At 36.1% G+C, this 57,671-nt stretch carries 57 protein-coding genes and 1 pseudogene (2 of these 58 running past the window's edge); 48 read left to right on the top strand and 10 right to left on the bottom strand.

Going from position 1 to position 57,671, the window contains the following annotated elements:
- The 6 genes from ESZ54_RS02615 to ESZ54_RS02590 all read left to right on the top strand — a co-directional run.
- A protein-coding gene (locus ESZ54_RS02615; protein WP_136136118.1) for an FtsX-like permease family protein crosses the window boundary here: on the top strand, positions 1-433 show its end. It extends 1,682 nt beyond the left edge of the window; only the last 433 of its 2,115 coding nucleotides appear in the window; the start codon falls outside the window, past its left edge; its stop codon occupies positions 431-433.
- Between the two features lie 72 nt (positions 434-505).
- Complete coding sequence (locus ESZ54_RS02610) at positions 506-850, top strand: DUF2200 domain-containing protein (protein WP_239433727.1); 345 nt, start codon at positions 506-508, stop codon at positions 848-850.
- A 79-nt stretch (positions 851-929) separates the two neighbouring features.
- Positions 930-1,634, top strand: coding sequence for a B3/B4 domain-containing protein (locus ESZ54_RS02605; protein ID WP_136136151.1), 705 nt, complete (start codon positions 930-932; stop codon positions 1,632-1,634).
- A 104-nt stretch (positions 1,635-1,738) separates the two neighbouring features.
- Positions 1,739-2,338 (top strand): class I SAM-dependent methyltransferase, encoded by a 600-nt coding sequence (locus tag ESZ54_RS02600; protein WP_136136116.1) that lies wholly within the window; start codon positions 1,739-1,741, stop codon positions 2,336-2,338.
- A 60-nt stretch (positions 2,339-2,398) separates the two neighbouring features.
- Positions 2,399-2,941: a GNAT family N-acetyltransferase gene (locus ESZ54_RS02595; RefSeq protein ID WP_136136115.1), complete on the top strand. Its 543-nt coding sequence runs from the start codon at positions 2,399-2,401 to the stop codon at positions 2,939-2,941.
- A gap of 121 nt (positions 2,942-3,062) precedes the next feature.
- Positions 3,063-3,530: a hypothetical protein gene (locus tag ESZ54_RS02590; RefSeq protein ID WP_136136114.1), complete on the top strand. Its 468-nt coding sequence runs from the start codon at positions 3,063-3,065 to the stop codon at positions 3,528-3,530.
- A gap of 336 nt (positions 3,531-3,866) precedes the next feature.
- Here the strand turns inward: ESZ54_RS02590 and ESZ54_RS02585 are convergent, their stop codons facing one another.
- On the bottom strand, positions 3,867-4,718 hold the full coding sequence (locus ESZ54_RS02585) for an aldo/keto reductase (protein ID WP_136136113.1): 852 nt from the start codon (positions 4,716-4,718) through the stop codon (positions 3,867-3,869).
- A 199-nt stretch (positions 4,719-4,917) separates the two neighbouring features.
- On the opposite strand from ESZ54_RS02585, the gene ESZ54_RS02580 reads away from it, so the two are divergent.
- The 3 genes from ESZ54_RS02580 to ESZ54_RS02570 all read left to right on the top strand — a co-directional run bounded on the left by ESZ54_RS02580 (position 4,918) and on the right by ESZ54_RS02570 (position 7,279).
- Complete coding sequence (locus tag ESZ54_RS02580) at positions 4,918-5,703, top strand: PHP domain-containing protein (protein WP_136136112.1); 786 nt, start codon at positions 4,918-4,920, stop codon at positions 5,701-5,703.
- Positions 5,704-5,739: 36 nt separating this feature from the next.
- Positions 5,740-6,420 carry a hypothetical protein gene (locus ESZ54_RS02575; protein ID WP_136136111.1) on the top strand — a complete coding sequence of 227 codons (681 nt, stop codon included), beginning with the start codon at positions 5,740-5,742 and terminating at the stop codon, positions 6,418-6,420.
- Between the two features lie 94 nt (positions 6,421-6,514).
- Positions 6,515-7,279: an LPXTG cell wall anchor domain-containing protein gene (locus ESZ54_RS02570; RefSeq protein WP_162615067.1), complete on the top strand. Its 765-nt coding sequence runs from the start codon at positions 6,515-6,517 to the stop codon at positions 7,277-7,279.
- 74 nt (positions 7,280-7,353) lie between these two features.
- On the opposite strand, the gene ESZ54_RS02565 is transcribed toward ESZ54_RS02570, so the two are convergent.
- A complete protein-coding gene (locus tag ESZ54_RS02565) occupies positions 7,354-7,650 on the bottom strand; it encodes a DUF1827 family protein (RefSeq protein ID WP_136136109.1) in 297 nt (98 codons plus the stop codon).
- 197 nt (positions 7,651-7,847) lie between these two features.
- The gene (locus ESZ54_RS02560) at positions 7,848-10,031 is read right to left on the bottom strand and encodes an ATP-dependent Clp protease ATP-binding subunit (protein WP_136136108.1); all 2,184 of its coding nucleotides are present in this window, start codon (positions 10,029-10,031) and stop codon (positions 7,848-7,850) included.
- A gap of 189 nt (positions 10,032-10,220) precedes the next feature.
- Here ESZ54_RS02560 and ESZ54_RS02555 point away from each other — a divergent pair, with 189 nt between their 5' ends.
- The 3 genes from ESZ54_RS02555 (at position 10,221) to ptsP (ending at position 12,565) form a co-directional block, all read left to right on the top strand.
- Positions 10,221-10,409, top strand: coding sequence for a hypothetical protein (locus tag ESZ54_RS02555; protein ID WP_136136107.1), 189 nt, complete (start codon positions 10,221-10,223; stop codon positions 10,407-10,409).
- Positions 10,410-10,577: 168 nt separating this feature from the next.
- Complete coding sequence (locus ESZ54_RS02550; protein WP_136136106.1) at positions 10,578-10,844, top strand: phosphocarrier protein HPr; 267 nt, start codon at positions 10,578-10,580, stop codon at positions 10,842-10,844.
- Positions 10,844-12,565, top strand: a complete 1,722-nt coding sequence (gene ptsP, locus ESZ54_RS02545; RefSeq protein WP_136136105.1) for a phosphoenolpyruvate--protein phosphotransferase — start codon at positions 10,844-10,846, stop codon at positions 12,563-12,565. The genes ESZ54_RS02550 and ptsP overlap by 1 nt, the downstream gene beginning before the upstream one ends.
- A gap of 106 nt (positions 12,566-12,671) precedes the next feature.
- Here the strand turns inward: ptsP and ESZ54_RS02540 are convergent, their stop codons facing one another.
- Positions 12,672-14,510 carry an LTA synthase family protein gene (locus ESZ54_RS02540; protein WP_136136104.1) on the bottom strand — a complete coding sequence of 613 codons (1,839 nt, stop codon included), beginning with the start codon at positions 14,508-14,510 and terminating at the stop codon, positions 12,672-12,674.
- Positions 14,511-14,680: 170 nt separating this feature from the next.
- Here ESZ54_RS02540 and ESZ54_RS02535 point away from each other — a divergent pair, with 170 nt between their 5' ends.
- From ESZ54_RS02535 to clpX, 5 genes are all read left to right on the top strand, one after another.
- Complete coding sequence (locus ESZ54_RS02535) at positions 14,681-15,544, top strand: NAD(P)-dependent oxidoreductase (protein WP_136136103.1); 864 nt, start codon at positions 14,681-14,683, stop codon at positions 15,542-15,544.
- A 96-nt stretch (positions 15,545-15,640) separates the two neighbouring features.
- Positions 15,641-15,874 carry a YkuJ family protein gene (locus ESZ54_RS02530; protein WP_136136102.1) on the top strand — a complete coding sequence of 78 codons (234 nt, stop codon included), beginning with the start codon at positions 15,641-15,643 and terminating at the stop codon, positions 15,872-15,874.
- Positions 15,875-15,940: 66 nt separating this feature from the next.
- A complete protein-coding gene (locus ESZ54_RS02525) occupies positions 15,941-16,873 on the top strand; it encodes a hypothetical protein (RefSeq protein ID WP_136136101.1) in 933 nt (310 codons plus the stop codon).
- A 106-nt stretch (positions 16,874-16,979) separates the two neighbouring features.
- Positions 16,980-18,260 carry a trigger factor gene (gene tig, locus ESZ54_RS02520; protein ID WP_136136100.1) on the top strand — a complete coding sequence of 427 codons (1,281 nt, stop codon included), beginning with the start codon at positions 16,980-16,982 and terminating at the stop codon, positions 18,258-18,260.
- Between the two features lie 151 nt (positions 18,261-18,411).
- Complete coding sequence (gene clpX, locus ESZ54_RS02515) at positions 18,412-19,668, top strand: ATP-dependent Clp protease ATP-binding subunit ClpX (RefSeq protein WP_136136099.1); 1,257 nt, start codon at positions 18,412-18,414, stop codon at positions 19,666-19,668.
- A 925-nt stretch (positions 19,669-20,593) separates the two neighbouring features.
- On the opposite strand, the gene ESZ54_RS12805 is transcribed toward clpX, so the two are convergent.
- Positions 20,594-20,782, bottom strand: a complete 189-nt coding sequence (locus tag ESZ54_RS12805; protein ID WP_136136098.1) for a helix-turn-helix domain-containing protein — start codon at positions 20,780-20,782, stop codon at positions 20,594-20,596.
- A gap of 359 nt (positions 20,783-21,141) precedes the next feature.
- Here ESZ54_RS12805 and ESZ54_RS02505 point away from each other — a divergent pair, with 359 nt between their 5' ends.
- From ESZ54_RS02505 to yihA, 5 genes are all read left to right on the top strand, one after another.
- On the top strand, positions 21,142-24,015 hold the full coding sequence (locus ESZ54_RS02505) for a hypothetical protein (protein WP_136136097.1): 2,874 nt from the start codon (positions 21,142-21,144) through the stop codon (positions 24,013-24,015).
- 166 nt (positions 24,016-24,181) lie between these two features.
- The gene (locus ESZ54_RS02500) at positions 24,182-25,072 is read left to right on the top strand and encodes a phosphate ABC transporter substrate-binding protein PstS family protein (protein WP_136136096.1); all 891 of its coding nucleotides are present in this window, start codon (positions 24,182-24,184) and stop codon (positions 25,070-25,072) included.
- Between the two features lie 73 nt (positions 25,073-25,145).
- Positions 25,146-25,871 carry a response regulator transcription factor gene (locus ESZ54_RS02495; RefSeq protein WP_136136095.1) on the top strand — a complete coding sequence of 242 codons (726 nt, stop codon included), beginning with the start codon at positions 25,146-25,148 and terminating at the stop codon, positions 25,869-25,871.
- Positions 25,868-27,631 (top strand): sensor histidine kinase, encoded by a 1,764-nt coding sequence (locus ESZ54_RS02490; protein WP_136136094.1) that lies wholly within the window; start codon positions 25,868-25,870, stop codon positions 27,629-27,631. The genes ESZ54_RS02495 and ESZ54_RS02490 overlap by 4 nt, the downstream gene beginning before the upstream one ends.
- Before the next feature lie 65 nt (positions 27,632-27,696).
- The gene (yihA, locus tag ESZ54_RS02485) at positions 27,697-28,281 is read left to right on the top strand and encodes a ribosome biogenesis GTP-binding protein YihA/YsxC (protein WP_136136093.1); all 585 of its coding nucleotides are present in this window, start codon (positions 27,697-27,699) and stop codon (positions 28,279-28,281) included.
- 42 nt (positions 28,282-28,323) lie between these two features.
- On the opposite strand, the gene ESZ54_RS02480 is transcribed toward yihA, so the two are convergent.
- The 5 genes from ESZ54_RS02480 to ESZ54_RS02460 all read right to left on the bottom strand — a co-directional run bounded on the left by ESZ54_RS02480 (position 28,324) and on the right by ESZ54_RS02460 (position 31,334).
- Positions 28,324-28,602: a hypothetical protein gene (locus ESZ54_RS02480; RefSeq protein ID WP_136136092.1), complete on the bottom strand. Its 279-nt coding sequence runs from the start codon at positions 28,600-28,602 to the stop codon at positions 28,324-28,326.
- 68 nt (positions 28,603-28,670) lie between these two features.
- Positions 28,671-28,895 (bottom strand): SPJ_0845 family protein, encoded by a 225-nt coding sequence (locus ESZ54_RS02475; protein ID WP_136136091.1) that lies wholly within the window; start codon positions 28,893-28,895, stop codon positions 28,671-28,673.
- Positions 28,888-30,000 (bottom strand): NAD(P)/FAD-dependent oxidoreductase, encoded by a 1,113-nt coding sequence (locus ESZ54_RS02470; RefSeq protein ID WP_136136090.1) that lies wholly within the window; start codon positions 29,998-30,000, stop codon positions 28,888-28,890. Before ESZ54_RS02470 ends, ESZ54_RS02475 begins: the two co-directional genes overlap by 8 nt.
- A gap of 14 nt (positions 30,001-30,014) precedes the next feature.
- Entirely contained in the window at positions 30,015-30,899 is an 885-nt protein-coding gene (locus ESZ54_RS02465) for a cation diffusion facilitator family transporter (RefSeq protein ID WP_136136089.1), read from the bottom strand.
- 168 nt (positions 30,900-31,067) lie between these two features.
- Complete coding sequence (locus ESZ54_RS02460) at positions 31,068-31,334, bottom strand: hypothetical protein (RefSeq protein ID WP_136136088.1); 267 nt, start codon at positions 31,332-31,334, stop codon at positions 31,068-31,070.
- Between the two features lie 146 nt (positions 31,335-31,480).
- Here ESZ54_RS02460 and ESZ54_RS02455 point away from each other — a divergent pair, with 146 nt between their 5' ends.
- The 26 genes and pseudogenes from ESZ54_RS02455 to yqeH form a co-directional block, all read left to right on the top strand.
- Positions 31,481-33,898: a GH25 family lysozyme gene (locus ESZ54_RS02455; RefSeq protein WP_136136087.1), complete on the top strand. Its 2,418-nt coding sequence runs from the start codon at positions 31,481-31,483 to the stop codon at positions 33,896-33,898.
- 129 nt (positions 33,899-34,027) lie between these two features.
- Positions 34,028-35,359, top strand: coding sequence for an APC family permease (locus ESZ54_RS02450; protein ID WP_136136086.1), 1,332 nt, complete (start codon positions 34,028-34,030; stop codon positions 35,357-35,359).
- 83 nt (positions 35,360-35,442) lie between these two features.
- Positions 35,443-36,741: a histidine--tRNA ligase gene (hisS, locus tag ESZ54_RS02445; RefSeq protein ID WP_136136085.1), complete on the top strand. Its 1,299-nt coding sequence runs from the start codon at positions 35,443-35,445 to the stop codon at positions 36,739-36,741.
- A gap of 153 nt (positions 36,742-36,894) precedes the next feature.
- Positions 36,895-38,289, top strand: a complete 1,395-nt coding sequence (locus ESZ54_RS02440; RefSeq protein WP_136136084.1) for a gluconokinase — start codon at positions 36,895-36,897, stop codon at positions 38,287-38,289.
- Positions 38,290-38,477: 188 nt separating this feature from the next.
- The gene (locus ESZ54_RS02435) at positions 38,478-39,341 is read left to right on the top strand and encodes a hypothetical protein (RefSeq protein ID WP_136136083.1); all 864 of its coding nucleotides are present in this window, start codon (positions 38,478-38,480) and stop codon (positions 39,339-39,341) included.
- 35 nt (positions 39,342-39,376) lie between these two features.
- Positions 39,377-39,730 carry a hypothetical protein gene (locus ESZ54_RS02430; protein WP_136136082.1) on the top strand — a complete coding sequence of 118 codons (354 nt, stop codon included), beginning with the start codon at positions 39,377-39,379 and terminating at the stop codon, positions 39,728-39,730.
- Positions 39,731-39,793: 63 nt separating this feature from the next.
- Positions 39,794-40,204, top strand: a complete 411-nt coding sequence (locus tag ESZ54_RS02425; RefSeq protein ID WP_136136081.1) for a hypothetical protein — start codon at positions 39,794-39,796, stop codon at positions 40,202-40,204.
- A gap of 200 nt (positions 40,205-40,404) precedes the next feature.
- Positions 40,405-40,794 carry a hypothetical protein gene (locus ESZ54_RS02420; protein ID WP_136136080.1) on the top strand — a complete coding sequence of 130 codons (390 nt, stop codon included), beginning with the start codon at positions 40,405-40,407 and terminating at the stop codon, positions 40,792-40,794.
- Between the two features lies 1 nt (position 40,795).
- On the top strand, positions 40,796-41,281 hold the full coding sequence (locus tag ESZ54_RS02415) for a DUF2247 family protein (RefSeq protein WP_136136079.1): 486 nt from the start codon (positions 40,796-40,798) through the stop codon (positions 41,279-41,281).
- A 78-nt stretch (positions 41,282-41,359) separates the two neighbouring features.
- Positions 41,360-41,656, top strand: a complete 297-nt coding sequence (locus tag ESZ54_RS02410) for a hypothetical protein (RefSeq protein WP_136136078.1) — start codon at positions 41,360-41,362, stop codon at positions 41,654-41,656.
- A gap of 12 nt (positions 41,657-41,668) precedes the next feature.
- Positions 41,669-42,178 (top strand): DUF3916 domain-containing protein, encoded by a 510-nt coding sequence (locus tag ESZ54_RS02405; RefSeq protein ID WP_136136077.1) that lies wholly within the window; start codon positions 41,669-41,671, stop codon positions 42,176-42,178.
- Between the two features lie 489 nt (positions 42,179-42,667).
- On the top strand, positions 42,668-43,153 hold the full coding sequence (gene purE / locus ESZ54_RS02400; protein ID WP_136136076.1) for a 5-(carboxyamino)imidazole ribonucleotide mutase: 486 nt from the start codon (positions 42,668-42,670) through the stop codon (positions 43,151-43,153).
- A gap of 1 nt (position 43,154) precedes the next feature.
- Entirely contained in the window at positions 43,155-44,282 is a 1,128-nt protein-coding gene (purK, locus tag ESZ54_RS02395) for a 5-(carboxyamino)imidazole ribonucleotide synthase (protein ID WP_136136150.1), read from the top strand.
- A gap of 4 nt (positions 44,283-44,286) precedes the next feature.
- Complete coding sequence (gene purB, locus ESZ54_RS02390) at positions 44,287-45,579, top strand: adenylosuccinate lyase (protein ID WP_136136075.1); 1,293 nt, start codon at positions 44,287-44,289, stop codon at positions 45,577-45,579.
- A 109-nt stretch (positions 45,580-45,688) separates the two neighbouring features.
- Positions 45,689-46,414, top strand: a pseudogene (gene purC, locus ESZ54_RS02385) (phosphoribosylaminoimidazolesuccinocarboxamide synthase); the annotation flags it as partial.
- Positions 46,397-46,669: a phosphoribosylformylglycinamidine synthase subunit PurS gene (purS, locus tag ESZ54_RS12635; protein WP_275426534.1), complete on the top strand. Its 273-nt coding sequence runs from the start codon at positions 46,397-46,399 to the stop codon at positions 46,667-46,669. The pseudogene purC and the gene purS, both read left to right, overlap by 18 nt.
- On the top strand, positions 46,670-47,359 hold the full coding sequence (purQ, locus tag ESZ54_RS02380; protein WP_136136073.1) for a phosphoribosylformylglycinamidine synthase subunit PurQ: 690 nt from the start codon (positions 46,670-46,672) through the stop codon (positions 47,357-47,359).
- Complete coding sequence (gene purL / locus ESZ54_RS02375; protein ID WP_136136072.1) at positions 47,349-49,577, top strand: phosphoribosylformylglycinamidine synthase subunit PurL; 2,229 nt, start codon at positions 47,349-47,351, stop codon at positions 49,575-49,577. Before purQ ends, purL begins: the two co-directional genes overlap by 11 nt.
- Positions 49,553-50,977 carry an amidophosphoribosyltransferase gene (gene purF / locus ESZ54_RS02370; RefSeq protein ID WP_136136071.1) on the top strand — a complete coding sequence of 475 codons (1,425 nt, stop codon included), beginning with the start codon at positions 49,553-49,555 and terminating at the stop codon, positions 50,975-50,977. Before purL ends, purF begins: the two co-directional genes overlap by 25 nt.
- 11 nt (positions 50,978-50,988) lie before the next feature.
- Positions 50,989-52,035, top strand: coding sequence for a phosphoribosylformylglycinamidine cyclo-ligase (gene purM, locus ESZ54_RS02365; protein WP_136136070.1), 1,047 nt, complete (start codon positions 50,989-50,991; stop codon positions 52,033-52,035).
- A complete protein-coding gene (gene purN, locus ESZ54_RS02360) occupies positions 52,032-52,601 on the top strand; it encodes a phosphoribosylglycinamide formyltransferase (RefSeq protein ID WP_136136069.1) in 570 nt (189 codons plus the stop codon). The genes purM and purN overlap by 4 nt, the downstream gene beginning before the upstream one ends.
- Positions 52,602-54,140 (top strand): bifunctional phosphoribosylaminoimidazolecarboxamide formyltransferase/IMP cyclohydrolase, encoded by a 1,539-nt coding sequence (purH, locus tag ESZ54_RS02355; protein WP_136136068.1) that lies wholly within the window; start codon positions 52,602-52,604, stop codon positions 54,138-54,140.
- Positions 54,141-54,159: 19 nt separating this feature from the next.
- Complete coding sequence (gene purD, locus ESZ54_RS02350) at positions 54,160-55,419, top strand: phosphoribosylamine--glycine ligase (RefSeq protein WP_338065512.1); 1,260 nt, start codon at positions 54,160-54,162, stop codon at positions 55,417-55,419.
- 269 nt (positions 55,420-55,688) lie between these two features.
- Positions 55,689-56,096: a hypothetical protein gene (locus tag ESZ54_RS02345; protein WP_136136067.1), complete on the top strand. Its 408-nt coding sequence runs from the start codon at positions 55,689-55,691 to the stop codon at positions 56,094-56,096.
- A 299-nt stretch (positions 56,097-56,395) separates the two neighbouring features.
- Positions 56,396-56,926, top strand: a complete 531-nt coding sequence (locus ESZ54_RS02340; protein WP_136136066.1) for a YqeG family HAD IIIA-type phosphatase — start codon at positions 56,396-56,398, stop codon at positions 56,924-56,926.
- On the top strand, positions 56,923-57,671 hold the 5' portion of the coding sequence (gene yqeH / locus ESZ54_RS02335) for a ribosome biogenesis GTPase YqeH (RefSeq protein ID WP_136136065.1). 361 nt of this gene lie beyond the right edge of the window; 749 of the gene's 1,110 nt are visible here — the first part of the coding sequence; it begins with the start codon at positions 56,923-56,925; the stop codon falls past the right edge of the window. Before ESZ54_RS02340 ends, yqeH begins: the two co-directional genes overlap by 4 nt.

Below are 57,671 nucleotides of genomic sequence, written 5' to 3'. Positions count from 1 at the left end.
TTATCAAACTTGGCATCTTTCACGTCAAGCAAACGGTATGATTATGTTAATTAGTGTTTTACTTGGAACAGTGTTCTTTATTTTCTCATCGTCAATTATTTACTTTAAGTTATTTGGTGATTTGGAAGTTGACGGCAAATATCATCGCTCTTTACATATTACGGGAGTCTCACGCAAACACCGTCATAAGATGGTGACAACTGAAATTATCGTGATGTTCTTCGCACCTTTTGTGATGTCTAGTTTACATTTTATTGCAGCTATGACCGCAATGAAGTTTTTGATTGATTTACCTGTCTATAAGTATGTGTTGGTCATCTTAAGTGTCTATCTAATCTTACAGCTTATCTTCTTCTTTGTATCGCGATTTAATTATTTACGACAGTTGGACCGTTATGCAAATCCGTACCGAGAAGGTTCTTCCTTCAAGTAAATCAAATTGATTGGGCATTTTAGATTTTTCCGTTATGATGACAGTAGATAAACTGAAAGGAAAGTGATGGAAATGGCTCATAAGATTTTTTCGATGTCGTTTGGTAGTGTCTATCCTTTGTATATTCAAAAAGTAGAAAAGAAGGGGCGCACTAAGGCAGAGATCGATGAGATTATCTTCTGGTTGACAGGCTATGATCAAGAAGGCTTACAAAAAGTGTTAACTGACAAACTGGATTTTGAAACATTCTTTAAGGAAGCGCCGGGATTCAACGAGCGCGCTCATTTAATCAAAGGTGTGATTTGTGGTTACCGGGTTGAAGAAATTGAAGATGAATTGATGCAGAAAATACGCTATCTGGATAAACTGATTGATGAGTTAGCTAAAGGTAAGGCACTGGACAAGATATTGCGTTAAGCTTTCTTTTGAAAGTATCCGTGCTTTTTCGGTATAATAAAGATAACGAAAAGTATCGGAGGAATGTAAATTGAAAAAAATGACTGTTGATGCAAATTTTTGGGAAGTTTTTCCAGAAGCAAAAATTAACCTTTTAGTTGTAAAAGACATCGATAATATTGTTGATGAAGCAGATGATCCTAAATTTGAAGCAATGTTGAAACAAGGCAATCGCGAAGCGAAGAAGTTTTTAGGTGAAGAAACCTTCACTCAAAATGTGGTCATTGCTGAATGGCGAGAAGCTTTTGCAAAATTTAAAACTAAAAAAGGCGCACGATCATCGATTGAAGCGTTATTGAAACGGGTCAATCAAGATAAAGATTTCCGTCCAATCAGTCCTTTAGTTGATATCTACAATACGATTTCATTAACTTTTGCTGTTCCTTGTGGTGGCGAAGATTTGATGATGATCCAAGGTGATTTACATTTAGGAAAAGCAACAGGAGGCGAATCATTCTTCCCATTAGGTGCTGAAAAGGATGCACCCGCGTTGCCTGAAGAAATTATCTACTACGATGATGAGGGTGCAATCTGCCGGTCATTTAACTGGCGGGAAGCCAAACGGACGATGTTACAAGAAACGACAAAAGATGCTGTTTTAGTCATTGAAGCGATTAATCTTGATCAAGCCAAACGTGCAGATGACGCTATTCTTGCTCTACAAACGGCTGTTAATGACTACTTTGGTGTCCAAGGTGAAATTCACGAGGTAACTGTGAATCAGCCGAGCGTTGTGATTTATTGATGAATAAAGTAAAAATAGACTCGTTTTTGAGTCTATTTTTTTTTATCTTTACACTAATTATGATACCTTAGATAGAATCATAGAAAGAAAGGGTCGTAGAATGAATGGCAAATATTGATATTTTTAATCAAACAGCAAAAAAATATGATGCACCTGCTCGTGAAATTGTGAATCAAAAAATGATTGCAGAAGTAACAAAGTATCTATCAAATGAGACGGAAAATCAAACATTCATTGATTATGGATGTGGAACGGGTGTAATAGGGCTGGCATTAGCTGACCAATTTGAAAAAGTTTATTTACTTGATCCGGCAATTGAGATTCTTAAGGTTGTTGATGGAAAAATTCAAGAAACGGATATTCAAAATGCTGAAACGTATCTCATCAGTGAAAATGAAGCGTTAGTGATTCGCGCTGATGTCATTGTGATGGCACAAGTTTTACTACATATTCCTGAATATGAGGCAACTTTAAAAGTTTTATTTGATACATTGAAACCGGGTGGAGAACTACTAATCATTGATTTTGATTATCATGAAAAGGTAAATTCTGATTTAGTTCATCCAGGATTTGCGCAAGCAGATTTAATAGAAAAAGTGCAAGCAATTGGATTTGATAACGTCCAAAGTCAAAATTTCTATACGGCAGATGCACTATTTATGAAAGAACGGGCAACATTATTTTGTTTACGTGCCACGAAGTAATTTGACGATTAGGTATAAAAATGGTATTCTTTCAAAAATTATAGTTGTGAGGTGAAAGAGATGACACAATATTTTTCCTTTAAAATTTCACCTGATATTGAATTAGTTTTTCCAACGATTGAGACTGCAAAACCGATGTTCGAGATTATCGATCGAGACAGAGAACATTTAGGAAAATATCTAGATTTTGTTGATTACACGAAAACAGTTGAAGATGAGGAAAACTTTATTAAATTGAAGTTAAAAGGAATGGCTGAAGGAACGGATGCTCTTTACTTTATTCGTTACAAAGATGAATTCATTGGCTGTATTGAATTGCATTTTATTGATCAAAAGGCAAAAAAAGCAGAGATCGGTTATTGGTTATGTTCTGATTTTGTAGGGCGTGGCATTATGACACAGTCTGTGACAGCATTTTGTGATATTGCGTATGCTCGAATGGGTCTTAATAAAATTACTCTGTTAGCTGATGTGGAAAACAAACCAAGTAATCAGGTAGCCATTAAGAGTGGTTTTACTTTTGTAGGAATGGATCCTGAAGATTTGCATATTCGTGGTGAACTAAGAGATTTGAATCGTTATGTTAAGTTGAAAGAGAAATAGGTAACTAGCAAAGTATCGTTGATATATGGTACTTTGCTATTCTTTTGTTCAAATAGGTAATATTTTTGGTATACTTGAGAGAGTTACATATTAGTTTTTAGGATAAAGGAGGTCGGTATTGATGAGCGATTTTAAGAATAAAAAAATAGTTATCAAAAGAAATACATTTTTAGCAGTCTTTAACTTTTGTCTTGCGCTTGTTTTTATCCCAGTTGCCTTTTATATTTTGATTCAATTAGTAACGGGTAAGACATCGATTTCTATCTCGACAGGGATAACACTCATTGTGGCAGCTTTAGCTGTGATTGAAGCAGTACCAAATTGTATTGGTATTATAAAATTTGGTTTGAGAAAATTAGATTTGGATCAATCTGGTTTAACCATGTATCATAATTTTTCAAAGAAAACGCAAAAATGGTATGATGTGAAGTCGATTGATATTAGTGGTTTGGGCAATCAACAATCATTAATTTTTAACTTTAGAGACGATTCAAAATATACATTTGATCTAACCGATTTACCTTTTACATATGATGAAGAAGAAGTTAGAGATTTAATTTTTGATTATTATCAGCATGCAAAAAAATGAGCCAGACTATTATTAAATAGTGGCTCATTTTTTATTTTTTTGTTTTGGATGAGACGTATGGGAAAACTCTGAGGCGCTCACTCCACCACCTGAGATAGACGGGATTTTTGGAGCAGAGGTTCGGTCACAAGTCAATCTTGCGATTCAATTAAAAACCAATTTATTCGCAAGCTCGTCTTGCGACTCACCTCTAAACGCTCCAAAAACCACCTTGAATAGACGGGATTTTCTGTGTTGGAGCTCGGCATTAAGCTAAGCATCCGAATCTGACAAAAACCGTCAGTTTCGGATGCTTATCTTACTGCTCACTCCAAAGCGCACATAAAATCACCATTTTTAAAATTGCAACTCATCTGGGTTTCTGGCTTCGCCGGATTTGCCTTTTTGGGCGTCGATGACTGCCATGTCGGCTTCTGTGATTTCGAAGTCATAGACCTCTAGGTTGGCAATGATGCGTTCTGGTGTGACTGATTTTGGTAATGGGATAAAGCCGTGTTGCAATGACCAACGAATTGCTAACTGTGCGACTGATTTATTATATTTAGTTGCTAATTCTTTAAGTTCTTCAATGTCGAAAATCTTTCCAGTACCAAGTGGGCTATATGCTTCTAAGTGAATATCATGCTTTCTAAAATAATCTACTAATTCTGGTTGTTGATCACTTGGATTTAAATAAACTTGATTGATTGCTGGTTTGATTTTTGCTGTTTTTAGTAAGGCATCTAAATGGTGTGGATGAAAATTTGAGACACCAATTGATTTAATTTTACCTTCAGCCACAGCTTCTTCCATTGCTCGCCAGCTATCGGCATTTGATTTTGCCCAATCCTCACGGTAATCAACTGGATTTGGCCAGTGAATCAAGTAAAGGTCAAAGTAGTCTACGTCTAGTTGTTCTAATTGATCATGGATGGATTGTTTCGCTTTTTCATACGTGTGTTCCGTATTCCAAAGTTTGGTTGTTAGAAAAATTTCTTCACGTGGAATACCCGATTTTTTAAGTGCTCTACCAACACTCACTTCATTTCCGTAAATTTTAGCAGTATCAATGTGACGGTAGCCTGCTTGTAATGCTGTTAAGACAGCTTCTTCAGCAACATCACCATCTGGAGTTTGCCAAGTACCAAAGCCAACGGATGGAATTTTGTTGCCATCATTTAAAGTGATATATTTTGTAACCTTTTGCATAGAAAAAGCCTCCTAAAATCCTATTTTTTATTCTATATTAAGAGTACCAAATATTTTTTAAAATTGGAATCAAGAAGTCTGGCTTTGAAGTGTGAAAACACTGCTTTTTTATTTGCTAAGCTTTTCTTTAGTGAACAGTCGCACTCTTTATTTAGTGATATAATTGAGGTATGTCATAAAGAAAAGAGGGAATAATGGGATGACAGTATATTATGATCAACATGTCCATACGAGACATTCATTCGATTCAGAGGAAACGATAGAAAACTATTTACAACAAACAACTAAGCAGTTAGTGACGACTGAACACCTTGATTTTGAAAATCCAAGTGAAGATTTTAAAGACAGTATCCCTAACTTCAACCGATATAATGACGATCTTCAAAGACATGAAGAACGTTTTGAGCGTCAGATATTGCGAGGGATTGAAGTCGGTTATGTCCACGACCATAAAAATAGAATTGAAGATTTCATTGACGATAAACCATATGATGTGATTCTTTTGAGCACCCACCAAAATGGCAAGATTGATTTTATGGACCCAGTTGTGAAAGAATTTGAATTGGAACGCCTAATTGGCGAATATTATGAGCAAATGATTCGTTCGGTGGAAGAGATGCCGACTGCTAACATTTTGACGCATTTTGATTATGGGATGCGTAGAGTAGATGTTTCAGTTGAAGATTATCAAAAACTTGCAGAACACTACTTGAAACATCTGTTTAAAGAGATGATTGCCAAAGATTTCGCTTTAGAGTTAAATGCAAAAAGTTTTGTGAAGTATCAAAATGACACATTGTATGACTATGCAATTCCTTTATATGTTGCAATGGGAGGCACACGATTTACTCTAGGGTCAGATGCGCATGTTGCCGAAGATTACGAACTTGGTTTTAAAGAAATGAGTGATGTATTAAAACGAAATGGTGTAACTGAATTAGTCACCTTCAAGCAGCAAATTGCGACAAGTGTACCGATTATTTGATTTAATTAATTATTGGGAAAGAGAATGGAGTAAAAAATGAAAAGAAAATTTTGGATAGGTACGGTTGTCGTTTTTTGCTTATCTATGATTAGTGTTTGGGTCTCGGCAGAGGAATTAAATCAAATTGATTCAAATAGAGAATCAACTGAAATGAATGATCCGCAATTTAATGAATCAGATTTTAAGTTTCAGAAGCAAATGCTGGAAGTCCTTCGCGATAATCAATGGATTGATCAAAATCAATTTTCAGATGGAATTGCTCAATTGGAAGAAGCAAAATTGATAACGGATGGCCAACAAATTGTGAAAAAAATGACAGAAGATAATTTGGCAGCGAAGAAGTATCTTGATAATTTTTATAAGATTTACGGACAAGTATTGGTTAGAATGAGTGAGTTATTAGTTAAAGAAAAGATTACACCTGAAGAGAGCGATGTTTATCTTGATCGGATGTTGAATGCTCGGTCGATTGCTGAATTGGATAAAATGAACAAAGAATTAGAATTGATCAATAATAAGTTTGTTAAAGCGCAAACATCTCGAGAAACAAAGCGTAAAATAGAGAGAGCTGAACGATTAAAAAAAGAAGCGGCAGTTAAGAAAAAAGCAGCTAATCGTAAAAAAATGAGAATTATTTTAGGTGGGATTTCAATTGTTATCCTTGTGATTGCTGGATTTTTATATGGCTATTCTTTAAGGAAAAATCAAGGGAAATAAAAGCTTTAATAAAATTTAATATTTCATTTGTTGCTATTAGGTTAACGTGGTGTTACAATTAAGTTACAAAAAAAGAGAGATGGAGGGCATGACAATGAAAAAAAGAGTGATTTTATTACTATCCCTTATTATGTTAACAAGAATTGGAACAATTCAAGCTTTTGCTGAAGATACAAATAATGCTACTATTAAAGACAATGCTGAGACAACCCAAACTATCACAGATGAAACTCAATCAACAGATACTGCTAAAACACCAGTAACTCAAGAATTATTGAATATGCGTTTGCGCGTATTAAACATCTTAATTCATAATAAAAAAATTTCTCAAGGAGAATATGATCAAACAGTAGCAAAAGTAAAAGCAGCTAAAACAAATGAAGAACTTGAAGGCTATATGAATGAAATCACTAAGAATAATCAAGAAGCTGGCAATTATTGGTGGTCTTTCTCAGAAGCTTATCTGAATATTGGTGGAAACATTGATACCTTATTAAAACAAGGTAAAATTGATTCTAACTATGCCAAAGAACTTAAAACCCGTTTAGACTCAGCAATGAGTCGCGAAGATTTGTATGCAGTTCGTGATGAACTCGATGCCACGATAAAAGATCCGGACATTGGCATTGATCCACCAAAAACGACAGATCAAACTAATTTCACAACAACAACAAATTCAACGACTAAACCGACAACAAAACCCACCACATCAACTGGAAAGCTTCCTCAAACTGGTGAACAAAAGAGTAAGTGGATGATGATTGTTGGTGGCATTGTTATTATCGCAGTTGTCATCGTCATCGTGATGAAAAATAAAGCGAAAACAAAAGAAGTTGAAGATAAAACTGAAGATGAATAAATCTTCAAAATAAAAACAAGTCAAAAGCACAATCGTCAGATTGTGCCTTTGACTTGTTTTTGACTATTTTTTGGTTAGGCCTTCTTAACCGTATGTAGCATAGAAAGCTCAACAACACCCTTAGTCTTGAGTACACTGATTTTTGGGTTTGCAATATTGGTATCAAAAATCGAACTTACCACGTGGTTAATCTCAAAATCTTTAACTTCACGAAGTTTGTTAATGATCACAACTTCAGTATGTGTAGGCGCTTCACTGTGAACAACCAATGTCTTGCCGAATGAATAGACTTTTACAAAACTGGCATCAGTGTTCTCCAATTGCTTTGATACTAACTCCCGGTAGCTGTTTGTTACGTCGACTAATTTCATCTCGCTCACCCCTCCAATATTATAGACAGTTCTTATCTAACACCCAAATTATACCATAGAAAAGTCAAAAAATGGTAAAAGACGCTGAGAATAAAAACGTTTGTTTTCCTTTATTTAATTTAGTGTTAAAAAAAGCCTATCATTTAGCGTTTTTACGGCAAAATAATAGGCAAAGATATTTGTTTAAAAAACATAATTTATTTTTTTGTGACACTGATTTGGTTATCATCATTAAGAATAGCTTTTAGCTCTGTGGTATTAGGATGATCTAAATAGTAATCAGCGATACCATCTTCAATTTGTTCTTGAATAACGCGACGAAGTGGACGAGCCCCCATTTTAGGATCATAGCCTAAGTCTACCAGTCTTTCTTTAACATTATGTTCGACATCAATGGAAATATGTTGATCTTCCAAGAGATGATTTACATCTGAAATCATTAAAGTCACGATATCTAATAAGTGTTCTTTAGAAAGTGGTTTAAATTCGATAATACCATCAAAACGATTCAGGAATTCAGGTTTGAAAAAATCTGTTAATTGACCAAGAACGGATTGTGTGGTCCCAGCTTTAATAGCACCAAAACCAACGTTTGCCTCGGCATTTCCTGTGCCAGCATTACTTGTCATGATAATAATTGTATCCTTAAAGCTAACTGAACGACCTTGCGCATCCGTTAGGCGACCGTCATCTAGAATTTGTAGGAACATATGTAGGACATCTGGGTGCGCTTTTTCAATTTCATCTAAAAGAATGAGACTGTATGGTTGACGACGAACTTTTTCTGTTAATTGCCCAGCTTCATCATAGCCAACATAACCTGGTGGAGAGCCAATTAATTTTGAAACGCTGTGTTTTTCCATATACTCACTCATATCAAAACGAATCATACTCCGCTCAGAGCCAAACAATTCATGTGTTAATTGTTTGGCAAGTTCCGTTTTACCAACACCAGTTGGACCAACAAACAAGAAAGAACCGATAGGACGATTTTTATTATTTAAACCAATCCGATTACGACGGACAGCACGCGTCACTTTATCAATTGCTTCATCTTGACCGACAACATGTTTTTTTAGGTCGGTATCAAGATTTTTCATTTGTACTTTTTCTTTTTCTTTTAATTCGCCAACTGGAATTCCGGTAATCGTTTCAACGACCTTTTCAATATCTTTTGGTGTCACCACTGGGATATCTTCATCAGCGATTTGCGTATCGCGTAGTTGTTCCCATTTTTTGATTTGATCACGGTAATAAGCGGCTTTTTCAAAATCCTCATCTTGAGAAGCTTGCATTTTTTGCGTTTCAGCTTCTTTTAATTTTGCTTCAATTGTCTGCGGATCAATAAATTGAATCGCAAGATTTTTTTTCGAGCCAGTTTCATCAAGTAAATCAATCGCTTTATCAGGTAGTTGACGATCAGCAATGAAACGGTCTGAAAGTATGACGGCCGCTTCAATTGCTTCATCTGTATATTGAACATGATGAAAGCTCTCATATTTAGGCTGAATACCTTTTAGAATGATGAGAGTCTCTTCAACGCTCGGTTCTTTAACACGTACAGGTTGCATGCGTCGTTCTAAGGCTGCATCTTTTTCAATAATGCGATATTCATTTAAAGTTGTAGCACCAACTAATTGTAATTCACCACGAGCGAGTGCTGGTTTTAAGATATTACCAGCATCCATATTGCCATCACCAGCTGTACCAGCGCCAACAATTTCATGAATTTCGTCGATGAAGAGGATAATATCTTGATTTTCTTTTAGTTCATTAATTAATTGCTGCATCCGTTCTTCAAATTGTCCTCGAATGCCAGTACCTTGGACTAGTGAAACGACATCAAGTTGAATGACTTCTTTATGTTGTAATTTTTGTGGCACATTACCTTCGACAATTTTTAAGGCTAAGCCTTCAACAACTGCCGTTTTACCAACACCAGGTTCACCATTTAAAACGGGATTATTTTTGGTGCGGCGATTTAGAATTTCAATCACGCGCGTAATTTCTTGATCACGACCAATAACAGGATCAATTTTTCCGTCTCGCGCTGCTTGGGTAAGGTTCGTACCATATTCTTCTAAAATTGATTTTCCACCTTGTGTTGGTGGAACAGGTGGCCTCATACCATTCTGAGTCGGAGGCGTTTGTTGTAGGTTATTAGTTTGTTGTTCTTGTTCTTTCATCATTTGTTTGAATAAATCACTTAATGAGTTAAACCCATAAGGATCTTGTGTCATACGTTCGCGGTGCGCTAAATCTTCCTGCGCTTTGAGATCGCGGTAGCAACGTTGACAAACATTAATTTGTTTTTTTTGACCTTGAACATTTGTATATAAATGAATTGTCGCTTCATGTTGTTGACAAGTTTGACATAGCATAGCGTCACGCTCCTTGCATATTAATGATATAATAGGTCAAATAGAGCAATCATTTGACCTTTACTGACTATTATAAGGAGCATATCTTAAAATATCAACTGATATGCTTACAATTACAAAGTAAAGAAACAGATGTTGAAAATAATTTTTGAAAAATGAAAAACTTTGAAAATATAGGAGAGATTTTGAATGAATCAAGAAAACTTTGCTGAAAAGATTGCAGAATTACTTGCAGGAACGATTACAGAATTGGTAGTAGAAAAGGAGGATTTTTTTGAATTTAGAGCGGTTTGGTTAGAGCATCCAAATCGTGAAAGCATTGTAGGAGAGGCAGGTCTCGGCGGAAAAATAGTCTATCGACAAAAAAATGCAGAATAGTTTATTTTTTTATAAAATAAAGCGGTTTATTTTTCAGTGAAAAAAGTTGTAAGTAAAGATAAAACATGGTATCTTTATGGGTGAAAGGGCCTTTCAGAATTCTAGATACAAAATTGTTTTGAAGAGCCTTCTAAAATATTTTTTACACATTAAAGGAGACAGATAACTATGGAAAAAAGAGATTTTCACATTATTGCAGATACAGGAATTCACGCAAGACCAGCAACTTTATTAGTGCAAACTGCAAGTAAATTCAGCTCAGATATTAACTTAGAATACAAAGGTAAATCTGTAAACTTAAAATCTATCATGGGTGTTATGTCATTAGGTGTTGGACAAGGTTCTGATGTAACAATTACAGCTGATGGTGCAGACGCAGCAGAAGCGATTGAAGCAATTGCAGAAACTATGAAAAAAGAAGGTTTATCTGAATAATGACTAAACAGTTGAAAGGTATAGCGGTAAGTGATGGTATTGCAGTTGCTAAAGCGTATCTTTTAGTTGAGCCAGATTTATCATTTGAAAAGCTTACAATCTCAGATGTGGATCATGAAATCGCTCGTCTATCTGAAGCTTTAGGTCATGCAACTGGTGAATTACAGTTGATTCGTGACAAAGCTGCTAAGAGTTTAGGAGAAGAAGAAGCGCAAGTGTTCGATGCACATTTAATGGTACTTTCTGATCCGGAATTAATTGGAGCAATTGAAAGCAACATTAAAGATAATAATGTTAATGCCGAGTCGGCTTTAAAAGAAGTTACTGATATGTTTGTTGGTATGTTTGAAGGTATGGTGGATAATCCATATATGCAAGAACGTGCGGCAGACATTCGTGACGTCACAAAACGTGTGATGAGTCACTTATTAGGCGTTAAATTACCAGATTTATCAATGATTGACGAGGAAGTTATCGTGGTTGCAGAAGACTTAACACCAAGCGATACAGCACAGCTGGATCGTAAATTTGTTAAAGCTTTTGTTACAAATATCGGTGGCCGTACGTCACATTCAGCGATTATGGCTCGTTCTTTAGAAATTCCAGCGGTTGTTGGAACGCAAGAAGTAACAGCACATGTCACTGAAGGTGAGATGATTGCCGTTGACGGTATTGAAGGTGATGTACTTGTTAACCCTACAAGCGAAGAAGTCGCAAACTTTGAAGTAAAAGCCAAAGATTTTGCAGCTTTGAAAGCAGAATGGGATAAATTGAAAAATGCGCAAACAGTAACTGCTGATGGCAAACATATTGAGTTAGCTGGAAATATTGGTACACCTAAAGATTTAGAAGGTGTGAATGGACATGGTGGGGAAGCAGTTGGTTTATACCGTACTGAATTCTTATACATGGACTCACCAGATTTCCCAAGTGAAGATGATCAATTTGAAGCATATAAAGCAGTTTTAGAAGGCATGGAAGGCAAACCAGTTGTGGTTCGTACAATGGATATTGGTGGGGACAAAGAATTACCTTACCTTAAATTCCCAGAAGAAATGAACCCGTTCTTAGGCTACCGTGCGATTCGTATCTGTTTAGCTGAAGACGAAATGTTCCGTACCCAATTACGTGCACTTTTACGTGCATCTGTTTATGGTAACTTACGTATTATGTTCCCAATGATTGCAACTCTTGGTGAATTTAGAGAAGCAAAAGCATTGTTATTAGAAGAAAAAGCTAAACTAATTGCTGAAGGTATTGAAGTTAAAGATGATATCCAAGTTGGTATTATGATTGAAATTCCTGCAGCAGCTGTGATTGCTGACCGCTTCGCTAAAGAAGTTGATTTCTTCAGTATTGGAACTAACGATTTAATTCAATATACGATGGCAGCTGATCGTATGAACGAACGTGTGTCTTATCTTTATCAACCATACAACCCAGCAATTTTACGTTTAGTTAAAAACGTCATCGACTCAGCTCATGCTGAGGGTAAATGGGCGGGTATGTGTGGCGAGATGGCTGGTGATCAAACAGCTGTACCGCTATTAGTTGGTTTAGGTTTAGACGAATTCTCAATGAGTGCGACAAGTATCTTGAGAACACGTAGTTTAATGAAACGCTTAGATACAACAAGAATGGCTGAATTAGCCAATAAAGCAATCACTGAATGTGATACAGCTGAAGAAGTTGTCGCTTTAGTTAATGAATATACTAAATAGTACTTTAAAAGTGGTTTTTGAGCGATGCTCAAGGCCACTTTTTTTTAAAGAAAATAGGGTACTGAAATGGTTGCTTTGTCATTTCAGTACCCTATTAATTATTTTATTAATCCTTTTTAAATTGACTTTCATCAACAAATTCTTGATTATAGAATTTACTGTTTCGTGCTAATTCATCGTTTACTAGTTGGAGACCATCTTTTTCGATGAGTGTTTTTTCATTTGAACTTAAATCAGTGCCTAGTCCTAAACGATGCCCAGGTATTTTGACCCCCATCGCAGAAAGTGTTGTCGGATAATAATCAAAAGGCGCGAATTGACGTTGCACCATTTTAATTTTTTGATTATCGCTTTCAAAGTGTCCATTAAGAATCACATTTGTAGTAGTTCGATGATAACTTGGATCCCAGCCCTCGAAGAACGTTTTGTCCATGCTGAGATGATCACCAGTTAGAATAATCGTTGTATCTTGATAGAATGGTTGTGCTTGAATCCACCGAACCAGTTTAACTACTTCTTTTTGCGAATGAGCGAAGACATTCATATATTGTGAGTCGAACGGACGTGGTGTATCGTTTTCGATGTAGCCATCAGGGAAGTGTGTATCAGCATTTTCCATGGTTAGATTGAAAGGCTTACCTTCTTTACTGAGTCGCGTCATTTCATCTTTAGCATATTGATAAAGTTTCTTATCTTCATATCCCCACCAAACATTATAATCTTGTGGGATTAAGCCTTCTTGTCGCGCGTATTTTACATCAAATATTTTGAAATCTTTGTGGTTTGTAAAGAATGATGTTAAGCCACCAAAATCAGCATCAGCACCGAACATTATCGTTTGATTGTAGCCTTCTTTATTAAGAATGTCTCCAATAGTTGTTGCACCAGGTAAGAAGTAACCAGATTTACCGTAATCATTTCCACCCATTGGAATTTTAAGTGGTAGACCGGCACTTTGATTGACCATTGAAGCAACTGACCAACTTGAACCATAAGTTTGATGTGGTCCACCGAATGTATTTGATTCAGAAAAATGGACGCCTTCTTGTGTTAATTTCATTAATTCAGGCATTACATTTTGGTCTAAATAGCCGCCATTCGCTTTATCGTAGAATGAATTTTCATATGATTCCAAATAGATATGAACCAAATTTCGTTTTTTCTCAGGAAATTTTAATTTAACATCTTTTGGATCGACATAGTTATCTTTAATATATGTTGAATCTTCAAAATAGGCTTGTTTAACCTTGTCTAAGTGTAATCTAGTAATACTGTAGTGGACGCCTTTTCCAAGTATTGCTAAGGCCAAAAGGCTCATGAAAATTTTTAAAAAGGCATCATTAATAATTACTTTTTCATTATAAGTGGCTTTGAAAGTAACAAGCAGTAATATACAAAAGATTATCAGAATTCCTGCAAATTTAAGCACGGGAGTATTAATTACTGATTCCATCACATTGGATGCGGTCCCCGTCACAGGTGAATGTAAATTAAACAAGAATTGTTCAGGCGTTAATTCACCAAAAAATTCAATAAACCAATTTGTACCAATCCAAAGAAATAGTCCTAGGGTAAAACAGATAATTGCAAATACTTGTAAAATGTACTTAAAAATTTTGATTTTGCCAGTCCAAATATTTTGCGTAAATGTTAATTTGCCTTTTAACGTCATATTAATCATTAAAACAAAGATACCAACAACCGTTGCAAATAACAGATACTTGATAATAAAAATTGTTTGATACTGTTTTGACAATAGGACAAACGGTTTGTTAAATACAAACCTTAAAATCGAAAGTGACAAAGTATTGACGATAATAAATTGTTCGATAATTCTTTTTGCAAAAAGTAAGTTTTGCTTCGTTTGATCGATTAAGTTGAAATGGAGTCCTCCAAAAATCACTCCAACTACCAAGTAAGTTAATACTTGCAGAAATAATGCCATAAAATAGCTCCTTTTTTGTTTATTTTCTTTTATAGAATAGGCTATATTGCAAGCGTAATCAACAAGTATTTCTATTAATACACATAATATTTTATTTTGTTTGATTATTTATTACTTTCTTCTTGAGAAGTGATGTCATATAATTGAACGTAGAGAGGATGATCAATTATATGAAGAAAATAGGGTTTATTGGGACCGGTGTCATGGGAGCATCGATCGTTCGTCATTTGTTGCAAGCAGGCTATGTAGTATCAGTTAATAACCGTACTAAAGCTAAAGCAGCTCCGTTACTTGCTGAAGGCGCAGCTTGGTGTGACACACCTAAACAAATTGTAGACGCAAGCGATATTATTTTTACTATTGTCGGTTATCCAAGTGATGTGGAAGAAACTTATTATGGCTCAAAAGGTATTTTTTCAACGGATGTAAACGGAAAAATTTTGGTAGATATGACAACCAGTACGCCGTCATTGGCTAAAAAAATCTATCAAACAGCGTTAGAAAGAGATACTAACGCTTTAGATGCACCAGTATCTGGTGGTGATTTAGGAGCTAAAAACGGAACGCTCACGATTATGGTCGGCGGTGATCAGGCTGTATATGATCAAGTTGTACCACTTTTTGAAGTTTTTGGTAGTAAGGTTAATCTTCAAGGGGGACCAGGAGCGGGCCAGCACACTAAAATGGCTAACCAAATTATGATTGCAGGTACGATGACTGGTATGACGGAATTATTAGTTTATGCCAAAGCGAGTGGTTTGGAATTAGAGAAAGTACTTGATACGGTAGGTGGTGGAAGTGCTGCAAACTGGTCACTGACAAATTATGCACCGCGTATCTTAAAAGAAGATTACACACCAGGCTTTTTTGCAAAACACTTTCTTAAAGATTTAAAAATTGCTTTGGACGAAGCAGATAAGATGAATGTTAAGTTACCGGCAACTGAAAGAGCGAAGGAACTATATCAAGAATTAAATGATGAAGGCTTTGAAAATGACGGCACACAAGCATTAATTAAACTCTGGTGGGCTTAACCTGAGATAAATAAAAAAAAAGTTACTGTTTTAAATGCATCTTGGTTAAGTTTCTGTTACAATGTAACAGAAGAAATTTGATAGGAGGCTAGCTCTATGAAAAATTCCCAATTAGTTGCCATCTTAAAAAGATTGAGTGCAATGATAGAAGCTAATGACAGTGAGGTACAAGTTCGTCGATTTGAAAGGGAAGGTCAAGAGCGTTGCATCGTTACTTATGATAGTAATAATGAGATGTTTGAAATGACTGAGTCTGGATCACAAGAAAGCTATCAATTTGATGATATTGATTTAGTAGCGTTAGAAATTTTTGAGTTGTTACAAGATTAATAAAAATTAAAAAAGTGGGAACTTTAACGGGTTCTTGCTTTTTTTTATCAGAAAAGAGAGAGTCGTGTGGATAAATTACCTGATTTGAGCGAAAAGCATTTACGTTTAGCTAGAGCTGCTCAAAATGAAGAAAAATATGATGAGGCACTTTACCATTTTGAAGCTGGCTATGAAGAAGAACAAACTTATCATAATTGTCGCCAGCTCGTTGCATTTTTATTGTCACAACGCGCATGGCAAGAAGCAGGAGATTACTTAGCTGATTTTGAAGCTCAATTTATGTATGATGCGGAGGGATTTCCTCTCTACATAAAACTCCTTGTTCAACAGCACCGCTTTTTAAAAATTGCTATCGCGATGGAGCAAGCACCAAAAGATATTGTTTTAAATCAGCGCAAATTTGTTGATGCTGCAAGTAATAGCTATGTCATTTTAGAAAGAGAATTTTTAGATGAAAAAATAAAACAACTAAAAATGATTCCTACTCTCTGTGCAAGTGAGCAACTTTTGGTGAGCCAGCAGGCCCAGTTTTTAACTAAAGAGCTATTTGTCGAGACGGTAATAACGCTTCTAGCATCACCAAATGTTCATCCGATTTTAATATCAGAATGGTTTAATCAGTTGGTGCTATTAAAAGTCAATGCGTCTACAGATGTTTATTGTATTGATGGTGTTGTAAGATCGTTCGTGCCAGTCGAGATGCCGGCGCTAAGTCAAGCATTTCGAGATAGTGAGCTCTTGATTGAAATTACAGCGACGCTGAATCAAAAAGTACCAGCACTTGTTGAAAGCGGACGTTCATTAGTTAAACTACATTTTGGTTTGTCATATCCATTCATAGAGAGTTATCAGGAAAATTGGCCAATATGGTTGGCCATTTACTTAGAAATGTTGGGTTTGATGAATTCAAATGAGCTTGAAGAAGATGAGGTAAAAGCTAAATTACAACAACAGTTGTCTCAATTAGAAAGTCAGATTCAAAAAATTCAAAAAGTGTAGCAAAGTCAGGATTAAAAATGTTTACATTCACTAGATGATAGTGTAAGATTGTAAGGTATGAACAGTTTAAGAATTGTAATATAAGACAACTCGGAGGTAATTATTAATGTCTACTAAATGGGAAAAAAAAGGAACAAATGATGGGATTTTAACATTTGATATTCCACAAGATAAAATCGAAGAAGGTATGAAAGCAGCTTTCAACCGCATTAAGAAAAACATTAGCGTACCAGGTTTCCGTAAAGGAAAAGTATCACGTCAAGTTTTTGCTAAAATGTATGGTGAAGAATCATTATATGAAGATGCTTTGAACGTTGTTTTACCAGAAATGTATGCTGCTGCAATCAAAGAAGCAGACATCGAACCTGTTACACAACCAAAAATTGACGTTGTGAGCATGGAAAAAGGCCAAGCTTGGACAATTGCTGCAGAAGTTATTGTAAAACCAGAAGTTAAATTAGGCGAATACAAAAACTTAACAGTTGCTAAACAAGAACGTGAAGTGACTGAAGCAGACATCGACGAAAACTTAAAATCAAAACAAGAATCTCAAGCAGAATTAGTGCTTAAAGAAGATAAAGCAGCATCTGGCGATACAGTTGTCATTGACTTTGAAGGATTCAAGGGCGACGAAGCATTTGAAGGTGGAAAAGGCGAAAACTATTCATTAGAATTAGGTTCTGACTCATTCGTCCCTGGCTTTGAAGAGCAATTAATCGGTACTAAAGCTGGCGACAATGTTGATGTTAAAGTGACATTCCCAGAAGAATACCAAGCAGAAGATTTAGCTGGACAAGAAGCTGTCTTCAAAGTAACAGTTCACGAAGTTAAAGCAAAAGAATTACCTGAATTAGATGATGAATTTGCAAAAGACGTTGATGATTCAGTAGAAACACTTGCTGAATTACGTGAAAAAGTTAAAGAACAATTAACAAACGCTAAATTAGCAGCAGCTGAAGAAGCGGTTGAAGAAGAAGCAATCAGCAAAGCTGTTGAAAATGCTGAAATCGTTGACTTACCACATGAAATGATTCATGACGAAGTTCACCGTGGCATGGAAGAATTCTTAGGTAATATGCAACGTCAAGGAATCGCTCCTGAATTATACTACCAAATGACTGGTACTACAGAAGCTGACTTACACAAACAATTTGAAGGCGACGCTGAAGTACGTGTTAAAACTAACTTAGTAATTGAAGCAATCGTTGAAGCTGAAAAATTTGAAGTAAGTCAAGAAGATTTAGACAAAGAAATTAAAGATTTAGCTGAACAATATGGTATGGATGAAAAAGCTGTTCGTGGAGCATTAAACGATGACATGTTATCACATGACATTAAAATGAAACGCGCTGTAGATGTGATCACTTCATCTGCAACAGAAGCTTAATTTTTAGACAATTTATTTTTGAAAGGTGAAGGTCAATGATCTTCACCTTATTTTGACTTTTTAGATGCACTTAGATTGCGAATATGTTAGTATGTAAAGGAGTCAATAGAAGAGTAGAATCCTACATGTTGACGAATTAGGAGGTAGGTTCATGTACGACAACACTGGAGAAAATAAAGAAGTCCGCTGTTCATTTTGCGGGAAATCCCAAGATGAAGTGAAAAAGCTAGTAGCCGGACCTGGTGTTTACATTTGTAATGAGTGTATTGATTTATGTAAAGAAATTATTGATGAAGAAATCCAAGATGAAATGGCAACAGACTTAATTAATGTCTTGAAACCACAGGAAATTTTGGAAGTTCTGAATGAATATGTCATCGGACAAGAACGAGCAAAAAAAGTCTTATCTGTGGCAGTCTATAACCATTATAAACGTGTCCAACAATTAATTATGGACGAAGTTGAAGAGGAAGATGATGGCGTTGAGTTACAAAAGAGTAATATCTGCCTGATTGGACCAACTGGTTCTGGTAAAACCTTTTTAGCTCAAACATTAGCACGCACGTTAAACGTTCCATTTGCAATCGCAGATGCAACGAGCTTAACTGAAGCAGGTTATGTCGGCGAAGACGTCGAGAATATTTTATTAAAACTTTTACAATCTGCAGACTTCAACGTTGAAAAAGCAGAACATGGAATTATTTATATCGATGAAATTGATAAAATTGCCCGTAAGAGTGAAAATGTATCAATTACACGAGATGTTTCAGGTGAAGGGGTACAACAGGCCTTACTGAAGATTTTAGAAGGTACTGTGGCAAGTGTCCCACCTCAAGGGGGACGCAAACACCCGCAACAAGAGCTCATTCAAATTGATACAACTAATATTCTCTTTATTGTTGGTGGTGCCTTTGATGGTATCGAATCAATTGTTAAAGAGCGTTTAGGTGAAAAAGTTATTGGTTTTGGATCAACTAACAAAAAACGCAATGAAGAAGAAAGTATTATGTCACAAATCATTCCAGAAGATTTACTTAAATTTGGTTTGATTCCTGAATTTATTGGACGTTTACCTGTGATGGCTTCATTAGAAAAACTGACTGAAGAAGATTTAGTCCGTATTCTAACAGAACCAAAAAATGCATTAGTGAAACAATATAAAAAATTACTAATGATTGATGACGTTCAATTAGAATTTACACCAGGAGCGCTAAATGAAATTGCAGGCCAAGCCATTGAAAGAAATACCGGTGCTCGTGGTTTACGTTCAATCATTGAACATATAATGATGGATATCATGTATGATATCCCAAGTCGTGAAGATGTTGAAAAAGTTGTGATTACGAAGGAAGCAGTTGCTGAAGAAGGTCAACCAGAACTGACATTAATTGAGAAACAGGCAGAATAAATTTTTTAGACTTGATTGATACGAAATATAAATTAAAGCAATTTTCAAAAGTTAGAACAATATCTAACTTTTAAAAATTGCTGTTTTTTGTCTAAAAATCACATTATATCTAAGTTTAGTTGACTTATTTCTCTAACAAATGCTTCATGTGGTGTTTCGTAATTGAATTTTTTCTTGGAAGGTCATTCATCCACTGCGGGACCATGTTAATATTTGTTGTATTAAATTTACTCATTCTTTTTCCCTTCGGGATAAAGCGACGAATCATCCGATTATGCTTTTCATTAGTCCCTCTATTCCGCGAAGAATAATGATGTGTAAAAAAATTGGTACTTCTTGTATAAAAAGTTCAGTTAATCCAGAAAATCCGAGTCTATTATCAGCAATGATTGATTGCGTTTGATGTCTTAGAATTTGCTTTAATAATAATTTCAAATCTAGTTTTACGTTCAGTTAGAGTAAGTAAAACTGGTTCATGGGCATCTTTATCGCTAACTACTGTATCGATTTACTAATGACTAAATATTTCTCTAGTTTGAATATGTTTTGGGCGTTTATCAATAGACATATCAATAATCTTCTTATTCTTTCTCACACGTTTTGATTTTGTATTTTGTTGTGATTTGAGTTGTAAATCTATATTTTTAGTTTTTAGAAAACTTAAGTCTATTCAACGGTATAACGTTGTGGTACAAGCTATCATTTCTTTCGAAAAGTGCCCCTCTTTTCTTAAAAAATGTAACGCAACATCTGGAGAAAACATATTCTTTTTATTTATAAGCGTATCAAGACACTCAAGTAAAGAAACATGATTTATCCATTTGTATTTACGACCACAGTTTTTACGGTTTGTTTCGTATTTACGTTGAAATAAATCAGCTAAGTAAATTAAAAATTAATATCGATAGATTTTACCATTATGTTTTTATTGTTTACATTGAATCGTTATACCACATTTAATTTCATTATGGATCGTTTGAGGGCCCCGATTTGAATGTCTAGCTGTCTTTCGATTTGATAATCCTTCTTTTTTCCAATGTTGAATTGAAACTCTCTCTTCGAAAGAGATGTTTTTTCCTTTATTGTTTTTTGTGATATTCTTTATTAGCGTCATAGCGAATTCATCCTTTATTTGTTGGTGTAGGAACCCTAATAATACATGAATTTTTGCTATGACGTTTTTTTATTAAAACAAGTGGCTAACTTGATTATAAAATTTTCCTAAAATTATATATTTTTTTAGTAAAAAGAAATTTAAGTGATAAAGATATCTTATTCGATTTTTTTTATTAAAGATTCGTTATATTGTAAAAACGAACAAAAAAGGTGGTAATATTTAAAAATAGATAAAGTTGTGATATAATAGGCATAATGAACAATTTTGCAATTTTGGTATTATTAATATTCTTATGTGGCTTATTAACCTATTTATAACGATTATCTTAATCATCATTACTGTTTGGAGGAGTAAAAATGAGGTATAAAAAAATTTTTTTATTTGTTGTTGGTTTGGTATTAAGTTTTGCTGTAAGTCTAAATGTAGCTGCGGACACGCATAGTCCAGATTCGCATGGCTCTGGAAAGTATAAAAGAGATATTGACTATAATCAATTAGATAAACCTGGTGAATTAGACGAATATTATCGTGTAGATAAATTTTTTCCTGTCTTAATTGACAATGAAGATTTTGAAGAATTGTCTCAGCTTGATAATTATATAACATTTGGTGCTCATGAGTTTACAATTAAAAAAAATATTATTTCTCAAAATATATCGAGTTCTACTTTAAAAACAGTTGATTCGTATGGTGATAAAGTCACAAGCACAACTAGAAATCAAGGATTAGTATTTCCTAAAGTAATTTCTTATGCAAAAGTAGTGGATGATGGCGTCGCAATTCAGACGACATTTAAAGCTGACAGTAATTCGGGGTCTCCTGGTCACTATAAATTATATGGCTCATCAGGGCTAACAATGGTCATGGTTGATGACGCAATATCGAGGATAACTGCGACGGCTGTTGGTGAGACGCATAATGCTGGTGAGGCTCGAGAATATTGGGTCAATGATTTAGAACATCCGACCAAGGGAATTTATTATGGTGTATATAAATTTTCAGGTTCAAGAGATTTTATTCCAATTAAGGTAAAAGTCGAATCAACAGATAAGCGTGGTAATGCAAGAATAAGTTTTACCTTGGGGAATAATTATGATAACACTATTAATCTTGTCGGTGGCTACAGTAATCATATTGATATTGGAGGCATTCATAAAGCGACAGCGATGAGAGCTTTAGGCGAAAATAAAGGTGTATATTTTAAGGAAACATTTGGGGAAGAAACTGGATACAATGGTAAAAATGAGAAACCATATAAAGATTTTTTAAAGCCACCATATCTAGGAATGAATATTTTTGCGAGTTTCGAAAGAAATACTTATAGTGATGAAGTACAACAAGCTAGTTTTATGGAAACATTTGGAATTAGACAAGAAGGAAAAACTAATATGTTTCCAGATAATTGGTATACTGGTGGAGATTTATATGGTAATCAATATCACAAAGATAAATCAATTTATGAAGATAATCGCGAAAAAGGAAAAATTTATAAATATGTTAAGAATACAAATACTCAGGTTGAAACTGCCAAGGTAATAGATCATCCTGCGTGGATGTTTGGTTTTGATGGCTTAAAAATCGAATCAGGAAAAAGTAAAACTTTTGGTTTGTCAGTAAAAACAACAGACGTTCCAGTAATTGAGTATCCTGATGTTGAAATTATGAGCACAAAAGTTAGTGACACAAATTCAACATTTTATCCAAATTTAAAATCTAAGGATAAGCAAAAGGTGATTTACAAACAGAATTTAAGTGGGGTTGAGCTTGTAAGTCCTAAGTATGCACCAAGACAGTTGACGATTCATACGAAAACAAATGAAAGCTATGAAAATACAAAATATGAAGTTTATCGTGTTGTTTTGGATAGTGAAGGAGAAAACCCAACGTCATATAAATTAAATGAAGATCAATATCGCATTGATAAAGCGTCAAACCCTGGGATGACAAATATTATTTTGGGTGATAAAGATGCACAACATAATTTTATGTGGGATTTACACAATGGGAGTTTAAAATCAGACTATCTGGAAATTCATGAAATTTCTGATTTGAAATATGAAGACAAAGATTTGATGTTGAAATATTATCATAAAAGTGCCCATGATTATGTGGGTAAAGATCTTAAACCAAAAGATAATTATTTTAATTTTACTAATTCAGCCTACAATGAGGCAGATATTCTTCTGGTAAAATCAACATCAATGGAAGAAAAAAAAGAAAAATATATTCAAGCAAAACCAACGCAAGGTAATCAAATTTATCAATATACTAGCAATTTAACTGGTACGCCGCTTTCTAATGTTTCCTATCCTTCAGGCACACTGACAGAGGACCTAAATACGAGCGAGTTGATTTCACAGGTAAAAAATAACGATTTTCCCTGGGATGTTGTAAAAGTTGAAATTAAATCTCCTTCAGTGTTTGAAGGTAATAATACGACTGTAACTGCAGAACTTAGATTAACGAGTCAAACATTTGAGCAAAGTGTTATCAAAAATGTTTCGGTGTTTGTTCAAAATGAAGTCGATATGAATATTAAGTTGGTCACTGTTAAAGATGGTAAGTTGATTAAAGACATTGACTTGAGTAATTTGCCAGTCAAAGATGATTTACTGCAAGATGTTCAGATTCCTAAAAAACTTATCAAACCAGGACAACCGGTTTTAACAGCTTTAAGTGACATTGAACGAAATCGACATGGTTATCAAGAGTTTGCAAATAATATTGTGATGGTAGTTGGCGATGAAACGACGCCAGTCACATCATCAACTAAAGCACCAAAACAAAATTTTACTGTTTTGATTCAGTATAATGGTCAAGTCATTCCACTCGTGCCAGAAAAACTGGAGTTCGCATCACGTCAAATTTTGCCGACAACAATAAAAGAAATTAGACCGAAAACAAATGATTTAGTCCAAGTCATTGATACAAGTGGAGGTCAATCTGCTTGGAAATTAGATGTTAAAGAATCTGTGGCACTAATCAAAGATGAAACGACTCGATTGAATAAGAAAATGTTCTTTACGAGAAAGGATAATGGTACACCAATTAGAATCGATCAGTCTAGTCAGCCAGTATTTACACAGTCTACAACTAGTATCATTAATAGCTTAGAACTGTCAAATCAAAAAGATAAAGTGGGGATTCACATGGATGTTCTATCGGCAAATCTTTCAGGTAAATATGAGGGAGAGTTATTGTGGACATTGAAAGATGGTCCTGGACGTTAAATATCTTATTAAAATAAGTGTAGGTTAGAAATAATCTACACTTATTTTTACATTGTAAATACTTTACCTCTTTTTTACGCAGACTTTACAGCTTTCCGACCTTTAATTTTACAATCAATTGTTACACTTCTGTTGTAATCAAAATTAAAGGAGATTAACGAAAACTATGAAGAAATTACTTTTATCATTATCAGCACTTGGTTTAGGTTTAACATTAGCTGCCTGTGGGTCTACACAAGCAAAAGAAGGTAGTTCCGAAACAGGAAAAGGCAGTAGCAATGAAAAAGTTGAATTAACTGCTGTTGGCTCAACTGCTTTACAACCCTTAGTTGAAAAAGTAGGTGAGATTTATATGACGGATCACCCTAATTATATGATTACCGTTCAAGGTGGCGGTAGTGGTACCGGTTTAACGCAAGTTTCTAGTGGTGCGGTGGATATCGGAAATTCAGATGTTTACGCAGAGGAAAAAGATGGAATTGATGCAAGTAAAATTGAAGATCACCGTGTGGCGGTTGTTGGTGTCGCGCCAGTCGTAAATAAAGAAGCTGGAGTTAAAAATGTGACATCGCAACAATTAAAAGATATTTTTACAGGTAAGGTAACCAATTGGAAAGAAGTTGGTGGCAAGGATCAAAAAATTGAGCTGATCAACCGTGCAGCTGGAAGTGGTACTCGTGCAACATTTGAAAAATGGGCTTTGGAAGGTGCAGAACCAGCGAAAGGTCAAGAACAAGATTCATCTGGGACTGTTCGTAAGATTGTTGCTGAAACGCCTGGTGCAATCAGTTACTTAGCCTTTTCATATATTGACAGCACAATTCAAGGGTTAGCAATTGATGATGTTGAGCCAAAAGATGCGAATGTATTGGATAATTCTTGGAAAATTTGGGCTTACGAACATATGTATACTAAGAAAGATGCTAAAAAAGAAGTCCTTGATTTTGTTGAGTATATGAAAACAAAAGATGTTCAAGAAAATGTGATTAAGGAATTAGGTTATATCTCAATTTCAGAGATGAAAGTGGATCGTGCCCTAGATGGTACGATTAAATAGTTAATCATTCTAGTTATGGTTTGCTTTATGTTATAATAAAGCAAATAAATATTAGAGAGGATGCGTGGCTTTCATGAAGCGAATGCTTGTGGTAGACGACGAACCTTCGATTACAACATTACTGAAATATAATTTAGAAAAAGAAAATTTTGAGGTGGAAGTGGCGCATGATGGTGAACAAGCTATCAATGCGGCACTTTCGACTTCGTTCGATTTTATTATTTTGGATTTAATGTTACCAAAGGTGAATGGATTTGATGTCACAAAACGTCTCCGTAATGAAAAAGTACAAACACCAATTATTATGTTGACGGCAAAAGATGACACAGTCGATAAAATTATTGGCCTCGAGATGGGTGCGGATGATTATCTAACGAAACCGTTTAGTCCGCGTGAATTAGTTGCTCGTATTAGAGCCGTTGAGCGTCGTTATGAAAAGGTTGTAGATGCGGTTGAAAAAGATGAAATATCAGTTCAAGTTGCAGACACAAAGGAATTAAAAATTGGTGAGTTGGTTGCTTACCCGGAGGATTATCGTGTATTAAAAAATGCTGAGGAAATTTCTTTAACAAAGAAAGAATTTGAGTTATTGATTTATTTTATGAAACGTGAAAATCGGATTATTAGTCGTGATGAATTGATGACGTCAATTTGGCAAGACGAAATGTATCATTTGTCACGAACTGTTGACATTCATGTGAGTCATTTGCGTGAAAAAATCGAGGGAAACCCAAAATCCCCCCAATATATTAAAACAGTTCGTGGTTTCGGTTATAAATTCCAGGAGCCAACATCATGAATGAGGAACAAAAACGAAAAATTTCTCCGTGGATGTTAGTTGCCGGCATCTTAATTCTTTTTATTAGTGGTGGTCTTTACACCACTTCTTTTTTTAAAGAAGAAGTTTTACAACAACAGCGTGAAAAATTGACAACCGAAATTGATTTGCTTGTTCCATTTGTGACGAATGATGAGATGTTTTCATTTAAATCTAGTGAATTAGATCAAGCTATTTCTGAGGATGAACGGTTAACAATTTTAGATTCGGCAGGAAAAATTATATATGATTCGTCTCACCAAAAAGAAGCGACTGGTACGCGTGAGATGCGCCCTGAGATTCAACAGATTTTGAAGGATAAGCAAAAAATTGGTTATTCTGTTCGTGAGAGTGCGACGGTTCAAGAAAAATATTTGTATGTTGCAAAACCGATTCAGATTAAAAATCGTAATGTGGGCATTATCCGTATATCAGAAAAATATACTGGTATCTCGAGTCATTTAGTCCAATTTCAGAAACAATTGTTTGCAGTATTTTTTATTTTAGCAGTCGCAATTCTTGTTCTATATTATGTGTTGCTGAAACAGAGCCGTAAACCCATTCAATTTATTTTGCCCATTTTAAAAGATGCGATTAAAAATCCAAATAAGAAGCAAAAAGTGGTCGATGCACCGTCTGAATGGCAAGTTTTATATGATACTGTTTATGAGTTAATGGATGAAACCAACTCCTTATATGTGCGTCAAAAACAAGATGAGACCAAATTACAGTTTTTATTTGAAAATCTTGAGATTGGTTTGTTTATTGTGAATAATGCTGGTCATTTAACTCTGGCAAACGAAGCGACAGAGCGTCTATTTGGGAAAAAATTCAAAGAGTGTCACTATCAAGAGTGGTTTACTCAACCGAAAGTTATTAAGCTGATTCGAGAGTCGATGCGCATGCAAGAAATCAGTCAAAGTGAATTTCAAGTAGCTTTCCAAAAGAGTCGAGATGTAAAAATCACGGTTAGACCACTACGTTCTGATTCAGATGAAATTGAATATGTTGGCATATTATATGATGTGACTGAAATTCGTCAGATTGAACGTGTGCATGAAGATTTTATTAGTAATATCTCACATGAACTAAAAACACCAACGACTTCAATTATGGGGTTTGCAGAAACATTATTAAGTGGTGCGAAAGATGATCCGGAAACGACGACGGATTTTTTAACAATTATTGAAAAAGAAAGTCATCGTTTAATGCGTTTGATTCAAAATATTTTGATGTTGTTGAAGACCGAAAAAGATATCTATCTCTTGGATCAGGTGAGCTTAAGTCCGAAAACAGTGATTGAAGAAGAAATTGAACGTTATCGTCATCAAGCGCAACAAAAAGAATTAACAATTATTTTTGATAGTGTTTTTGATAAAAAATTTAAGGTGCCGAGCAATGCTTTTCAATTAATTGTTAAAAACTTGATTGAAAATGCGATTGAATATTCAGAGAAAAATGGTGAAATTTTTGTCTATTTGGTTGAACAAAATGATCTATTAATTTTTACGGTTGAAGATACAGGTATCGGAGTTTCTGATGAGGATCAAGCACGAATTTTTGAACGTTTCTATCGTGTAAGTCAGTCGCGACAACGTAATACGGGTGGCTCAGGTTTGGGCTTGTCGATTGTTCAACATTACGTGAGTATGTTAGGTGGTACTGTCAAGCTGACTAGTGAGCTAGGAGAAGGAACAACAGTCATTGTGAAGTTACCATTCACAGAAGAGAAAGGAATTTAAGTATTCTTTTCTCTCTTTTTTTGTTATGATAGAGTAGATTTTATATAGAAAGTAGTGAGTGAAACATGAAAGTACATCATGCTGAAATCGTCATTAGTGCTGTCTCGCCTGAACAGTACCCGAAAACTCAAATCCCTGAAATAGCACTTGCTGGTCGCTCAAATGTAGGCAAGTCATCTTTTATTAACACATTAATTGATCGTAAAGGCTTAGCTCGTACCTCAAGTAAACCTGGTAAAACACAAACGTTGAATTTCTATTTAATAGAAGAAAGTTTACATTTTGTCGATGTGCCCGGATATGGCTATGCGAAAGTTTCTAAAACAGAGCGAGCGAAGTGGGGCCAAATGATTGAAACTTATTTAACGGAAAGAGAACAATTAAAAGCCGTTGTTTCTGTGATTGATATGCGTCATGATCCAACCGTTGATGATATTCAAATGTATGAATTTTTGAAATACTATCAAATTCCAGTGATTGTTGTCGCAACAAAAGCTGATAAAATTCCGCGTGGTAAATGGAACAAACATGAGTCTGCAATTAAGAAAAAACTAAACTTTGACCCAGAAGATGATTTTATTGTCTTTTCTTCTGAAACAAGAATGGGTAAAGAACAAGCTTGGGAAGCGATTGAAGCTTACTTAGGTTGATTTGATTAAACTAAAAACACACAGCAATTTTTTGCTGTGTGTTTATTTTTTTTGCTTCATTAATCCTGTTAGATTGAAAACAAGCGCGACAATAAATAGTGCACTGCTAATTTTAGCTAACAAGGTCGATGTCTCTAATAGTACGACAAAATTTTCAGTTCTCACAAGCGAGTTGACGTAGAAAATTTGGCACGCTAAGGCGAGTCCAACGCTAATAAAACTATAAAGATGTAAATATTTATTTGTTTTAAAAAAGCGGATGACCGGCAGAACGAGTGATACGAGACTAAAAATAATGCTTAAGACTAACCATATCCACATACACAACAGGCTCCTCACTGGGCAATATTTAATAAATAAGTTGTGTCGTGGTCCGAAAAGGGAAAGACTTATTTATTTTCTTTAGCTGAAACGTTGACGTTGAATGAAAGTTTTTCATCAGTTTTTGGTTCTTTCGTGCCTTCAGTTTTAGCATCTTTTTCAGGGACAACGATAAAATCCTCTAACATTTTTTCTAGCTTGTCAGTTTTACGATAAGTTAAACCCATTTGATAACTTCCTTTCGTATTCAATTTCACTAAGACAATAATAGCATATTTTAATCTATTAGTCATTTGTTTTTGTTATGTATTGATTAGGTGTTTTACGGTATGAATCAAAAGGTGTATCGATGCCAGAAATCCAATCTGCAAGAGTTTTTCCAATGATTGGACCGGTTGTTAAACCTGACGACCCAAGACCGCTTGCAACCCAAATATTTTTTAGGCCGTCGACTTCACCAAAGAAAGGTAGAAAGTCTGAAGTATACGCTCTAGTTCCCACTCGATAGTGCATAATTTTTGTTTCCGCTAGTTCTGGTATGAGTTCAGTAGCTTCTTGTTTTAAAAGGGCTAATTTGTTCCAATCGGGCGTAAGGTCATATCCTTGATCATTTTCGTGTGTTGCTCCGATTAATAAACGTCCATCATTTAATGGCATGAGATCAATTTCGCCAACTGGCATGATCACTGGCGCGTGTTTTACTCTATCTTCAAGCTGACACTCAATCAACTGACCCTTTTGTGGACGAATATCGACATCATATCCTAATGGGGTTAAGAGTTCAGGTAGCCAAGCACCACAGGCTAGAATGAGTTCGTCACAATGGAATTGTTGTGTGTCTGTTGCAAGCGTCCATCCAGAATTGGTTGGGGCAATGGTCGTCACTTTTTCTTCAATTACATTTGCGAGTGATTTCTTTTGTGCTTGAATGAGTTTAGCACCATCGACTCTAGCACCTCCAGTGATAAATAAAGCCTCATCAATCGGATGGAAAAATGGTAATGCTCGATGTACGTCGTTACTTGATTTTCGCGATATTTTACCAATGGTTGGTGCCTGTTTCAAGCGTTTATAGGCAAGCTTTTCAAGCTTATCTAAAAGTGTCGGAGTTTTTTTGTAGAGTAGGGTTCCTGTCTTCTCGTACAGTTCAGTTTGATTTGATATATCTAAATCGTTAAGTAAAGTTTCGTAAAAAGCAGCGCCTTCTTTTGCCAAGAAGTACCAGTCCTTATTTCGTCTTTGTGAGAGCCAGGGTGAGATAATGCCTACAGCAGCTGATGTGGCTCTTCCAGTTCCTTCATCAAATAAAAGGACATTATTTTCTTTATTTTGAGCAAGATAAAAGGCGGTTGTTGCGCCAACAATACCGCCACCAATAATAATTATATTTTTTGTCATGTGGATGACTCCTTTTAAAGTTGTTGATCGTCATATGGTTCAACGTGTACATCAATATCAAAAATATTGAATTTTTCTTTGATTTTTGTTTCCATTTCATCGACGATATCGTGACTCTCTTTAACTGTTAAATTAGCATTCATGCGCACTGTAACATCTAAAAAGATATTAGCTCCTAAAGTTCTACCACGAATAGTGCCAATTTCTTGAATCCCATCAAAAGCTAAAATAGCTTCTGAGTAGTCTTTCAATAAATCAAGATCAAAGCCATCAGATAAGTAAAAGGTACTTTCTTTAAAGACAGTATACGCTGTTTTTAAAATAATACCACCAATGACAATTGCGGTTAGTAAATCGAGCCAAGCAAGATTAAAAGTTGCGGCAAAAACAGCAACAGCGGTACCAATGCTGGTATACGCATCACTTAAATTATCTTTTGAGACAGCACTTAGAGACGTGCTGTTATATTTTTTTGCTAATGAACGATTGAACAGATAAACACCAATCATGACGAAGGCTGATAGAATACCAACGACGGCAGCAATTGGTTCAGGTGCAGATTTTTCGTTGCGAATTAGATGTGAAATTGAATCAAATAAAACTTGGAAACCCGCAATAAACATGATCAGAGAAGTAATCAAACTAGCGACATTTTCAGCTTTCCAATGACCATAACGATGATCACTGTCTGCTGGGATTTGTGAAAGTTTTAAACCAACTAAAATAGCAACAGAAGAGATAGTGTCGGTAAAATTATTAATGCCATCTGCTGATAAGGCTTTTGAATGAGCATATGAACCTACTGATAATTTAACAAAAGCTAATATGATATAAGCAAAAATACTAACAATCGCACCTTTCTCTGCTTGTTTTAATTCATTGATTCGATCTGTCACGATGATTGCCCCCTTTGTATTATGAAAATTAGTATAACAGCCGTCAATGCATTTAGAAAAGAGGGAAAAAAAAGATTAAGTTTACCTAAACTGATTTGTTAGCAAGCAAAAAAATAAACCGTTTTCGCAATGATTATACGGAAACGGCAATTTTTTAGTTGAAATCATAAACTAGTCCTCTGAAGAAATAAGTACCCCATTTATATTGTGAACAGGTGAAAGTTCGATGCTTTTATCATAGCGAGCATCAGTTCCCACAATTGAGAAGTTCAGAGTTAAAGTGTCACCGTTATAAACAATTTCAAAAAAGTCAATATCAGTGTAAACATTTCTTTCAGTATTATTACGTACTAAAATAAGTGTTCCTTTTTCAACATATAGTGGTGTACATAAGATTTCACTAGTAATATCGCTGACTGCGAGTTTCTTTTTAGGCATATAAAACACTCCTTATCTATTTGTACTATATTATCATGACTAGTAAAAGAAAATCTAGTAAAGTGACTATTATTTGAGAATACTTCTTAAAACACTCTCATTTAGATTAAAAAGTTGTTATCATTCTGAGGTTTTCATGTTAAACTATGGGTGGTTTAATTTTAGATGAGGAGTTGTACCGATTGAATAATAAATTTAAATATCTTGTCTTAGCAAATCTTGTCCTTTGTCCAATGCTTTTAGCGGGAACTGTTTCTGCTGAAGAAGCGACGCAAACAAGTCAAAGTATCGAGCAAGAAGCTAGTGGAGTAGCTGCTACGACAGAAAGTACGATTGAAAATAAAGAAGATACTGTGTCAACAACTGAACAAGACGCTACAAAAAATGAAGACACTGAAAAAGACGAAGAAAAAGAATATGATTTCGGCTTACCATCTGGTCGTTCTGATTTGTCTAAATCACGTGCGATGTTTAGTGTTAGAGGAAGTTTCCTTTCAATTACGGATAAATCTTTACCGTCAGCTGACTTTATTGATATTTCTTCACACAATGGCACAATCAGCGTTGCTGAATTCAAGAAAATCAAATCTTATGGTGTGACAGGGGTTGTAGTTAAATTAACTGAAGGAACTGGTTACATCAATCCTTTGGCAGCAAGCCAAGTAACAAATGCATTGAGCGCTGGTTTAAAGGTTTCAGTTTACCACTATAGTTGGTTTATGAGTGAAGCTGCAGCGATTAACGAAGCAGATTATTTTGCAAACTATGCTGCTAAGTTAGGTCTTCCAAAAGATACTTTAATGGTTAATGATATCGAAGATAATCAATTAAAGATGAGTAAAGCAAATCATACGCATAATTCACAAATTTTTGAGCAACGTTTGGCTCAAAGAGGATTTAGGAATACAACGCATTACATTGGTTACCATTGGGTAGCAGAAAATAAAATCAGTCCTAGTGGTTTAGGTTATGCAAATACATGGGTTGCTGCTTATCCATATACGCCAAGTGCGCAACAATATACTGAATTTGGTGCATGGCAATGGGCGTCTACTTTAACATTCCCTGGTGTTGGTGGAAACTTTGATATTTCTTCAGATTACTCTGGAAAATATACTTTAACAGGTGGTAGTACGCCTGTTACACCGGGACCGTATATTGCAGATGGTCGCTATGTGACTGTTACGCGCGATAATTTTGATATTTATTCAAACTTTAATTGGTCTATTAAAGGTAATTCAAGTTCATTAATGGGTAAAACATTCCAGGCCCGTGGTCGCTATGAACACGGTAATGGTCAAGTTTATTTCACGCTTTATGATGGTGATGGAAACTGGCAAGGTTATATTAATGCAGCAGGTGTAACGTCAGCGAGTGGACCTCAAGGTATTTATAATTCTGATGGTCGTTATGTTGAAATCACAAAATCACATCAACCAATCTATAATGGTTTTGGTTGGGATGAAAAAGATACTACAACAAAACATGTTGGTAAAGTATATAAAGCAACGGGTCGTTATGAACATATTAATGGTTCAACTTATTACTCAATTTATGATGATAAAGGTACGTGGATGGGGTATGTAGATGCAAGAAATACTGGTAAAGTAAGTCCCCAAGGTAGCTACATTTCAGATGGTCGCTATATTCAAATTGTTAAAGCGAATCAATCAATTTATTCAAACTTTAATTGGAATGTTAAGTCAAGCACAAATGATGTTATGAATAAAATGTACCAAGCGCGTGGTCGCTATGAACACCATAACGGACGTACATATTATACAATTTATGATCGTGATGGTAGTTGGCAGGGATATGTAGATTCTGAAAGCACTAAAGAAATTAGTGAGGCGCACGGTGGCTATATTTCGGATGGGTCAACGATTAAAATCACAAACGGTAATTATTCAATTTACAACGGTTTTAATTGGAGTGTGAAAGATCATACACGTAATCATGTAGGCAAAGTGTATAAGGCAAGTGGTCGCTATGAACATTTTAATGGATCAACGTACTATTCACTTTATAACGATAACGGTCAATGGATGGGGTATCTTAATGCAAATGCAACAACGAAGGTCAATCCAAATACTCAGGGACCGTACATTTCAGATGGTCGCTATATTACAATTGATAAAGCCAATAAAAATATTTATCAAGGCTTTAATTGGACAATCAAAAATAACACGTCAAACTTTATGAATAAAACTTACCAAGCTCGTGGTCGTTATGATCATAGTAATGGAAAATCTTATTTTACAATTTATGATAGCAAAAACAACTGGCAAGGATATGTTGAAGCTGGTGATGTCTCAATTGCTGCTGGCGCTCATGGAGCATACGTTCCAGACGGTCGCAAAGTGAAAATGATTAATCCTTATTATACAGTTTATTCGAATTTTGCATGGAAACATAAAGAAAAAGCAGCAAAATATATGCAAGGCACTTACGAAGCTCGTGCTCGATACGATCATTATAATGGTGATACATATTACACACTTTATACGTTAGACGGTCATTGGATTGGTTACATCAATGCAAATGCAACTCAAACAGTAAAATAATAAACTTTAAGAATAGTCAATTATCTTAAAAAAGATGATTGACTATTCTTTGCTTTTTCAATTATAGTATTTCTGTTACTAAAATTTATTTGTTGAGATGAAGTTTTTTCTCAAAAGAAAGAGAGCAAGATGAGCGAACAAAAATTAAAAAAAGAGATTACCTTTTTTAGTGCCTTTGCGACTGTAATGGGGACAGTGATTGGTGCCGGTGTCTTCTTTAAAGTTGCAAGTGTAACAGAACTTGCCCAATCTCCACTTATTTCTTTATTAGCATGGGCTTTTGGTGGTATAATCACCATTTTTGCTGGTCTAACTTGTGCTGAGTTAGCTACAGCCATTCCTAAAACTGGTGGGGCAATTAAATATGTAGAATATACATATGGAAAGTTTTGGGGCTTTTTATTAGGTTGGGCACAAATGATTATTTATTTTCCAGCTAATATTGCTGCACTTTCGATAATATTCAGTACGCAATTTTTGCATCTATTTAGTTTACCAAAAACATGGTTAATTCCAACAGCAATTGTAGTAGCCATCAGTGTGACCATGATTAATATGCTAGGCACAAAAGCCGCAGCAAGTTTTCAATCATGGTCGTTGATTGTCAAATTAATTCCGATTGCCTTGATTATTGTCTTTGGATTATGGAAAGGATCGGGCGGTGTGGCAGATGTCTTTGTGTTGACTGCAGGTGAACGCGAAGGCTTTTTAGGTCACTTTGCACCTGCGTTATTCGCGACTTTATTTGCTTATGATGGTTGGTTAAATGTTGGAAATTTAGCAGGCGAGATGAAGCATCCAGAAAAAGTACTACCGAAAGCTATTTTTTGGGGCTTAACTTTTGTAACGGTTGTCTACGTGATTATTAACTTAACCTTTTTAGTGACGTTATCGTTTGATGCGATAAAAGGAAACTTAAATACGGCATCAGATTCAGCTATTCAAATTTTTGGACAATTTGGTGGGAAGCTAGTGACCATTGGTATTTTGGTTTCAGTTTATGGCGCAATCAATGGTTATACCATGACTGGTTTAAGAGTTCCTTACGCGTTAGCGACAGAACACTTGCTACCATTTAGTCATCATATTAAAAAGTTATCTCCCAAATTAAGTGTCCCATTTGTGGCAGTCCTTTTACAATTAACAATCGCGATTGGCATGATTCTCTTAGGTTCCTTTGATTTATTGACAGACATGTTGATTTTTGTAATGTGGGCATTTAGTGTGCTAATTTTTCTAGCCGTTCCTATTTTACGAAAGAAAGAACCGGAGTTAAATCGTCCGTACAAGGTACCGTTTTATCCTTGGATTCCGCTATTAGCTATATTTGGTGGTTGTTTTATCTTGCTGACGACCCTAATTACGAATTTAAAATTAGCAATTATGGGGATCTTGCTGACACTTTTAGGCGCGCCAATCTATTTTTATCAAATCCGTAAAAATAAAAATGTGAAACTTTAGTCGATTGTTAAGAAAACAACTTGTTAAATGAAACGCTTTTAGGTACTATTAATAAAAGAGCTTTTCGCGAAGGAGTGTTGTAAATGGGTTATCAAAAACCAAAAGGTACAAATGATATTTATACAGGAGAAGTTGAAAAGTGGCAATATGTTGAGTCGGTTGCACGCGATATTTTCAAGCGTTACGATTTCCATGAGTTACGTACCCCAATGTTTGAACATCTGGAGGTCATTAGTCGTGGTGTTGGTGGTACAACTGATATTGTGACTAAAGAAATGTATGATTTCCATGATAAAGGCGATCGTCATATTACGCTTCGACCTGAAGGAACAGCACCATTAGTGCGTGCATATGTTGAACATAAATTCTTTGGACCTGAACATAAAAATCCATTTAAGACATTTTATATTGGACCGATGTTCCGTTATGAACGTCCGCAATCTGGACGTTTGCGTCAATTCCATCAAATTGGTATTGAAGCAATTGGCAGTTCTAATCCAGCAACAGATGTTGAAGGAATTTTAGTGGCTTTAGATTTTTATAAAGCATTAGGCGTGAAACATACAAAACTTGTAATTAACTCACTTGGAAACGTTGCATCACGTAAAAAATATCGTCAAGCATTGATTGATTATTTAGAGCCTCATTTCGATGAGTTGAGTGGTGATTCACAACGTCGTTTACATGAAAATCCATTGCGAGTTTTGGATAGTAAAGATGAAAAGGACCAAAAATATGTGGTGAATGCACCGTCAATCTTAGATTATTTAGATGAAGAATCACATGCCTTCTTTGAAGAAGTGAAAGCTTTATTAGATGCTTTAGATGTTGAGTATGTGATTGATCACCGCATGGTTCGTGGACTTGACTATTATAACCATACTGTCTTTGAATTGATGAGTAACGCGCCAGGGTTTAACGGGGCAATTACCACAATTTGTGCGGGTGGACGTTACGATGGTTTAGTGACTGAATTAGGTGGACCAGAAAGTCATGATACTGGTTTTGGTTTTGCTTTAGGCATTGAACGCGCGATTATCACAATGGAAGCAGAAGGTATTGAATTCCCGAAAGCGCCTGCTCTTGATGTTTATGTGATCAACTTAGGTGAAGGAACGTCAACAGAAGCTTTGAAATTGGTACAATCGGCACGTAATGCAGGATTAATTGCTGACCGAGATTTCTTAAATCGAAAAGTCAAAGCACAATTCAAATCAGCTAATAAAGAAGATGCTAAAATCGTCCTTGTTTTAGGCGAAGATGAGTTGAAAAATAATGAAGTTGTTGTGAAAAATATGGCAACTGGTTCAGAAGAAAAAGTAGCATTGCATGACATTCACAGTAATTTTGCTGATATCTTTAGCAAACAATTAGAAGCATAAGATAATTTGAAATAGCAGAGCGCATTTTGGGGCTCTTGCTATTTCTTTTTTTGATAGGGGAAAATCATTGGTCAATTTGCATGCTAGTGTTAGAATAAAGATAACTGTAGTGCGCATATTTTTTTGCGCGACCTTAAGAAATGGGGTAAAAAAATGAAAATTTTAGCAATTGATATCGGTTCAACTAATATAAAATGTGAGTTGTTTGATAATGCCACATCAATAAAAAAAGTAACGCGCCAAATTGAAACAAGTCGGGAAGAAGGCGGAATTGTCTATCAATACCCTGAACGAATCATTGTCCACGTCAAACGTCTCATTCGTCAAATGACGCAAGAAGGAGTTGAAATTGAAAAAATCGTCTTCAGTACAGCGATGCATTCAATTACTCCGGTTTTAGAGATGCAAATGGATCAAAAAATGTATACCTGGGAGGATCGTCAAAGTACAGATTTTGTGAAATCTTTCCGTAAGACAGATCAAGCACAAAGTTTTTACCGTAAGACGGGTACACCGATCCATGAGATGAGCCCATTTGCAAAAATCGGTTCATTTAAGGCGAAACCATGGTTTAAAGATGTGAAGCAATGGGTTGGAATTAAGGAACTCATCATGAAGGAATTTACTGGAAAACTGCTTGTAGATTATTCTGTCGCATCAGCAACAGGTCTTTTCAATTTAGAAACAAAGACATGGGACCGTGAAATCCTAGAGTATTTAGATATTCGTAAAGATCAGTTGGCTCGTTTAGTCGACACCAATCACTTTGAATTAATTCGTCCGGAAGTCGCTGAGGATTTATTCGTGTCGCCAAATGTTAAAGTTTATATTGGCGCAAGTGATGGTTGTTTGGCAAGTTATGCCAGCTACTTAGTTAATGGAACATATGGCAGTTTAACCATTGGAACAAGTGGTGCTGTTCGCAAACTATCACGTGAAATTGAGTTAGATGACGAAGGGAAAACCTTCTGTTACTATCTGAATGACGAGTTTTGGGTAGTGGGTGGTGCAAGTAATAATGGCGGGCAAGTCTTGGATTGGGCGGACAATATATTTTATGGTCGTGGTGAATTGTATCAAAAATTGCCAGAAATCTTTAATGAGTCCCCTGTCGGCAGCCACAATTTACTTTTTCTACCGTATTTGTTTGGCGAACGTGCACCGTTATGGCGTGGTGACGTGAGTGCCAAACATGTTGGACTAAATGGGACGCATACAAAGTATGATATTTTGCGTAGTATTATTGAAGGGATGATTTTCAATCTGCGTTTAGTCAGTGAACAGGTTGAACTTGATAACCGCGAGATTTCGATGAATGGTGGGCTTTTTAAAAACGAAGAGTTCCAAATGCTTGTAGCTGATATTTTCGGTTATAATTGTTTGGTTTCATCTTATGGTGAACCAACATTTGGGGCTGCAGTACTAGCAGAAAAAGTGGAAAATACGCGTGTGACGAATCAAGCACGAATTTTCTTCAATGAAGATAATCATGTTGCGTATCAAAAATATTATGATCACTTTAAAGATACTGTTAATAATGAATGGTAAAGAGTAGTCAAAGAATAAAACATAGCTCATTTGTGTGAAAAACATAAGCTGAGTTATGTTTTTTTATTATCCTCCTTTCTATCTTCTGTAAGTGTATAATGATATAATTTATGGACATAGTGATATTAAATGTCTGATTGTAAAAGGTGAAAATTTAAGAATCAAGTTTAAAAAGAGGAGCGATATTCATGTTAACAAATCTTTTTGATGCGTCATTCGAACAAAGCCAACAACTCGTGAAGAAAAGTATCTTAGATAATGGTGCAGCAAAAGTGGGTAGTATGGCTTCATCGCGTTTTTCTAAACGACTGATTGGGTTTGTATTAATGACTGCCGTTTTTGGTACACTGGCTTTTACGTTTGCTGTGATTATGCCAGAACACATTGCCTTTGTTAAAGCGAGTGACGTTAGAGCAATCTCCATCGAAAGCGCACATCTCATTGGCAAAATCGGTGTCGCATTAAAACCAGTCTTCATTATTTGTTTTGCTTTATATCTCTTAGTTGGACTTTTTAACTTATTACCAGCAAAAAACTATCCTAGACGTCTCGCATATGGGAGCGTTCATATTTTTACGTTTATGTTATTGGCGATGGTGACTGCATTGCCGTTCGCAATTGGTTTAGCAATCGACGGTTCAGGTATCCTTGGTACATTCATACAACTCATTGCCGGAATCTATCTGATCAGCGAATTAGCCAAAGAGAAAAAGCAAGAATGCCTAGACATTTTAAATAAAATCCCGCCCAAAAAACTTTACGAACAAGAAGGCGTCTTTACTCGGAATAAAAAAGTATTAATCATCAGTGCAATTTTTGTCTTCATCGCAATTATTAATCGATTAACCTTTAACATCAGCCCGTTTCTACCGACAAAAGCCAGTTTTTTAGGTCTTGTATACGGGTGGTCACTCATTCTAGTCGTCATCATACTAGGCTTTGCGCTTACTTCACCAATCAAAGGATACTTGGAGACTTATTATTTTAATAAGTATGCAGAAGAATATTATGACCTATTTGAAAAACGAGATGGTGAAAGAATAAGTAAGTAATATTTATCATTATAATAACCTTAAAGGAGTATCTCATGGTAACCAATATCTTCAAAGCATCATACGAACAAAGTCGCCAAATTGTAAAAATATCCACATTAAAAGGTAGAAATAAAGAAACAAAGCGCATTTTTTCTTTTCGATTTATTAAAGACCTATTCACCTTCCTGTTACTTAGTCTTGCTTGCGGGATCTTGATGTTTGGACTAGCGGTTGGCTTTCCTGAAGGAATGGCGACTGAGACTAATATAAATATCATCTCAATCGAAAGTGCTCGTCTCATTGCAAAAATCGGCATAGTATTAAAGCCAATATTTCTGGTTTGCCTTGCATTATTCTTGCCTTTAGGAATCGTTAATCTTCTGCCAGTGAAGAATTATCCGAGATGATTGGCCTTTGGTAGTGCTTTTCTTGTGGTATTTAGCCTTTGTGGTTTATTGGCGTCCTTACCAATGATTACTGTTTTTTCACTGGATGGCGCAGGCATTGTTGGCACCTTGGCACAACTTGTTTTAGGTGTGCTATCGATTATGGATTCTGTTCAGATGAAAAATGAAGAGTGTCTGAATAAACTAAACAAGACGCATAAGGAAAAATATAAGAATTCACGTGACCGTGCATTTAAAGATAAAATTTTTTTAGTCGGCGTAATCACCATTATCGTTTCAATTATTGATCGATTGACCATTAATATTGGCCCCTACTTTACCACAAGAACCAATCTTCTCGGTATTTTATATGGCTGGTCATTATTAATATTTTTAGTCATCCTAGGTGCTGCAATAGCCTTAACAATGGAAAGTTTTTTAGAAACATACTATATAAATAAGTATGCAGAAGAGTATGGAATGACGAAAAGGTGATTTTTGGAGCGTCTATGGGTGAACAACAAGATGAGCCTGGGAAAAAATCGTTCTTTGATTTATTACCAGGCTTAGCTTGTTGCTGAACCCATGCTCCAAAATTCCTGTCAGAAAAGGTGATTTTTGTAGCGTTTAGAGGTGAAATAACTAATGTCTCTCTTTTTCTTGATTAAATTTAATAGAAATGAGGCGTGAAGTAATTGAGTGAAAAGTTTAGAGTTTTAGAAAATCAAACAGATATTAATAGAATCTTATCAACCTATTTTGATTTTATTAATGGAAAGTATTTAATAAAAGCATTGAAGTGTTTTGTTAATAAAAAAGGATATGGACAAGAAATAGTTTTTGTTTCTTTTAAAAATGATTTAGATGACTATGACATGGCAGAGTTGCCGAAAACACTAGATGATGAACATGTTCTGGTTGAATTAGGTTTCCCAGCAGTTGAAGTGGAAGAATTAGCATATTTGGATTTTAAAACTTTTTATAATTATTTAGAAGAAAATGTGACTAAAGTAATCAAAAAAAATCCAGAACAAAATGAGTTAGTTGAATTATTAGAAAATGTAAGAATTAGTTTAGGAGTTTAAGATGAAATTACGAGATTTGAAAGATAAAGATATAAACTACGATTGGAAAACTATATATGTTGGACTAAATGATTGTTTTTTTGAACCTAATATACTTTCTGATTATGCAGTAGAGTTGATGGAAAAAGGAATAGAAGATGAATTTATAATTGAATTGGCTTGGGGAATAGCTGAAAGTGATTTACCAGAAAAGTTAATTGACATAAAAAATAAATTTTTTTCTGATGTTGGCGAAAATAGTATTGAATATGTACATGAGCAAAAAAAATTTAGATATGTATACCTATCTAAATTAAATGAGAGAGTTTTTGATGACGTTGAGTTGCTAAATTTAGTAACTAAATTTTATGATGAAAATGGATATCCTGATGATATGATTTCTTTTATCAACTATATGCCACAAGGGAAAACTACTACAAAAGATGAGTTAATCAATCGATTTAGAGTATTTTTAGATGATGAAAAGAAAAAAGTGGAAGCTTACTAGAAACTACAAAAATTCATCTGATTAGGAAAATGATAGTGAGCAGAGATAAGGAATATCTCAAACAAGTAGGTGGATGATATGGAAAATATAAAAAGACAATGTTATAAAATCCTGGAATTAATAGCGAATAGTCAATATTATGAAGAAGAAAATTATAGTATTCAAAGAATCAAGCGAGCAATTAATGAAACGTTAGAAGATATGGATGTTAATCAAATAAAAAAAATAAATACTGTAAGTCTGACTAGGAATTTTGTTGATGATACAGGAGATTACGCAAGTGATATTTTGGAAGAGTTAGACATCCTTGAAAAGTGTATCGAAGTGATCAATCAAGAAAGAGATGATCCCAACAAGAATAAAAAATCTAATTGAGGGAATAAATATATGGGACATAAAAAAATAAGAGGCATTAGAAGGAAATATACTAATATGAAAACTTCCATTATTGAAAGCACATCGAATTTTCCTGAAATAACTAGTAACTATTGGCATTTACATTTACCAACATCATATAGTTTTATGAATAGTCCTAATCTACCTGATAATCTTAAAATACAGTGCATGCAACTATTAATTGATAGAGCTTGGCATTTAAATAAACTCAAACCTAAAGATAAGGAGAACGATAGAGTAGTTATTGCAATTACTCCAGAAGATTTATGGAGTTCGCAGATTATTATCTTCAAAGATGACGACTACTTTGCTAATTTTTTTAGTAGAAATGATAACTATGAAGTATGGCAGCCAATTTCTAAAGAAGATTTTCATTTTGAACAATATTTATCTATTCCCGATGAATTTTCACTAATAGGATACAAAGAGATAATTTATGATGATGGCAGAATGTTTGCACCTACTTATATCAGTGATATTTGGTTTATTGGTGAACTGTAGGAGTGGCTTTAGTTATCTTTGGTATTGCTGTATCCATAGCGTCAAAAGGGCTTTTAGAAACATATTATCTGAACAAATATGTAGATGAATACTTCGAGTTGTTTAAACTAAAAGATGATAAAAGGTGGTGAAGCTAGCGTTTAGGGATGAGCAGTAAGGTAGTTCTGAAAATCAGGCGCATTTTGGCTGAATATCAGAACGGACTTAGTGCCGAATCCCAGCCAACTAAACTCATACAAAAAAACATCTTATTAGTTTTCCCTATTAAAATAAAGCAATTTACTGTGAAATTGATTTTCCGAAAATCAACGTCGCAGTATTTTTTATTGTTTGGTTATGACTTGGAAAGGATAGTATGTAGAAGTGTATTCTAATATAATAATCATTATAAACGAATTATATACTATTTATTATCTATATTGTTCGTAATTTGTTTTGACATCCTCATTTTTTGCTGTTACACTGTTAGCAAAAAGAGAGGATGTTTTTATGTCTAAAGTTGCAGTGGTCATGGGTAGTAAATCTGATTGGAACACAATGCAAGAGACGTGTCGGCTATTAGATGAGTTTGAGATAGCTTATGAGAAAAAGATTTTATCTGCTCATCGTTTACCAGATTTAATGTTCGCTTTTTCAGAAAATGCCAAAGGAAATGATTTTTCAGTTATTATTGCTGGAGCTGGTGGTGCGGCTCATTTACCAGGCATGATGGCTTCAAAAACAACGTTACCGGTCATTGGTGTTCCAATTGCAAGTCAACATTTGAATGGTTTAGATTCCCTATTATCAATTGTTCAAATGCCAGCAGGTATTCCAGTAGCTACGACAGCAATTGGAAAAGCTGGTGCAAAAAATGCCGCTCTTCTAGCCATTCAAATTTTAGCTATTCAAAATGAACAATTAACTGAAAAACTAACAAATTATCGTAAAAATTTAGCAAGTGAGGTTATTCAGAGTGAAACAGAACTCCTTTAAAATGGTCTTACCTGGAAGTGTGATTGGCATTATTGGGGGTGGGCAACTGGGCTTAATGATGGGCCAAAGTGCTTTGCAACTTGGTTTTAAGGTCATTATTTTAGATCCGGAAGAAAATTGCCCCGCTAGTCAAGTAGCGCAACAAGTGATTGTCGCTGGGTACAATAATAAACAAGCACTGGTAAAACTGGCACAATTATCTGACGTGGTAACTTACGAGTTTGAAAATGTTGATGTTGCTGGAATAGAATCAATTAGTCAGCAAATCTTCATTCCTCAGGGCACAACGCTTTTAAAAATTGCTCAACATCGCTTAGAAGAGAAAAAATTTTTACAAGCCGCTAATTTACCAATTGTGCCTTTCAAATCGATAACAAGCTTTGCAGATTTAAAACAAGCGAGTTTAGAGCTGGGATTTCCCTGTGTTCTGAAAACTTGTCGTGGTGGATATGATGGTAAGGGTCAGTGGGTGTTACATTCTTCATTGGATTTAGAACCTCTACAAACAGAACTCAACTTTAATCAAGAATTTGTCTTGGAACAATGGGTAAATTATGAAAGAGAAGTCTCGATTATTGTTGCGGGAAATCTGTCTGAAGAGTATTGCACGTTTCCAGTTATCGAAAATGAGCATCAGCATAATATTTTGAAATGCTCAATGTTACCTGCGTCAATTTCCTCCGAAATTGCGCAAGAAGCTGAATGCATTGGATTAAAGATTGCCAGAGAAGCTCGCTTAGTTGGCACAATGGCAATCGAATTTTTTGTTAAACCAGACGGGCAGTTATACATCAATGAAATTGCTCCCCGTCCACATAATTCGGGTCATTTAACCATTGAAGCTTGTTCTCATAGTCAATTTGACTTACATATTCGCGGGATTTGTCAATGGAAATTACCGTCGGAGATTCATTATCAACCCGCCGTCATGGTGAATTTAATCGGTGCAGAATATTCGCGGATGGTCGATGTCGTGGCACAGAAACCAAATTGGTATTTTCATGATTATGGTAAAACGAAAACGCGATCAGGACGTAAGATGGGACATGTCACATTTATCAATCAAACGAAAGAAGCAATTTTTTCGCTGATGAGGATTAATAAAATTTGGGAAGGCGAGGCTGAATAGAGAAATGATTGAACGTTATACACGGCAAGAGATGGGTAGCATATGGACAGATGAACATCGTTTTCAAACATGGTTAGAAGTGGAAATACTCGCAAGTGAGGCGTGGGCAACTTTAGGCGTGGTGCCTAAAAGTGATGCAGAGGCAATTCGACAACAAGCAAAATTTGAGATTTCGCGAATTTTAGAAATTGAAGCTGAAACGCATCATGATGTGGTGGCTTTCACACGAGCTGTCTCTGAATCTTTAGGCGCAGAAAAGAAGTGGGTTCACTATGGTTTGACGAGCACTGATGTTGTAGATACAGCATATGGGTCCTTATTAAAAGAAGCCAATCAACTTCTTTTGGCTGACATTGATCGCTTGATTCATGTGTTACAAAAACAAGCTAAAAAATATCAAAATACGGTGATGATGGGACGCACGCACGGTGTTCACGCTGAACCGACAACATTCGGTGTGAAATTAGCTTTATGGTATGCCGAAATGAAACGTCATCGTGAACGTTTTGTAGTGGCAGCAGCAGGAGTTGAAGCTGGTAAAATCAGTGGTGCTGTCGGCACGTTCGCCAATACACCACCTGAAGTTGAACAGTATGTTTGTGAAAAATTAGGGATCAGAGCACAAGACATTTCAACTCAAGTGCTGCCTCGTGATTTACACGCAGAGTATCTCGCGACATTGGCTTTAATTGCTACAAGCATTGAAAAGTTTGCAACGGAAATCAGAGGATTACAAAAATCTGAAACCCGTGAGGTCGAAGAGTTTTTTGCTAAAGGTCAAAAAGGTTCTTCCGCAATGCCTCATAAACGTAATCCAATTGGCTCTGAGAACTTAGTTGGCTTGGCGCGCGTGATGCGAGGGTTCATGGTGACGTCATACGAGAATGTGTCGCTCTGGCATGAACGTGATATCTCACATTCTTCAACGGAACGTATTATTTTACCAGATGCCACGATTCTACTTGATTATATGCTGCATCGTTTTGCAAGCATTTTGGAAAATTTAACGGTTTTTCCAGAACGGATGCTTAAAAATATGGAAGCAACATTTGGCTTGATTTATAGTCAACGCGTTTTATTGAAACTGGTTGAATCAGGGATGAGTCGTGAAGCGGCCTATGATTTAGTACAACCTAAAACAGCAGAAGCATGGGATAAGCAAACGACTTTTCGACCTTTACTTGAAGCAGATGCACAAATTATGGAACGGTTAACAGCTGAAATGCTAGATGATGCTTTCGACTATCACTATCATTTGAAGCATGTGGACAAACTATTTGCGCGTGTCGGTTTATAAATTTTTTGCTAGTAAACGATCGGTATATTTTTTTACATAAAACTAAAGCGAACGATATAAGTGAATCAATTTTAAACATACGTGTTTTAAAAATATTAGGAGGATTATAGTGGATAAACAAACAGTTCTTTATGAAGGTAAGGCTAAACGCGTTTTTAAAACAGAAAGTGATGATGTTGTGAGGTTGGAGTATTTAGATCAAGCTACAGCATTAAACGGCAAGAAAAAAGAAGCAATCGTGGGAAAAGGGGCATTAAATAATGCCATTAGTTCACAAGTTTTTGAATGTTTAACAAAATATGGGATTAAACATCATTGGCTTCGTAAAGTATCTGAAACCGAACAATTGGTGAAAAAAGTGACAATTATTCCTTTAGAAGTTGTGATTCGTAATGTCGCAACGGGCAGTTTTATCAAACGTTTTGGCGTGACTGAGGGTAGTCAGATTACACCAGCTATGATTGAATTTTATTATAAAAATGATGAGTTAGATGATCCTTTTATGAATGAAGCACAAATCGACTATTTAAAACTTGCCAAACCTTCAGAGATAGCATTCATCAAACAAGAGGCACTCAAAATAAATACAATGTTACGCGAATTATTCGATCAGATTGGTTTTGATTTAATTGATTTGAAATTAGAATTTGGCAAGGATGAGTCAGGCAATATCATGTTAGCGGATGAAATTTCACCAGATACCTGTCGTTTATGGGATAAACAAACACAAGCCTCTTTTGACAAAGACATTTTCCGTAAAGATCAAGGCGATCTTATTCCGGTTTATGAAGCAGTTAACGAGTGTTTAGCGGAGTATCTGCAACACTCAAATCGACAACTTTTTCATGCTAAAGTTGAAGTGAGTTATAAAAATTCAATTCTTGATCCACAGGCAGAAGTGATTGAAAAATCAATGAATCAATTAATTTCAAGTCATTTTACAAATTTGAAGTTGAGTAAAAAATTTTCTTTCCAATTAGAAGCTGAAACACACGAAGATGCTGTTAAATTGGTTGATCAAATCTGTGATCAATTACTGGCGAATGTCACTATGGAAACTTATCACTTCACGTTGACGGAGGTAAAATAAATGAAATTTGCGGTCCTTGTTTTTCCGGGTTCGAATTGCGATATTGATTTGTATCATGCTTTTAATGATGTCTTAGGGGTTGAAGCTGAATATGTTGCGCATACGGCAACAAGTCTCGAAGGGTTTGATGGTGTTTTAATTCCGGGTGGTTTTTCTTATGGTGATTATCTGAGATGTGGTGCAATTGCTCGTTTTTCAAATGTCATGGCTGAAGTGAAACGATTTGCAGCGGAAGGAAAACCCGTTTTCGGCACGTGTAATGGTTTTCAAATCTTAACAGAAGCCAAATTATTGCCTGGTGTGTTATTGAAAAATGAGAACTTAAAGTTTGTTAGTCGAAATGTCGCAGTCAAGGTGAATCATACCAATTCAATGTTTACTTCACTTTATGAAAGTAGTGAGACTTTAGTTCTACCAGTGGCCCATGGTGAGGGGAATTATTACTGTGATGATAAAACCTTAGCTTCTTTGAAAGAACATCAGCAAATTCTTTTTACTTATGATAATGATAACCCAAATGGCAGTCTGCATAATATTGCAGGGATTACCAATCAAAGAGGGAATGTCTTAGGCATGATGCCCCATCCAGAACGCGCGATGGAGCAACTTTTAGGAACGGACGATGGCGTAAAATTATTTCAAGCCATGATTAATAATGTGAATCGAGGAGTGACTTGTCATGAAAATTAAGGAATTATCACCCCAAGAAATCCAAGCAACCAAAATTTATCAAGAATGGGGCTTAACGGATCAGGAATACAATATGATAAAAGATGACTTACTGGGTCGTTTACCTAACTATACTGAGACTGGACTTTTTGCGGTCATGTGGAGTGAGCATTGTTCTTATAAAAATTCGAAACCAGTGTTACAAAAATTTCCAACAACTGGCCCACAAGTGTTACAAGGTCCGGGTGAGGGCGCAGGGATTGTTGATATTGGTGAGGGTCTTGCGGTTGTTTTTAAAGCCGAAAGTCATAACCATCCTTCAGCTGTGGAACCTTATGAAGGCGCAGCAACAGGTGTTGGCGGAATTATTCGCGATATTTTTAGTATGGGCGCGCGTCCCATTGCGATGCTAAATTCCTTACGTTTTGGCGAGTTAACGCAGCCACGTACGCGCTATTTATTTAATGAAGTCGTCGCTGGTATTGGTGGATATGGCAATTGCATTGGCATCCCGACTGTTGGTGGTGAAATTCAATTTGATGCCTGTTATGAAGGGAATCCATTGGTTAATGCAATGTGTGTCGGGTTAATTGAACATGAGATGATTCAAAAAGGGCAGGCAACGGGTGTCGGTAATACGATTCTTTATGTCGGTGCTAAAACGGGTCGTGACGGCATTCATGGCGCAACCTTTGCCTCTGAAGAATTTACTGAAGAAGGTGAAACGCAACGTTCGGCGGTGCAAGTGGGGGATCCATTTATGGAAAAATTACTCATGGAAGCTTGTCTTGACGTCATTGCAAATCATCAGGAGGCTTTAATTGGCATTCAAGATATGGGGGCAGCGGGTTTAGTGTCGTCAAGTTCTGAGATGGCATCGAAAGCGGGTGCCGGATTAATTCTTCATCTCGATGATGTGCCTCAACGTGAAACAGGCATGACCCCTTATGAGATGATGCTTTCTGAATCTCAAGAACGGATGCTTTTATGTGTTAAAAAAGGTCACGAGGCTGAAATCATGGCCGTTTTTGAAGGCTATGATTTACATGCTGTTCAGATTGGTGAAGTGACTGACGATAAATGTTATCGTTTGTACCATCATGGCGTTGAAGTCGCGAATGTTCCAGTGGATGCATTAGCTGAACAGGCGCCAGTTTATCACAAACCAAGTCAAGAACCAGCACGTTTAGCAGATTTTCGCAAGCAAGTGAATAAAGTGCCTGAAATCACTGATTTAGCGCAAACATTTTATCAATTACTACAACAACCCGCGATTGCCTCAAAAAAAACAGTTTACGAAACATTTGACTCCAAAGTCCGCACGAATACAGTGGTAGGGCCAGGAAGTGATGCCGCAGTTTTAAGAATTCGTGGCACCAAGAAAGCCTTAGCTTTAACGATGGACTGTAATGCCCGATTCATTTATCTTGATCCCAAAATTGGCGGTCAAATTGCAGTTTCAGAAGCAGCTCGCAATATTGTAGCAAGTGGAGGAACACCGCTTGCGATTACGGATTGTCTGAATTATGGCTCTCCAGAAAATCCAGAAGTCTTTTGGGAACTAGAACAATCAGCTGCAGGGATTAGCGAGGCTTGTCGTACGCTAGGAACGCCAGTTATTTCTGGCAACGTTTCACTTTATAATGAAACGTCAGGTCAGGCGATTTATCCAACACCAGTAATTGGCATGGTTGGTTTAATTGAAGATGTGGCATATACAACAACTCAATGTTTTAAAGCTAGCGGTGATTATATTTACTTGATTGGTGACACGCAAGCTGACTTTAATGGGTCTGAGTTGCAAAAAATGACAACGGGAAAAATATCAGGAAGTTTACGTGACTTTGATTTAGCACAAGAAAAATTACATCAGAATATTGTGTCACGTGCGATTCAAAAAGGTTGGTTACACAGTGCCCATGACATTAGTGAGGGTGGTTTAGCAGTGGCAATGTTTGAAAGTTGCGTGGAACAGGAACTGGGAGCAAGTATTTGTGTTCCCTTTGCAGCTGATTTACTATTTGCCGAATCACAATCACGCTTTATCGTCAGTGTGGCACCAGAATATCAAGAGGATTTTGAAGTAGCTTACCACGAAAATAGTTTGTATTTAGGAAGAGTAACAGCTAATCGTCGTTTAGAAATAAATACGACATCAGATGTACTAGACGTTTCAATAGCTGATGCTAAAAAACTTTGGGAGGAAGCTATTCCATGTCTTACGAAATCAGAGGATTAAATGAAGAATGTGGTGTTTTCGGTATTTGGGGTCATCCTGATGCGGCGCGTGTGACCTATTTTGGTTTGCATAGTTTACAACATCGTGGTCAAGAGGGTGCTGGGATTGTGGTGAATCAAGATGGGCATTTTCAAAGTCATCGGGGATTAGGTCTTTTAGCAGATGTTTTTGCCAATCCTAACGACTTAAAGCGTTTGAATGGGAATCGTGCTATTGGGCATGTCCGCTATGCCACAAGTGGCCACGGTAATCTTGAGAATGTACAACCTTTTATTTTTCAATTTTATGATTGCCAAGTTGCGTTGGCTCATAACGGTAATCTGGTGAATGCTGAAGCGCTTCGTTTTCAAATTGAACATGAGGGTGGTATTTTCCATTCCAATTCAGACACAGAATTATTGATGCATTTGATTCGCAAAAGCTCAGCTCATTCGTTTGAAGCGAAATTAAAGGATGCCTTGAATCAAGTTAAAGGCGGCTTTGCGTACTTGTTAATGACGGATAAGGGGCTATATGCGTCATTGGATCCGCATGCATTTAGACCCCTTGTTATTGGACAAATGCGCAATGGTGCTTATGTCGTCGCAAGTGAAACTTGTGCACTGGATGTCGTGGGAGCTAGCTTTATTCGTGACGTGGAACCTGGAGAGCTGATTCGAATTGACGACGATGGAATTTCAATTATGACTTATACTACCCAAACTAATTACGCAATTTGCGCGATGGAATACATCTATTTTGCCAGACCAGATTCAACTATTAAGGGCGTAAATGTACATCGAGCGCGTAAACGAATGGGTGCTAAGCTCGCCGATGAAGCTCCATGTCAAGCAGATATGGTGATTGGTGTACCGAATTCATCACTTTCGGCTGCTAGTGGTTATGCTGAAGCAAGTGGGATTCCGTATGAAATGGGATTAGTAAAAAATCAATACATTGGTCGTACGTTCATTCAACCGACGCAAGAACTTCGTGAAGAAGGTGTAAGAATGAAATTGTCTGCAGTTCGTGGTGTGGTTGAAGGTAAAATAGTGATTTTGGTAGATGATTCAATTGTTAGAGGGACCACTTGTCGTCGAATCGTCAGACTTCTAAAAGAAGCTGGTGCTAGTGAAGTGCATGTCCGCATTGCGGCACCACCATTAAAATATCCTTGTTTTTATGGTATTGATATTCAAACAAAAAAAGAACTAATTGCCTCAAATCACTCAATTCAAGACATCCAAAAAATAATTGGTGCGGATTCACTCTGTTTTCTTAGTGAAACAGGCTTAATCGAGGCGATTGATTTACAACTAGGCGGACCGTATCAAGGTCTCTGTATGTCTTACTTTAATGGAGATTATCCAACTAATTTATATGATTATCAAAAAACATTGACAACACATTCATTAACTTGAGGAGGATTCGCGTGAAGAAAGCATATGAAGCGGCAGGAGTAAATGTTGATGCGGGTTATGAAGTTGTAACTCGCATCAAAAAACATGCTCAACGAACAGAAAAACTTGGTGTGATGGGACATATTGGTGGTTTTGGTGGTTGTTTTGATTTATCAGCTTATGCGATAGAAGAACCAGTCCTGGTTTCAGGAACAGATGGTGTGGGAACAAAATTAAGTGTGGCGATTGCAGCAAATCAACACGATACAATTGGCATTGATTGTGTGGCGATGTGTGTGAACGATATTGTTGCGCAAGGTGCCAAACCATTATACTTTCTTGATTATTTAGCGGTTGGTAAAAACAATCCTGAAAAAATTGAAACCATTGTATCGGGAATTGCAACAGGCTGTGTTGCTGGTCAAATGGCGTTAATCGGCGGCGAGACGGCTGAGATGCCAGATATGTATCAAGAGGAAGATTATGATGTTGCCGGTTTTGCAGTAGGTATTGCTGAAAAAAGTCATTTGATATCATCTGAAAAAGTTGCCGAAGGTGATCTTTTAATTGGTTTACCTTCTAGTGGTTTTCATTCGAATGGTTTTTCCTTAGTGCGTAAAATTCTATTTAAAGACCACAATTTTGTTTTGACAGAACCGTTTATTACAGATGATGCACGTTTACTTCAGGACATTCTCTTAACTCCGACAAAAATTTATGTTGCTACAGTGCTCCCGTTAATTGAACGCCAGTTACTCTCAGGTGTTGCCCATATCACGGGTGGCGGTTTTTATGAAAATTTACCAAGGATGTTATCTTCAGAATTGGCTGTTGAAATTTATGCTGATTCTTGGCAAGTGCCAGCAGAATTTAAGAAACTTGCAGAATTAGGACAACTCTCTAATCAAGAAATGTTTGAGGTGTTTAATATGGGGATTGGCATGGTTTTGGCATGTTCGAAAGAGAATTACGAAAAAGTTGTGACCCAATTAAAGAGTCAAAAAGAAGCGTTTTATGTGATTGGAAAAGTGGTTCCGCGTGATCAACAAGGGGTCTTATTTGTGGAGGCGGAAGCATGAAATTTATGATTTTTGCCTCTGGTAACGGTAGTAACGTCGAGGCAATTGTTGCTGCTTATCTGAATCATGAGATTCCTGGAGAATTGGTTGGAATTCTTTGTGATCAACCCAATGCTTTTGTTATAGAACGAGCGAAAAAATATGATGTTCCATATTTTGTAGTTCCGCGATTAGTGAATGAATCTAAGCAAGCACATGAAGCAAGAATTAACCAAATTTTACAGCATAAACAAGTGAATTTTATTTTTTTAGCAGGCTATATGCGAATTATTGGCCCCACACTTTTGGAAGATTATCTAGGGCGGATTGTCAATTTGCATCCTTCACTTTTACCAAAATATCCTGGAAAACAAGCAATTCAAGATGCGTTTAGTGATCAAGCTACCGAAACAGGAATTACCATTCATTATGTTGATGAAGGTATCGATACAGGACCAATTATTAGTCAGACGAAACTCGCAGTCTTACCAGATGAATCATTGGCGGATTTAACTGAGCGTATTCACAAAATTGAACATCGTGACTATCCGCGAGTTATCGCAAATATTTTAGGAGGAAGAGAATAAATGACACAAAAAAAGCGTGCACTATTAAGTGTTTCAGATAAAACAGGACTTTTAGAACTTGCGACGTCATTAAGAATTTTAGGTTTTGAAATTTTAGCCACAGGTGGAACGGCAAACTATTTACTGAACCAGGGAATTGAAATCATATCTGTTGAAGAAGTGACGCATTACCCTGAAATGATGGATGGGCGAGTTAAGACGCTTCACCCAGCGATTCATGGTGGTTTATTGGCCCAGTTGCCAAAGCATCAAGGTGATTTGGATGCTGCTGAAATTGAAGTTATCGATCTTTTATGTGTCAATCTCTATCCTTTCAAAGAAACGATTGCCAATTCAGCAACACTTTATACAGAGGCGATTGAACAAATTGATATTGGTGGTCCGGCGATGATTCGTTCGGGAGCTAAAAATCACGAGCGAGTGACTGTGGTGGTTGATCCTGACGACTATGGTTTAGTGATTCAAGAACTATCACAATATAAAGCCATTACCGACAAAACAAGACGTGCTTTAGCAGGTAAAGCCTATCGTCATACTGCAAGTTATGATGCAGCCATTGCGCAGTACTTTCTACACCAAACAAAAGAGGACCTACCTGAAACATTAACCGTCAGTTATTCTCGTCATGATGCGTTACGTTATGGTGAAAATAGTCATCAAAAAGCGGTTGTTTATCAAGATGAAACAAGCCAAGCACCTTCGATCATTAACGCTGAAATCCATCATGGCAAAGCGTTGTCTTACAATAATTATCGTGATGCAGATAGTGCATTACGTTTGCTAAGTGAGTTTACACACCCAACCGCAGTGGCTATTAAGCATATGAATCCATGTGGTGTTGGTAGTGGGGAAACACTATCTGCCGCATTCGAACGGTGTTTTGAGAGTGATCCTGTATCTATTTTTGGTGGTATTCTAGCCCTGAATCGTGAGGTTGATTTAGCACTTGCAAAACGTTTGTATCCAATCTTTTTAGAAGTGATTATCGCACCAAAATTTACAGAGGAAGCACTTGATTATTTGAAGAAAAAGAAAAATATTCGCTTGCTAAGCTTAGCTGAATCTGATACGAGTCAAGAAAAAAAATATGAGATGACAACCATTACTGGTGGCTTACTCGTCCAAGAAGCAGATAATATTAAGGAACGGGTTGAAGACTGGCGTGTGGTGACCAAACGTAAGCCGACCAATGAAGAAATTGAAGCTTTGAAGTTTGCTTGGGCCTGCGTGAAACATGTTAAAAGTAATGCAATCGTGATTACGAACGCTAATCAAACTTTAGGAATTGGTGCGGGACAAATGAATCGGATTGGTTCCGTGGAACTTGCATTGCAACAAGCACACGGCAGAATAGAAGAAGCAGTGCTTGCAAGTGACGCCTTCTTTCCAATGCCTGATAGTTTAGAAAAAATTGCAACAACTGGCATCAAAGCAATTATTCAACCAGGAGGTAGTATTCGTGATCAAGAATCCATTGATTTAGCGGATGCTGCTGATATATGTATGATTTTTACTGATGTTCGACATTTTAAACATTAATGAGGAGGAAGAAGAGGCAATGTTGAAAATTTTAGTAGTTGGTAGTGGTGGCCGGGAACATGCTTTGTGTAAAAAATTGTTACAAAGCCCAAGGGTAGCGACCGTTTTTTGTGCACAAGGTAATCCAGGAATGTCACGAGATGGGATTACCTGCGTTGATATTGCTGAACTTGCTTTTGCAGACTTAATTACTTTTTGTCAAAAAGAGGCTATTGATTTTACAATTGTTGGGCCAGAATTACCGTTAAGTCGAGGAATTGTCGATACTTTTCGTGCAGCAGGGTTAGCGATTTTTGGTCCGACTAAAGAAGCAGCTCAATTAGAAGCGTCGAAATCATTTGCTAAAGAGTTAATGGCGAAATATAATATTCCGACTGCAAAATTTAAAACCTTTACCGATTATCACTTTGCCTTGAATTACGTCGAGCAGCAAGGTCTTCCAATTGTACTTAAGGAAGATGGCTTAGCGAGTGGTAAAGGCGTTTTAATTGCCGAAACTCTTTCAGAAGCGCAACAATTTTTAGAAAAACATTTAGTGACTTGTGAAGGTAAGGTTGTGATTGAAGAATTTCTTGTGGGTGAAGAATGCTCACTGTTGGCTTTTGTTTCTGAAACGGGTATTTACCCAATGTTAACGGCTCGCGACCATAAACCATTGTACGACGGTAACCATGGCCCTAATACCGGTGGGATGGGTGCCTATAGCCCTATTCCCGAACTGGATAAAGCGGCACAGGCCGAAATTGTACAGCACATTGTTGAACCGACCGTTCTAGCAATGGCGTCTGAGGGGATACCGTTTACAGGCATTCTATATACGGGTCTTATTCTAACCGAAACTGGTGCTAAAGTGATTGAGTATAATGCACGTTTTGGCGATCCTGAGGCGCAAGTGTTACTGCAACAATTAGACAGTGATTTAGCGAGTGTGATTGAGGCTCTCTTACAGCAAAAAGAACCTAACATTATTTGGAATGAGAATGAGGTAACTTTGGGAGTGGTTGTTGCAAATGCAAATTATCCTCAAAATTGTTCAGACTCGATTAAGTTGTCCCCACTTATTATCGAGGATGATGCAATGGCAATTTTTTATTCAGGTGTTTGTGAAGAGGAAGGCGAACTTTATTCAAAAGGTGGCCGGATTTTCATGGTCAGTGCAACTAAACCAACGCTGTTAGAAGCAAGAGAGACAGTTTACGATTGGTTGCAACAGCAGAATTTAGCTGGATTTTATTATCGACATGATTTAGGATTGCTGTCACTTGAAACTATTCAATAAGGAACGAAAGCGACGCTCATTTACAGTGGGCGTCTTTTTTTTATGATTACCCTATTAACTAGCGACACATTTTAGTGTAATTGGTATAATAAACATACTAAACGGTGTCACAGAAGTAGTTTCTTCGGAAATAAGCCGAAAATCACAAAAAATTTGAAAAGCAATTTTCGTGATTTCCTTCTTATTTCTTGAAGCTGAACACTACTGTCACAACTTCTAAATAAAGAAATGAAACAAAAATACAATTCAAATTTTAAAGAGGAAAAAACATGAAAAAAATAATGATGGGTTTTTTAGTAATGCTTAGTCTGACTCTTGGGGGATGTTCTGGATCAGAAGCAATTAAAAAAACTTGGCAAGTTGAGGATGCAAGCCAAAATACTTATACAATGGAAATTAATGATAATGAAATAATTTTGACTGGATCAGCAGGTGATGAGAAAAAGGCGTATAGTCAAAATGCTGTCGGGACAAGTAGTGCTAATAAATATTATGGTCTATTGATTGATCGCAAGCAATATTCAATTGTCTTTCCTGAAAAGGGTAATGATGATGTGGCCTTATTTTTAAAAATGACAATAGATGATGGTGATTATTCAAGTGGAGATCTTGTCTATGCAATGCATGCCAAAGATACCCCAAGTTACATTGAGTACGTCGAAAAATATTTAAAATAGACTTTTAGTATCTAAGAAAAATATTTTGTCGCACACTTTTTGATTATTTGAAAGTAGTGGGATGCTATGCGTCTATTTAACTATTTATAATTCAACTAAAAGAAAATTCAAGTTTACGTGACTAATATTAATTCTATTATTGCAGTATCGGACCTCTAAGTCGTGAAAAATGTAACAGGTCTTCAAATTCAGTTTTTAGTTAAAGTAGGTGAATTTTCTAGTGTTTTAACGTATAATGGGTTGAAAGAGTTTAGGAGGACTTGTTTAAGGACTCCTTTTTTTAACGAAAGGAACTGAAGATGATACAAGATTATAAACCAACTTGGATGATTGATGCGATTTATGATATTACACCAGAGCAATTACATAAACATGGTGTAAAAGCTGTTTTAACAGACTTGGACAATACTTTAATTGCTTGGAACAATCCTGATGGAACACCTGAATTACGTCAATGGATTGAGTCGATGAAAGAAGCTGAAATCCCAGTAATTGTCGTATCCAACAATAAAGCATCTCGAATTGATCGAGCGGTAAGTCATTTAGGCTTAGAGTATGTTTCGCGTGCGATGAAACCTTTTACGAAGGGGTTCAAAGAAGTTGAAAGCAAGTATGACTTCGCAAAAGAGGATTTAATCATGGTAGGTGACCAATTGATGACAGATATTCGTGGATCAAACCGAGCAGGAATTAAATCAGTTTTAGTTAAACCAGTTGTGACAAGTGACGCGTGGAACACAAAATTCAATCGTTGGCGTGAAAGAAGAGTTATGAAGAAATTGTTAGCGATGTATCCTGAAGAAATGAAATGGAGGAAATCATTAGTATGACAGAAGAAATTCGTTGTATTGGGTGCGGAGCCATTATCCAAACCGAAAATAAAGAAGACATGGGGTACACCCCAAAATCAGCCTTAGAGAAAGGGCTTGAAAGTGGTGAAGTCTATTGTCAACGTTGTTTCCGTTTACGTCACTATAATGATATTCACGATGTGCAAATGACAGATGAAGATTTTTTACGTCTTTTAAATCAAATTGGCAGCACGGATGCGCTGATTGTTAATGTTGTCGATATTTTTGACTTTAACGGTAGTTTGATTTCAGGTTTACACCGCTTCGCAGGAAATAATCCTGTGTTACTTGTCGGAAACAAGGTCGATATTCTACCAAAATCATTAAAACGTGGTAAATTAATTCAATGGATGCGCGAACGTTGTCATGAAGTTGGCTTAAGACCCGTTGATGTGGTTTTAACGAGTGCGAAGAAAAAGCATGAAATGCAAGAATTGTTAGATGTGATTGAAGAATACCGTGACGGTCGTGATGTCTATGTAGTTGGTGTCACTAATGTGGGTAAATCAACACTTATTAACGCAATTATTAGTGCGACAGCTGGTGTTGATAATGTCATTACAACTTCACAATTTCCAGGAACGACTTTAGATCGTATTGAAATTCCTTTAGATGATGGTGCAAGTCTGATCGATACACCAGGGATTATTCATCGTCATCAAATGGCACACTATTTAGCCAAAAAAGATTTGCGTTTAACATCGCCAAATAAAGAAATTAAACC

This window comes from Vagococcus silagei, assembly GCF_004795745.1.
GTDB lineage: Bacteria > Bacillota > Bacilli > Lactobacillales > Vagococcaceae > Vagococcus > Vagococcus silagei.
This window is presented reverse-complemented; position numbering and strand designations above follow the sequence as displayed.

What these genes read in the sequence shown, in the direction of transcription:
- ESZ54_RS02535 (WP_136136103.1), top strand. Translation starts at nt 14,681, where the DNA reads ATGAAGAAAATAGGGTTTATTGGGACCGGTGTCATGGGAGCATCGATC.
- ESZ54_RS02610 (WP_239433727.1), top strand. Translation starts at nt 506, where the DNA reads ATGGCTCATAAGATTTTTTCGATGTCGTTTGGTAGTGTCTATCCTTTG.
- ESZ54_RS02550 (WP_136136106.1), top strand. Translation starts at nt 10,578, where the DNA reads ATGGAAAAAAGAGATTTTCACATTATTGCAGATACAGGAATTCACGCA.
- ESZ54_RS02560 (WP_136136108.1), bottom strand. Translation starts at nt 10,031, where the DNA reads ATGCTATGTCAAACTTGTCAACAACATGAAGCGACAATTCATTTATAT.
- ptsP (WP_136136105.1), top strand. Translation starts at nt 10,844, where the DNA reads ATGACTAAACAGTTGAAAGGTATAGCGGTAAGTGATGGTATTGCAGTT.
- ESZ54_RS02410 (WP_136136078.1), top strand. Translation starts at nt 41,360, where the DNA reads ATGGAAAATATAAAAAGACAATGTTATAAAATCCTGGAATTAATAGCG.
- ESZ54_RS02345 (WP_136136067.1), top strand. Translation starts at nt 55,689, where the DNA reads ATGAAAAAAATAATGATGGGTTTTTTAGTAATGCTTAGTCTGACTCTT.
- ESZ54_RS02490 (WP_136136094.1), top strand. Translation starts at nt 25,868, where the DNA reads ATGAATGAGGAACAAAAACGAAAAATTTCTCCGTGGATGTTAGTTGCC.
- ESZ54_RS02555 (WP_136136107.1), top strand. Translation starts at nt 10,221, where the DNA reads ATGAATCAAGAAAACTTTGCTGAAAAGATTGCAGAATTACTTGCAGGA.
- ESZ54_RS02580 (WP_136136112.1), top strand. Translation starts at nt 4,918, where the DNA reads ATGACAGTATATTATGATCAACATGTCCATACGAGACATTCATTCGAT.
- ESZ54_RS02470 (WP_136136090.1), bottom strand. Translation starts at nt 30,000, where the DNA reads ATGACAAAAAATATAATTATTATTGGTGGCGGTATTGTTGGCGCAACA.
- ESZ54_RS02575 (WP_136136111.1), top strand. Translation starts at nt 5,740, where the DNA reads ATGAAAAGAAAATTTTGGATAGGTACGGTTGTCGTTTTTTGCTTATCT.
- hisS (WP_136136085.1), top strand. Translation starts at nt 35,443, where the DNA reads ATGGGTTATCAAAAACCAAAAGGTACAAATGATATTTATACAGGAGAA.
- ESZ54_RS02435 (WP_136136083.1), top strand. Translation starts at nt 38,478, where the DNA reads ATGTTAACAAATCTTTTTGATGCGTCATTCGAACAAAGCCAACAACTC.
- purE (WP_136136076.1), top strand. Translation starts at nt 42,668, where the DNA reads ATGTCTAAAGTTGCAGTGGTCATGGGTAGTAAATCTGATTGGAACACA.
- ESZ54_RS02440 (WP_136136084.1), top strand. Translation starts at nt 36,895, where the DNA reads ATGAAAATTTTAGCAATTGATATCGGTTCAACTAATATAAAATGTGAG.
- ESZ54_RS02450 (WP_136136086.1), top strand. Translation starts at nt 34,028, where the DNA reads ATGAGCGAACAAAAATTAAAAAAAGAGATTACCTTTTTTAGTGCCTTT.
- ESZ54_RS02605 (WP_136136151.1), top strand. Translation starts at nt 930, where the DNA reads ATGACTGTTGATGCAAATTTTTGGGAAGTTTTTCCAGAAGCAAAAATT.
- ESZ54_RS02455 (WP_136136087.1), top strand. Translation starts at nt 31,481, where the DNA reads ATGGGTGGTTTAATTTTAGATGAGGAGTTGTACCGATTGAATAATAAA.
- purN (WP_136136069.1), top strand. Translation starts at nt 52,032, where the DNA reads ATGAAATTTATGATTTTTGCCTCTGGTAACGGTAGTAACGTCGAGGCA.
- ESZ54_RS02430 (WP_136136082.1), top strand. Translation starts at nt 39,377, where the DNA reads ATGGTAACCAATATCTTCAAAGCATCATACGAACAAAGTCGCCAAATT.
- ESZ54_RS02585 (WP_136136113.1), bottom strand. Translation starts at nt 4,718, where the DNA reads ATGCAAAAGGTTACAAAATATATCACTTTAAATGATGGCAACAAAATT.
- ESZ54_RS02475 (WP_136136091.1), bottom strand. Translation starts at nt 28,895, where the DNA reads ATGACTAATAGATTAAAATATGCTATTATTGTCTTAGTGAAATTGAAT.
- ESZ54_RS02425 (WP_136136081.1), top strand. Translation starts at nt 39,794, where the DNA reads ATGATTACTGTTTTTTCACTGGATGGCGCAGGCATTGTTGGCACCTTG.
- ESZ54_RS02600 (WP_136136116.1), top strand. Translation starts at nt 1,739, where the DNA reads ATGGCAAATATTGATATTTTTAATCAAACAGCAAAAAAATATGATGCA.
- ESZ54_RS02595 (WP_136136115.1), top strand. Translation starts at nt 2,399, where the DNA reads ATGACACAATATTTTTCCTTTAAAATTTCACCTGATATTGAATTAGTT.
- purH (WP_136136068.1), top strand. Translation starts at nt 52,602, where the DNA reads ATGACACAAAAAAAGCGTGCACTATTAAGTGTTTCAGATAAAACAGGA.
- purL (WP_136136072.1), top strand. Translation starts at nt 47,349, where the DNA reads ATGAAAATTAAGGAATTATCACCCCAAGAAATCCAAGCAACCAAAATT.
- ESZ54_RS02405 (WP_136136077.1), top strand. Translation starts at nt 41,669, where the DNA reads ATGGGACATAAAAAAATAAGAGGCATTAGAAGGAAATATACTAATATG.
- ESZ54_RS02495 (WP_136136095.1), top strand. Translation starts at nt 25,146, where the DNA reads ATGAAGCGAATGCTTGTGGTAGACGACGAACCTTCGATTACAACATTA.
- ESZ54_RS02570 (WP_162615067.1), top strand. Translation starts at nt 6,515, where the DNA reads ATGAAAAAAAGAGTGATTTTATTACTATCCCTTATTATGTTAACAAGA.
- ESZ54_RS02340 (WP_136136066.1), top strand. Translation starts at nt 56,396, where the DNA reads ATGATACAAGATTATAAACCAACTTGGATGATTGATGCGATTTATGAT.
- yihA (WP_136136093.1), top strand. Translation starts at nt 27,697, where the DNA reads ATGAAAGTACATCATGCTGAAATCGTCATTAGTGCTGTCTCGCCTGAA.
- ESZ54_RS02565 (WP_136136109.1), bottom strand. Translation starts at nt 7,650, where the DNA reads ATGAAATTAGTCGACGTAACAAACAGCTACCGGGAGTTAGTATCAAAG.
- clpX (WP_136136099.1), top strand. Translation starts at nt 18,412, where the DNA reads ATGTACGACAACACTGGAGAAAATAAAGAAGTCCGCTGTTCATTTTGC.
- ESZ54_RS02500 (WP_136136096.1), top strand. Translation starts at nt 24,182, where the DNA reads ATGAAGAAATTACTTTTATCATTATCAGCACTTGGTTTAGGTTTAACA.
- ESZ54_RS02530 (WP_136136102.1), top strand. Translation starts at nt 15,641, where the DNA reads ATGAAAAATTCCCAATTAGTTGCCATCTTAAAAAGATTGAGTGCAATG.
- ESZ54_RS02505 (WP_136136097.1), top strand. Translation starts at nt 21,142, where the DNA reads ATGAGGTATAAAAAAATTTTTTTATTTGTTGTTGGTTTGGTATTAAGT.
- ESZ54_RS02415 (WP_136136079.1), top strand. Translation starts at nt 40,796, where the DNA reads ATGAAATTACGAGATTTGAAAGATAAAGATATAAACTACGATTGGAAA.
- ESZ54_RS02590 (WP_136136114.1), top strand. Translation starts at nt 3,063, where the DNA reads ATGAGCGATTTTAAGAATAAAAAAATAGTTATCAAAAGAAATACATTT.
- purB (WP_136136075.1), top strand. Translation starts at nt 44,287, where the DNA reads ATGATTGAACGTTATACACGGCAAGAGATGGGTAGCATATGGACAGAT.
- purD (WP_338065512.1), top strand. Translation starts at nt 54,160, where the DNA reads ATGTTGAAAATTTTAGTAGTTGGTAGTGGTGGCCGGGAACATGCTTTG.
- purK (WP_136136150.1), top strand. Translation starts at nt 43,155, where the DNA reads ATGGTCTTACCTGGAAGTGTGATTGGCATTATTGGGGGTGGGCAACTG.
- tig (WP_136136100.1), top strand. Translation starts at nt 16,980, where the DNA reads ATGTCTACTAAATGGGAAAAAAAAGGAACAAATGATGGGATTTTAACA.
- purF (WP_136136071.1), top strand. Translation starts at nt 49,553, where the DNA reads ATGTCTTACGAAATCAGAGGATTAAATGAAGAATGTGGTGTTTTCGGT.
- ESZ54_RS02540 (WP_136136104.1), bottom strand. Translation starts at nt 14,510, where the DNA reads ATGGCATTATTTCTGCAAGTATTAACTTACTTGGTAGTTGGAGTGATT.
- ESZ54_RS12805 (WP_136136098.1), bottom strand. Translation starts at nt 20,782, where the DNA reads ATGACGCTAATAAAGAATATCACAAAAAACAATAAAGGAAAAAACATC.
- ESZ54_RS02480 (WP_136136092.1), bottom strand. Translation starts at nt 28,602, where the DNA reads ATGTGGATATGGTTAGTCTTAAGCATTATTTTTAGTCTCGTATCACTC.
- purQ (WP_136136073.1), top strand. Translation starts at nt 46,670, where the DNA reads ATGAAATTTGCGGTCCTTGTTTTTCCGGGTTCGAATTGCGATATTGAT.
- ESZ54_RS02460 (WP_136136088.1), bottom strand. Translation starts at nt 31,334, where the DNA reads ATGCCTAAAAAGAAACTCGCAGTCAGCGATATTACTAGTGAAATCTTA.